This is a genomic window from Paenibacillus praedii (genome assembly GCF_049725345.1).
Lineage (GTDB): Bacteria > Bacillota > Bacilli > Paenibacillales > Paenibacillaceae > Pristimantibacillus.
Genome location: NZ_JBMWAM010000026.1, coordinates 1 through 57671 on the forward strand (window position 1 = coordinate 1; position 57671 = coordinate 57671).

Consider the following 57671-nt stretch of genomic DNA (forward strand, 5'->3'; position numbering starts at 1 on the left):
GTGTGGAGCTGACGAATACTAATCGGTCGAGGGCTTATCCTAAAAAAGTTTGCATGGACCCATACATCCGGCAGACAGCAGCAAAGGCTTTCAGCAGCCATTCTCTTTCGTATCCAGTTTTCAGCGTGCAAACGCTACGTTTGGTGGCGATGGCGGAGGGGAACCACGCGTTCCCATACCGAACACGACCGTTAAGCCCTCCAGCGCCAATGGTACTTGGACCGCAGGGTCCTGGGAGAGTAGGACGTCGCCAAGCACGAGAGACCTATCGCATGTTATGCGATAGGTTTTTTGTTGTTTACATCTCGATGTGAATCCATATATGATCTAATCAAATGATAGGAGGAGGCTTTAGGAATGAACAAAGGGAAAGATTATGCAAGCGTCGAGATCAGAAAGATAGCCAGTGATCATTTTGCAGATAGTATGGCTTTATCACAATTTGCCTTCCAATATATGCAGACTGGGGAGGAGCTCGAACGATCGAAGGAGCAGTATGAAGTTGAGCCTGCAAACCGATATGCTGCTTTTGTAAATGGTCAATTTGCGGCACAAGCTACGGTACTGGAGCTGGAGACTTTTATCGGTGATAAGCGTTTCGCCATGGGTGGAGTAGCCGGTGTGGCTACGTGGCCGGAACATCGGCGGCAAGGATTAGTCGCACAGCTTCTTATCCATTCTCTTAAGGAAATGAAGTTAAAAGGTCAGTCGGTATCTTTGTTACATCCCTTTTCCTTTAGCTTCTATCGTAAATTTGGTTGGGAAACGTATACCGAACATAAGGCTTACACAATAAAGTCAGAGCAGCTGCCGTCACGCAAGAGCTATCCCGGTCGTATACAAAGACAAGACGGATACTCCGGCTTGAACGATATGTATGAAGCTTATGCGTCGAGGTATAACGGTACTCTGGCGCGCACAGATCTATGGTGGACCTATCGCATAAACAGTAGAAAGCCGGGTCAGATAGCTGTCTATTATGATCCGAACGATCGGCCGCTTGGATATATCATTTATGAAGTCAAAAATATGAAGCTTCATATTCATGAGCTTATCGCTTTAAACGAGCAAGCAAGAGAAGCGTTATGGTCTTTCATTGCACAGCATGATTCTATGCTTGATGAAGTGACGCTTACGGCCCCATCTGATGATATGCTGCCATATCTTTTGCCAAACCCACGTATTAAGCAGGAGATCGTCCCTTACTTTATGGCACGTATTGTAGATGCTGAGGCGTTTGTGGAGCAATACGCTTTTCACGCTGATTCTGTGGAGGATCTGATCTATATTCAGTTAAGTGATGAACATGCTTCCTGGAATAGCGGTGAGTTTATGCTGCAAATAAATACATCGGGTAAGGCGAGATTAAGTCGAATCGCAGAGAAAGAACAGGCGGATGCAGCAATAAAAATGGATATAGGATCATTTACTTCCATGCTGCTTGGGTATGTCCGACCTCTTCAGTTATCACAATTAGATAAGATAAAAGGGGATAACGCCGCAATCAAACGCTTACATGCACGCATTCCCGAACGAACTACCTATTTACTTGACTTTTTCTAAAGAAATAGCGCTTATGTTATCTCCTAATTGCGGGATATAGGGGATTACGTTCAGCGATTCTTCAGCCTTGACAGCCTATACCCCCTCTGCTAATATTGCAATAATATACGTGAGAGGTACTGAAAATAAGGGAGGAACAAACTCGTGTGGGAAACAAAATTCGCCAAAGAAGGGCTAACGTTTGACGACGTCCTGCTTATTCCGCGCAAATCAGAAGTGCTGCCTAGAGAAGTTGACATCTCGATCCGATTAAGCGAGAGCATTAAGCTGAACATCCCGCTCATTAGTGCAGGCATGGACACCGTAACCGAATCCGCTTTGGCGATTGCAATAGCGCGTGAGGGTGGCATTGGCATCATACACAAGAACATGTCAATTGCACAGCAAGCGGAGGAAGTAGACCGCGTGAAGCGCTCGGAGAGCGGCGTCATTACAAATCCGTTCTCATTGACACCTGAACACCATGTTTATGATGCAGAAGAGCTAATGGGCAAATACCGCATCTCAGGCGTACCAATTGTTGATCAAGACAAGAAGCTGGTCGGTATTTTGACAAACCGTGACTTACGTTTCGTACACGATTATTCGATAAAGATCCATGAAGTCATGACTCGTGAAAGCCTCGTAACGGCACCTGTCGGCACGACGTTGCAGGAAGCGGAAGTATTGCTGCAAAAGCATAAGATTGAGAAGCTGCCTCTAGTCGACGAATCGAACACGCTAAAGGGTCTTATTACGATTAAAGATATTGAGAAGGCGATCCAGTTCCCAAATGCAGCTAAGGATCAGCATGGACGGCTGCTTTGCGGAGCTGCGGTAGGCATCTCTAAGGATACGATGGAACGGGCTGAAGCGCTCGTGCAATCCGGCATTGACGTGCTGGTCGTGGATTCGGCGCACGGTCACCATATTAATATTATTGAAGCGGTTCGTAAATTGCGCGCGGCTTATCCAGAGCTGACGATCATTGCAGGCAACGTTGCGACTGGCGATGCTACCCGTGATTTGATCGAGGCGGGTGCATCAGTGGTGAAGGTTGGTATCGGCCCGGGTTCCATTTGTACCACCCGTATTATCGCCGGTATTGGCGTACCGCAAATTACAGCGATCTATGATTGCGCTAGCGTTGCACGTGAATATAATATCCCGGTTATCGCTGACGGCGGTATCAAATATTCCGGTGATATTACGAAAGCAATCGCGTCTGGAGCAAGCGCCATTATGATCGGAAGTTTGTTCGCAGGTACGGCTGAGAGCCCTGGCGAGACAGAAATTTTCCAGGGGCGCAGCTTTAAGGTTTATCGCGGTATGGGCTCCCTAGGCGCGATGAAGGAAGGCAGCAAGGATCGTTACTTCCAGGAGAATGAGAACAAGCTTGTTCCGGAAGGAATCGAGGGCCGCGTTCCTTACAAAGGGCCTCTTGCCGATACGGTTCATCAATTACTGGGCGGCTTGCGTTCGGGCATGGGCTATTGCGGTACTTCTTCTCTTGAAGAGCTGAAGAATGATACGCAATTTGTTCGTATTACAGGCTCAGGTCTTCGTGAAAGCCATCCGCATGATGTGCAAATTACAAAGGAAGCGCCGAACTACTCTTTATAGTTTATACTCGCTTTGCGGAATACGGACCAGATAAGGATAAGTGATTTTTTCGCTAATCCTTGTCTGTTTTTTTATGCGCTTATCCTTATGCTCTTCTCGTAGGTTAGATGAAAGAATACTCATTCTTGTAGCCTCTTAAGAGGTTTAACTGTTACGGTTTGATATGTTACAATTAACAACGGACAATTCATGTGGGAAAAGGGGAGAAGATGTTGAAGGTAATGGTAAGACGACCGGTACGATTAATGACGGCAATCGCCGCAAGCTTGGCGATTTGGATGGTAGTACTGGCATTAGGCTCCACGACAGCGTTGGCGGTAGGTTACGATAATAGACCTAGTACGGAAAATCCGCTAGGCTTACAAGTTAAATCTGCTATTTTAATCGAGGAAGAATCGGGTCAGGTTTTGTTTGGTGTCAATGCGGATGAGCCTCTTCCGCCAGCCAGTATGACGAAGCTGATGACGGAATATATCGTGCTTAATGAAATCAAGAGTGGAAAATTAGCGTGGGATCAAATGATTTCTGTTAGTGCTGAAGCGGCCGATACGCTGCGAGAGGAATCCCAAATATTTTTGGCAGAAGGCGATCAGCACACGGTTAAGGACTTATATATAGCGATGGCAGTCGGATCGGCAAACGATGCAACAAGAGCGCTGGCGACTCACATTGCAGGCACCGAGCAAGCTTTTGTAGATAAAATGAATGAAACGGCAGATCAGCTTGGTTTGACAACAGCTGTTTTTGCAAGCGCAACAGGCTTTGAGGATACAACCGTTATCTCTGCTTCAGATTTGGCTAAGCTTGCTCGTCTCATTTTGACGGAGCATCCTGACTTTTTGGATTATTCCAAGATGCAGGATTACAAGTTCCGTGATCGAGATACGGATCCGATGGTTAACTTCAATTGGATGCTCTCATCCAATACGAATAAAACAGGTCTAAAGCATTTGGCTTATGAAGGTGTAGATGGGATGAAGACCGGATTTATTAACTCGGCCGGCTACAACTTCACTGGAACGGTGAAAAAGGGCGATCTGCGGTTCATAAGCGTTGTTATGGACACAGCTACGATGTCCGCACGCTTTGTTGAAACAGCGAAGCTATATGATTATGGTTATAACACGTTCGAGAAAAAGACAGTGCTTGCGCCGAAAACTGTGGTAGAATCGGTTCAAACGGTGAAGATTAAAAAGGGTAAGCAGAAAACTGTACCAGTCGTCACCGATGAAGATATTACATTCATGGTGAAAAAGGGCGCAGAGCCGAAGGTTGAGCCGGTCTCCAGTCAAGTGAAAACCGAGGATGAGCTGGTGGCGCCGCTTCCGGCAGGCACGGTTGTTGGAACCGTAACGTACCAATATACAGATGATGAAACAAAGCAAACGCTAGAGCAGACGGTAAATTTGGTCACGACGGAGGAAGCGGAGAAAGCAGGCTGGCTCCGCTTGATGTTCCGTGCGATTGGTGATTTTTTTGCCGGATTGTTTAACGGAATCGTCAATTTGTTCTAATCCGAGCTGAAAACAAGGAAATAAGCGAAAACAAGGGTTGTCGATTAAACGTCATTCCTGTAAAATCAATGGTTAGAACATACTTCGGTAATATACAATTTCAGGTATAACAATAGGAGGATTTATAGTATGGAAACAGGAACATCACGCGTAAAACGCGGCATGGCAGAAATGCAAAAGGGCGGCGTCATCATGGACGTTATGAACGCTGAGCAAGCGAAGATAGCAGAAGCGGCAGGGGCAACGGCAGTTATGGCGCTTGAGCGCGTACCTTCCGATATTCGTGCAGCTGGCGGAGTAGCTCGCATGGCGGATCCGACGATTGTGGAAGAAGTTATGAAGGTTGTATCGATCCCGGTTATGGCGAAGGCTCGTATCGGGCATTATGTAGAAGCGAAAGTGTTGGAATCGATGGGAGTTGACTACATCGATGAGAGCGAAGTGTTGACGCCTGCAGATGAGGTTTTCCACATTAGCAAGAACGAATTCACCATTCCTTTCGTTTGCGGAGCGAAGGATCTTGGCGAAGCCTTGCGCCGTATTCAAGAAGGCGCAGCTATGCTTCGTACGAAGGGTGAGCCTGGAACAGGCAATATCGTAGAAGCTGTTCGTCACCTTCGTTTGATTCACGGACAAATTCGCAAGGTTCAAGGCTTGTCGAAAGACGAACTGTATCATGAAGCTAAGCTTCTTGGCGTTCCTTACGATCTGTTGCTTAATGTGCATGAAACAGGCAAGCTTCCAGTCGTTAACTTCGCGGCAGGCGGCGTAGCAACGCCTTCTGATGCAGCGCTTATGATGCACCTTGGCGCAGATGGCGTATTCGTAGGCTCCGGTATTTTCAAATCGGACAGCCCAGAGAAGTTCGCTCGCGCAATCGTAGAAGCGACTACTCATTATCAAGACTACAAGCTTATTGCTGAAGTTTCGAAAAACTTGGGAACACCGATGAAAGGCATCGAGATTTCCAAGCTTGAAGCCGGACAGCGTATGCAAGACCGCGGTATCTAATAGAAGTGATATGCAGGTGCCGGCTAAGCGCGTGAAGTGCCGCCGGCTCTTGCCTGTAAAGGAAGGCGAATACAATGAAAATTGGCGTTCTTGCGCTTCAAGGCGCAGTAGCGGAGCATATACGCAGCTTAGAGGCGGCGGGCGCGGAAGCGGTCGCCGTTAAACGGGTGGAGCAGCTTGATGAGCTGCAAGGGCTGGTCATTCCTGGCGGCGAAAGCACGACGATCGGCAAGCTGATGCGGCAGTACGGATTTATGGATCCGATTCGCGACTTTTCTGCCCAAGGGAAACCGTTGTTTGGCACTTGTGCCGGTCTTATCGTGCTTGCTGACGAAATAGAAGGGCAAGAGGAAGCACATTTGCGTCTCATGGATATGACGGTTGCGCGCAATGCTTTCGGTCGTCAAAGGGAAAGCTTCGAGACGGATTTGCAGGTGAAGGGCATCGATGAGCCGGTTCGAGCTGTATTCATTCGAGCGCCGCTTATTAAGAAGGTTGGCTCTAATGTGGACGTGCTGTCTACTTATAAGGATGAAATTGTAACAGCAAGACAAGGCCACTTGCTCGCAGTGTCTTACCATCCGGAGCTGACGGACGATTACAGCTTGCATGCTTATTTTTTAAATATGGTGCAGGAAGCAGCGGCAAGCAGGGCTTAGCGGTAAACTATACTATTCCCTTCAGAGAGGGGCTTATGGAACGTGCTGGACGTTAAAATATTAAGAAATGAATTTGATAAGGTTGAGGAGGCAATGCGCAACCGCGGAGCTTCACTTGATCTTATTGCTGATTTCCCCGTATTAGATACGAAGCGCCGCGATCTCATCCAAGAGACGGAGACGTTGAAGAATCGCCGGAATACGGTGTCTCAGGAAGTGGCTAAGCTAAAAAAAACCGGTGGAGACGCGGATGCCCTCATCATCGAGATGAGAGAAGTCGGTGATCGAATTAAGGAGCTGGATGAGGAGCTGCGCGTGTTGGAGGCTCAGGTTGAAGAGCTGACTCAAGCGATTCCGAACATTCCTAATGAGAGTGTACCGATCGGAAAGTCCGAGGAGGATAACGTTGAGCTTCGCCGCAATGGCGAGGTGCCAAGCTTTGATTTTGAGCCTAAGCCCCACTGGGAAATTGCGCAAACGCTCGGTATTTTGGATTTTGAACGGGCTGCGAAGGTAACTGGCTCGCGCTTTACCTTTTATCGGGGTCTCGGAGCGCGTCTCGAGCGTGCGCTTATTAGCTTTATGATGGATCTGCACAGCGACAAGCATGGCTATGAGGAAGTGCTGCCGCCGTATCTCGTCAATCGCGACAGCCTGTTTGGAACGGGTCAGCTTCCAAAGTTCGAAGAGGATTTATTTAAGCTGTCCAATTCCGATTATTATCTCATTCCTACAGCTGAGGTTCCCGTAACGAACTTGCATCGCGAGGAGATTCTCACTGCGGAGGAGCTTCCGAAATATTATGTGGCCTACAGCTCTTGCTTCCGCTCTGAGGCCGGTTCTGCTGGTCGCGATACGCGGGGCTTGATTCGCCAGCATCAATTCAATAAAGTTGAGCTCATCAAGCTGACGAAGCCTGAGGACTCCTACGAAGAGCTTGAGAAAATGACTGCTAACGCGGAGAAGGTGCTTCAGCTACTCGGTCTTCCTTATCGCGTGCTGGCGCTTTGTACGGGCGATATGGGCTTCACAGCGGCTAAGACGTACGATCTTGAGGTATGGCTGCCAAGCGCCGATACATACCGTGAAATATCGTCCTGCTCCAACGTTGAAGACTTCCAAGCGCGCCGCGCAAGCATTCGTTTCCGCCGCGATACGAAGAGCAAGCCGGAATTCGTGCATACGTTGAACGGTTCAGGGCTTGCGGTGGGACGTACAGTCGCAGCGATTTTGGAAAACTATCAGCATCCGGATGGATCGGTATCGATTCCAGAGGTGCTGCGTCCATATATGGGCGGAGTTAGCGAGATCAAAGCCGATTAATTAAAAAATATTTTACCGCAAAGTCAAAATGCAGTTGATTCTGTATTTTGACTTGTGTTATAATATCCCTTGTGACAATTATATGATGGAGAGGTACCGAAGCGGTCATAACGGGGCGGTCTTGAAAACCGTTAGAGCGCAAGCTCACAAGGGTTCGAATCCCTTCCTCTCCGCCATCATTACCTTCAAATGACACAGTACAAAGCTCAAGCGCCCAGCGCTTGGGCTTTTTTTTTTGCAAGTACGATCGTATAAAAAGACCTTCTCCTCCGCATGTTAATCGGTATGGAGGTGCTTCTAAGATGGTTAAATCAGATGAGCTGCAAATTGATCAGGAGAGCTTAGCCGATGCATGGCGGCAGACGTTGCCAGACACAATGAATGAAGCCGATAGCTGTACGGTACTGCCTGACGGGGCAGATGCAAAGGCGCTGAGGGTAACAATTGAGGCGTCGGGGCATCAAGCGTATACCTTTGATTTTAAGGTTACCTATATCGATAGCCGGGAGGTCAAGGTCGAGCTGGTTGATGTTGAAAAAGATAGGGTAACGGTCGATGAGCGAACAGATATCATTCAGCAGCTTATTCACGATTATCAGAGACATTTGCATGAATGCGCGCAAGCGCTGCAGCAATTGACTCATGTGTAAATGTGCGAGAGGAGGGACGGCCTGTGACAAAAGCGAAGGGAACGGCTGATAAAAATCTGTCCAATGTCGTAGAAACGCTGGAGACAGAAGCGGTAAACAGCCATCAAGCGCAGCAGCTGCAGCAAGATAAAAATGATCGACGCCATCAGGATGCGCTGAACCACGATCAGCCAACTGATTTGGAGCATCAAAGAAGCTAATGCATTGATAACCACAGGTATAGGAGGATTAGTTGATGAGCAAGCAAGACAGCGTTCCCGTTCCAGAGAGCAATCCGGAGAAGGGCAGGCAAAATCGTGATGGCCGTGGACAGCAGAAGCCGTTATCCGGTTCTAAGAAGACGAAGCAGCGTAATCACGTTAGTCACCATAACCCTGAAGGGTAAGGAATAAATCAAACTAAAGTCCCAAAATATATAGATCAAGAATCCCGTTTTCGTTATTTTGAAACGGGATTTTTTGGTTGTTACTTATAAATGGTGGTTTTTTAGTATAGAATGGAGGTGCTCATATAAAAAGAGGGGAGGAACATACAGCATGAAAATGGTTCAAAAAATAGCGGTGCTTCTGTTGACCGTTATTATGGTCGTGATTGCAGGATGCAGCGCGAACACATCACCAAAGAAAGATTTGCAGTCGGCTATGACGAAGATTAGCGAGGCTGACTCCTACAAAGTGAAAATGACGTTTGGATTAAATGAATTGGAGCTGCCACAGGATCTAACGCAGGATACAGACGCAGCTGCAACTGCAGCGATCATCAGCATGATTAAGGATGCGTCGATTACCGTTGATGCGGTTTATCAGAAGGACCCGATGCGCACCGATATGAGTATGGAAATTGTCATCCCAGGCGATATGCAAATGACGCTGACCGTTCCCATGATAATGACAGCTGAGACGCTATATGTGAAAATACCACAGATTCCAATGCTGCCATTGCCTGAGACATTGACAGGCAAGTATATTATGATCGATCTTAATGAGCTGGCTGAACAGCAAGGGGCACCTGCCATGGATTTGGCAGCGCAGCAGAAGCTAGGTCAGGACATTGGGGCAGTCGTTATGAAGCATTTTGACGAGGAGACGTATTTCAGCCAGCTGAAGGCTGAAGATGCAGCTCTGCCTGAAGGCATGGAAGCTGATAAGGTTATCGCAGTTGAAATTAATGAAAGCAACTATGCGGAGACGGTTGATCTTGTCGTGAATACCGTTTTGCCTGAGCTAATTGATGTCATGCTTTCGAATGAAGAGGCACTAAGCGCGCTTCAACTGGAGAAAGCAGATCTCGAGAAGGCAAAAACCGACCTTGCGTCGAACAAAGCTGAAATCCTCGATACGCTGAAAAATGATGTTAAAGTGAATACGCTGAAGGTGAGTAGCGCAATTCAGGATGACAATCTTGTTTATCAAGATGGTCAAGTGAATATAGAGGCTACGGAAAAGGAAAGCGGTCAAACGATGAAGCTTGGTCTCCGTTTCGATGTGAGCTACTCGGATATCAATAAAGAAGCTGTATTCGAAGAAATTCCAACAGATGTTATTACGCTCAATGAGCTGACACAAATGTTCGGAATGCCCGCTGGCATGTAGCACTTATCATTTATAGGATGATCATAAAAACAGCATTCCCCATGAGCAAGGGAATGCTGTTTTTACTTATAATTATCGTACTTTGCCTAGGCCTTCCTTCTTTTAGAAGCTGCCTGGAGCAGGCGGGTATGGCGTCTGTTCGTGCCTGGGTTTCTTATAAACCGCAAGGAACAGCACAACTGCGGTAACAATGTGCATAATCATACCGAGGATTGGAATCCATGCTAATACCGATGTTACAATACCTAGAATACTGCCGGCGATTGGTTTTTTGTTCTGCGAACAAAATACTAGCGTTACGATGTGAAGAACGAGTGTGATGAACAACACCGTATAGCCTGATAGTAGGACGATGGAGCCGCCTATAATCGGAATCCCCAAAATTGCTTCAACAATTGCGGATACTAATAGTAAAGTTCCTGCTGTTTTCATGTTATTCCTCCCTTATGCTCTACTTCCTACAATAACTCGAACTTCTATCCAATGTCTACCTTTTAATATCCCTGTCCTAGACGGACTGCTGTGTAGGCTCCTCCTCCGGCTTCCCCGCTACTGAAAATGCGTCCCCGATCCACTTCTAAACTTCTAACTCCTGCCGGACCGAGGGGCGACAGAGTCGACCCGAAGCGTGAATATGGTGTTAGGCGAAGTCGTATTTTAGCCAGTTCTTTGGCTAATATAAAAATCAATCGTTTCTCTAGAAAACTTAATGTACTCTTGAAAAGCCTCTTTTACTTTCTTTATGCCAATTAATGATCTTTCATATTCTGAATTAAATTCTTCTGTTCTTAGGAATGACTTATACATTATGTAATCACCGATTTGAGTTCCAAATAGAAAGTAATCTTTATTACCTTCAATTATGGTCTGATCTTGAAGACTTTCTAAAGCCTCTGCTAACTCATTATGTCTATTATCATTAGGTTTTGGGAAATGAAATGAACGGTCTCTTACATCTCGCATTCTCTGAAGAATATCCTCATCCTCATTGCCTAAAAAGAATTTCATAATTGTTTCATAATCTTGTTTTATATGAGAAGGTAGCATATTTATAAATTCTTTTATTTCTTTTTCCTCTCGAGTTTTATATAAATACCATATCGCTTCTCTTAAAGTAGAACACATATACCTAAATTGAGGTGACATATCATCCACAATGAATTGTATCTGCTTTCTTCTCAATAAACTTAGAGCTTGGTCTTCAATATATTTCAATTGATTATGAATTATAGATAATCCAACTATCCATCTAGAAAGCATATCTTCAGAAGGAAATAGATCTTTTATTCTCATTTATTGTCTCCTTTCTTAATACGATTTCGCCTAACACATAAATTTGCGAAATTCTAAAATGAAACTGGATAAATTTCCAATCCCTTCAAATTGACTATATCATGCCATTTTACCTATGCATAGATGAATAACTTGTTACAAGGCACAACTATTCTGACGTTCTTGCATTCTGTTGTCCTACAGGGCAACTGAGGATAACTTTTCCAACAAGTGGCTCCCGCAAACATACCCACGAAATAAAAAAGAACCGTGCAACTACACGGTTCAGAAATGTTTGGAAAATGGCGGCCCCGGCCAGAATCGAACTGACATCTACCCTTTAGGAGAGGGTTGCTCTATCCGTTGAGCTACGGAGCCGCGAAAGTGAAGATTATAACAAAAGTTGACTCAGACATGCAGAGTTGCGTTCACCTTCTCCAACCCACAGAGCGGTTCCAACTTAATTCTTGTTGTCCTGTTGTTGTCCTAATGACAGCCGAAGGACAACATTGTCAACAAGCGCCTCGCACGAGCATACACTCAAAATTACAAAGAATCGCTTAACAGGAAGGCTTCTCAATGCTTTAGTGAAGCGTACCGCGACAGAAATCGAAGGCGTGATCTGCAGTTTAGGAAACGTTTGCTCTATCCGGATGAGCTACGGACGCGCGAGCAGAAATAATTATAGCATGGACACTTTTCCTAACGCAACTATAGGAGACGATTGGGCTGCTATTAGCAGGTGTGTGTCGAATAATGTCGTGTTCATTAGTCGAATGAGCAGGATTTACAGTAATTGAAAGCGAATTGTATAAGAATGCTTAAACCGCTGGAGGAGTGACCTGGATGCTTAAAGACTTCAATGAACCTCGCTCTTTTAAATTAGACTTATCTTCCGAACAGATGCTCAAGGTGATATTCGAATATACGGCTAAAATAGGAAATGAAAAAAAGCTGGAGGCTGTTCTTATTTTAATGGCGGATATGGGCAGGGAAATGATTGTTGCCGACCGCTGTACAGTGTGGCTGATTGATGCGGTACGCAATGAATTGTTTACGGTCGTTGCTCACGGTACTGGAGAAATTCGAATCCCTTACGGAAGCGGGTTAGTTGGCGCAGCGATTAGCACAGGGCAGCCTTTCAATATTGATGACGCTTATCAGGATCCGCGTCATAACCTGGAGAGTGACGTGCAAACAGGCTATTTGACGAAGTCGATTATTACGATTCCTTTTCGAAATAATGAAGGTGAGGTTATTGGAGCCTATCAAGCTGTTAATAAGCTGACGGAGGCGCAGACCTTTTCTACAAAAGACATGGAATATTTAGAGCTGGCGGCTTCTTATTCCGGCAAATCACTCGAATCCGTATTGCTGCATGAAGAAATTTTGGAAACGCAGCGTGAGGTTATTTTTGCAATGGGAGAGATGGGCGAGAGCCGCTCAAAGGAAACTGGCAATCATGTAAGACGGGTTGCAGAATATTCCTGCATCCTGGCATTAGGCTTAGGGATGAGCGAAGCTGAAGCAGAAATGCTGCGCAGTGCTTCACCTATGCATGATATTGGCAAGGTCGCTATACCAGATGCCATTCTGCAGAAGCCAGGCAAGCTGACAGCGGAAGAATTCGAGCTGATGAAGAGTCATGCTGAAACCGGCTACCGTCTGCTTAAAAATTCAAAGCGGCCGCTTATGAAAGCTGCAGCTATCGTTGCACTGCAGCATCATGAGAAGTGGGATGGATCAGGTTATCCGCAAGGTCTTAAAGGCGAAGATATTCATATATATGGTCGAATTACGGCTATTGCAGACGTTTTCGACGCTTTAGGCAGTGCGAGGATTTACAAAGCAGCCTGGGAGCTGGAGAACATCTTATCCCTCATTAGAGAGGAGCAGGGCAAGCATTTTGACCCGCTTGTCGTAGATGTGTTCTTCGAACAGCTTCCGCTCTTGCTTGAGGTGAGAGACCGTGAAGCTGACGTTATAAATGGAGCATCAATCTAAATAAAAAAATAGTGGAGCGGGACGATTCCCTGCTCCACTATTTTTTTTATTCATCTAGTCCCGCCAGTATGCAGCAAACGCTCGGTTATGAACCTTATCCTACTGCGAAATAGACTGCTTGCCTGATAGCGTAATGGACCGCTCTACGAGCACATCCATCGCATCCACACAATATTTTGCAACCTCATCCCGAATGGGAATACAGGATAGCTCGGTGCATGCGAGAATAACACATTGGCAGTTTTCATTCACCAGCAGGTCGTTAATGATGCCTTCAAACTCGGAGGGCTCAACAGGCAAATTGCGCTTTACCTTGTTGTATATAATGTCCATCACATGCGCTTGCACCGCTTCATTTGGTTCATGAAGCTGCATATTGAATCGTTCACAGCCATGGCGGTAAACGCCGCTGCTAATGGTCCCATTCGTAGCAAGAATACCGATCTTGCAATGCTCTCCGTAGCTGCGGTATATTTCCTGGAGTGTCTCATCCACCATATTAATAATCGGGATGCTCGTCATCCGCTGCATTTCTTTGTAGAAATAGTGAGAGGTGTTGCAAGGAATTGCGATATGGGCAACATTAGCCGCTTCAAGCAGCTTCAGATCCTTGGCCACTGCCTCGAGGAACAGCTCTCCTTGCTTGCTTAAGATGACGCCTGTCCGGTCCGGCAGGGTCGCATGATTCAGGATGACCATATTGATATGGTCCTGATCGCGCTCTGCTGCAGTTTGCTCAATCACCTTGTCGAAAAATACGGATGTCGCCTTTGGTCCCATGCCACCTATGACGCCTAAGCTTTTATGTTCCATAATTCAACCTACTTTTGATGAAGTGTTTAAAACATCGCATTTAGCTACCGACAATCATAGCATGACTTCCCATTTCCTCATAGCTGTTAAAAAATGTATCCGCATCGTAGGTAACCTGACCCTCTAAAGGGTTCATGACATGTACTTTGTTGTCTTCATAACCATTTATGACCGCGACATGTAAATTGACCGGGGCAATGTGGTATTCACCCGTGTCATTATAGTTCCAGCCGTAATTCATCTTCGGTGGTGTCAGATCGAGCGTTATCCACATGACGACGGGGATGCCTGCGTTCAGCTGATCCATAATTTGCTCTCGCGTGCTTCCGCTAATATCCGCTGTACTGTTGCTGCGTCCAACGGCATCGAAATAGAGGTTGGCTGCATCAACAATGGGAGGCGCAAAGCTGAAAAATCCCCCCTTTAGATCTCTTGGCTCGCCAGCGTAATATTGATAGGGATCGGGTCCATATAATTTTCCGTCCTTGGAGGAGAAGGCTCTCTTCGGCAAATACGTATCCGACATTTGTGTTTTTGTCGCTTCGTAGCCGTAGTAGTTGAGCACGGCCGTTAAGGAGGTGATTTCACAGCCATTAGGGAGCTCAGGCTTCTGCATAACCGTAGGGACATCGATGTAGACCTTTTTAATGACGATGCGGCCATCTTCTGTCCGGACCGTTTTTTTCACATGCTCAGGCATCTGGTTATTCATGGTGAACTCTTGGTTTGGGGCATTTATGTCCACATGGATATCCTCATCCACCAGTTGGTAGGGCATCATGATTTCCTGCTGCCTAATTAAATAGCTTGTCCCGTAATCCAGCAGGCCTGATCTTGCTTTGCCCGCTGCATCCGTAGTTAATGTCTCAACGATAACGGAGGTGTCTGAATTTGTTATCGTGTATATCGTACCTGGAATTGGCAGCAGGGTTTCAGCATCGGTATTTATCACAGTAATACTACCTTGCTCGATCTTTGGGGCAGCAGTGGGACTTGGTGTCTCAATAATCGTATTGTTAAATGTTTCTTCGGCGATATTTTTATTAAAAAAAGTAAAAACAGCAAAGACCACACCTATTAAAAAGACTATCATTACGATTTTTTTCATGTTGGAGTTCCTTTTCTGTACAGCAATAATCGTGACTACTGTTCTTCGAAAAACCGCTTATACCATACGAGGAAGACATACACAGTCCAAATGTATCTAGCATGATTTTGCTTACCTGAATAATGGATATCCAAATACTTCATAAGTTCATCCGTGTGGAAAAATTGCTTCGACGCGTTCGACTGGAACATGTCCTTCACGAGCTTATAATACTTCTCTTCCCGCAGCCAATGTCGTATAGGGACAGGGAAGCCAACCTTTGGCCTATTCGCCCATTCCTCGGGCAATACCTCTTTTGCAGCCGTGCGCAATGCGTATTTTGTATTGCTCGGATGCACACGTAGGCCTGTTGGCAGCTTGGAGGCCAAATCCATAACCATTTTATCGAGGAATGGCACCCGCAGCTCAATTGAATGTGCGAGGCTCATTTTGTCCGCTTTAAGAAGAATATCGCCTGGGAGCCATAGCTTCAGATCGACGTATTGCATCTTGGTAACGTCATCCTTGCCTCTCACCTGTTCGTATACGCCTGCAGTGATGCTTTGTACGGAAGGGCCAGCCTGGTAGTCATCCTTCAGTACCGCTAACGCATCCGCTTCGTCAAACACTTTGGCCTGACCGATGAAGCGTTCCTCTACGCGCTGTCCGCCCTTCACGACGAAGGAGGAGAAGCGGTTTTTAGGAAGGTTGCCGCTTAGCAACGATAAGGAGCGCCGCACGACAAAAGGAATCTTCTTGTACTTTTTCATCGCAGGCGTCGTATCATACCAATCGTAGCCGCCGAAGATTTCATCTGCGCCTTCTCCCGACAGTACGACCGTCACATGCTTGCTTGCAAGCTCTGCGAGGAAATATAAAGGCACGGAAGACGGATTAGACTGAGGCTCGTCCATATGATATTGAATCGTTGGCAGAAGCTCGAAGCACTCGTCTGCGCTGATCAGCTTTTTGTGATTTTCAATTTGCAAAATATCAGATAAGTCCTTGGCGAGATCTGTTTCGTTAAAATTACCCTCATAATCCTTAAAGCCAACGGAAAACGTCTTGTTCGGCTTCAGCAAAGCCGTGATGTAGCTGGAATCAATTCCGCCGGATAAGAAAGAGCCGACCTTCACGTCGCTAATCTGGTGATAGTCCACCGATTCCTTAACCGTGTTCTTAATTTGTTCAACATAATGGGCCAGACTATTCTCTTCCTCGTTAAAGCTCGCATCCCAGTAAGGATTGATCTCGAGCTTGCCCTTCTGGTAGAGCATGTAGTGGCCTGGCTTCAGCTTATATACGCCCTTGAAGAACGTCTCGTCGAGCACGGAATATTGAAAGGTCAGATAAGGCTTGAGCGCATCCTTGTTCAGCTCTTTGCGAAAAGCGGGTTGCTTCAGAAACGACTTAATCTCTGAGCCGAACAGGAAGGATCCGTCGATCGTGTTTTGCGTATAATAAAGAGGCTTAATGCCAAAAAAGTCTCTTGCAAGAAACATTGTTTCCTTATTCGCATCCCAAATCGCAAAAGCAAACATACCCCTAAGCTTATGAAGCACCGATACGCCGTACTCTTCATATCCATGAATAATTACTTCGCTATCGGTATGACTTACGAAGGTGTGGCCCTTCGCAATCAAGTCCTCCCGAAGCTCTTGGTAATTATAAATTTCGCCATTAAAAATTAGAACACAGCTTTGGTCCTCATTGTACATGGGCTGACTCGCTACTTCAGACATATCTATAATTTTCAGACGTCTAAATCCGAATGTTACCTGCTCATCAGAGTATATGCCGCCGCTATCGGGACCTCTATGAATGATCGTATCCATCATCGCTTGAATAACGGATTCGTGATCCATCTCGATTCGACTGTCTGCAAATCCTACAAAACCGCACATAGTATAATACCTTTCATTTGCTGTATTGTTTAACGAGCTGTCAGTTTCTTATCACGTTTGTCCATTAGTTCTCTAACGATTTCTGCTTCATTAAAAGGAATTTCTGTCTTGCCAACCACTTGTGACGTTTCATGTCCTTTGCCGGCAATCAGAATAACATCGTCTTTCCTGCTGATATCAATGGCGAAGGCAATCGCATCTCTGCGATCGATGACCGCTTCATATGCGCCGTTATACGCCTCCATGCCTTCAACGATTTCTCTTATGATCAGGTTATTATCCTGCTCCTTCGGATTGTCGGATGTGACGACGGAGAAATCGGCTAACGTTGCTGCAACCTTGGCCATGCCTCTACGCTTAGCTGTACCGGTATCATCTTCTGACGCATATACGCCAAATACGAGAATAATTCTACCCTTTGCGAAGGGTCTAATCGTGCTCAGCGCCTTCGCGAGACTGTCCTCCGTATGCGCGAAATCGACGATGATTTTGTTGTCCTCGTCCTGATAGACGACCTCAAGGCGTCCTTTGATGCCTTTTACAGCCGCAATGCCGTCAGCAATCTGCTGGAGGGTGAATTGGTTGCAGTAAGCTGTAGCAATCGCCGCCAGGCTGTTATATACATAGATGGCGCCAGGCAGGTTTACCTTGATTTCTACGCTTCCCTTAGGTGTATGAACGGTATAAAAAGTATGATCGGCAAAATAGTGAATGTCTGACGCGTAAATATCCGCATCCTGCTCAATGGCGTAGGTAACCAGCTTCACTCTACGGCCCTTTAGCCGATCAATCAGTACTCGACCGTACTCATCATCCGCATTAATGATGTTGTAATCGGTTGTCAGCTCGAACAGCATAGCCTTAGCTTCGAAATACTCCTCCATTGTACGATGGAGCTCCAAATGATCGGGCGTCAGGTTTGTATAAACCCCCGTATTAAAGCTGGAATGAGCTACGCGATTCAGGTTAAGCGCATGCGAGGATACCTCCATCATACAGTGCTTCGTGTGCGATTCGATCATATCCGCGAATATTTGCTGCAGATTAAGCGATTCGGGCGTCGTGTTTTTATTTTGAATAACCTTCTCACCAATTACCGTACCGATCGTGCCGATAATGCCGATGGACGTGTTCGTTTGCTCGAAGATCGATTTGATAAAATAAGTCGTAGAGGTTTTCCCGTTCGTACCTGTAATGCCGATCAAATTCATCTGCTCCGTTGGCCGGTGGTAGAAGTTGGACGCGACACGCGCGAGCGCTTTCCGCGTATCCGCAACCCTCAGCACCGTTATCTCGGGACTTACAGTAACATCTTTCTCAACGATGATCGTCTTTGCGCCAAGCGCAACCGCCTTATCAATAAATTGATGACCATCCGCCGAAAAGCCGGAAATTGCCACAAATAAGCCGTTTTCCTCGACTATTCTCGAATCATAAGCTATAGCTTGCACTTCTCTATGTAGCTCGCCTTGCACGAGCTTGTAAGACAGATCCTTGATGACGTCGGTTAATAACACATGATCAGCTCCCTTCTAGAGACCGATAGAGGTATGGCAATGGCAATGGCAATGGCAATGGCTATCTTCTTAGCAGCTTCTTTGTTATTTTTCGCCCAATAATAGACGCGTAGGAGATGGCAGGCTTCGGATCCTTCCAATCCCAGATCGCATACGCCTTCGGCTTGAATAGGGAGACAAATACCTGCCCTGCGGTAAGCTGTCCGCTTTTGATATAATCGCGAATCGCAAGCATATCCTCGTACCCGTACCAGAATACGCGTTTTGTATCCTCTTTGACGGCCTTAGGCTGCACAAGGTTGCCGGTAGTCAGCTCCTGATAGGTAATCCAAGGCATGTTCACGCCCACCTTGTACAGCAGGTTGTTCAGGTTCGTGATTCGGCAGTTAACCTCGATTAAATAATACGTTCCCGTTTCCGCGTCCTTCTTAAATTCAATTTCCGCAAAGCCCTTCCATTTCATCTTCTCGAGGAATGGAGCGCCGATATCGAACAGCTCCGGCACATACCTTTGCCCCGTATAGACCGATGCGCCGAAGTTAATCGGATATTGACGGAATTTCTGGCAGGTCACCCAATGCGTCACCTTGGAGTCTTGGTTCAAATAAGCGTCGAAGGTATACATGTGATCGTCAAATCCTGGAATGATTCGCTGTACAATGACTTCCAGCTTCGCCTCACGCGCTTTGGCGAGCGCTTGCTCGAGCTCCGCACGGTTATTTACCTTGAACAGCTTCCTTCTGAACTTCGCGACGAAGGAAGGGGAGTCGGTTGGCTTCACGACGCATGGATATTTAATGATCGAATCGATCTTCTCGAAGAACTGATCTTCATCCACTCTCACCGTTTCGGGAACGGCGACGCCGTTTTCTGAAGCAAGACGGTGTAATACTTCTTTATTCATCATATTGGAATATATGCCCTGCTCATCTTGCGGAATGAGATAATACTCCCGCAGCTCGGTCAAATGCTCGTCAATTACCTCTAAGTAGGAGTCGTGACAAGGAATGAGAACCGGAGGGGAGCTTTGCCGCTGGGCATAATCCTTCAGAAACTGGATGAAGGCTACTTTGTCTTCTTTATAATGAGGAGCGATAAGTCGCTCTGATGTATATTTGGAATCCGCGCCATAGGTTTCTTTGTTTGAATAGTCTACAGCAACGGTATGTACGCCGTTTATGCCCAGACAGCGAATAGTACTTAATCCTATGTAATAATTGCATCCTAAAATTACAGCTTTATTATTCACAAAAGCACATCCAGTCTCAAAATGTAAGTTCTTTTCGCTATAAATTCAAGCAAGGTATGAAATAATTTTACTTCATACCTACCTATAATACAAATGGATTTATCCTCATAAAGAAATACGTTGCGGTATATAATTACCAGAAATTGATTGATTTTTATAGGCTAAGGGTCCTACTAAATGGAATAATTAACATCGATTTGTCGAATAATGCCCGAAAATTGTCTACGTTCATCGACACGTTTTTACAAACTCCTTACTGCGCAAGGAGTATAATGGGAGTATTACCATACGAGTGCTAGATAAGGAGCGTGCCCCGAAGCGAGCTATGGACAAAAATCACTTGCTTAAACAATTGCAGTCGCTACGGCTAAAGCTTCATGAAATAGCCGAAGCACGCGGCAGTTTGACAGATCCGGATGTTCTGGCGATTAGCGAAGAGGCCGATCAACTCATTGTTGCGTTACAGTATATTCAGCGAAATGAGCTAACACATATTTCAATACGTCGTGACCATTTGTAGAGATGCCTTACCGCTCTCGCAGGCGACGGAAAAACTGCGTTAACAACGATGCACATTCAGGTTGTAGAATTCCACTGGTAAGCTCCGTTTCGTGATTGAAACGGGGCTCTTGCAGTAAGTTCATAAGCGTTCCGGCACAGCCGGCCTTAGGATCCGTCGTTCCGTACACGACACGCTTGACTCGCGATTGCACAATGGCTCCTGCACACATCGGACAAGGCTCCAGCGTGACGTATAGCGTACAATCTAGTAATCTCCATGCGCCAATGCGATCGCAGGCGTCTCGAATGGCTACCATTTCGGCATGCGCTGTAGGGTCAAGCTGCGTCTCCCGCAAATTGTAGCCTCTTCCGATAATCTCATTGTTTCTTACGATAACCGCACCAATGGGAACCTCCCCAATTTGCTCGGCTTTTTTGGCTTCAGCGATAGCTTCCATCATCCATTGATGATCAGTCTGTTCTCTTATCATTTGCATTGCCCCTTTATGTTGAGCGTTATACAACGAACAAATATTCCGTTGTTAACATGTTGTAGATAATATTGTGGATAACTTTATTCGTACACACATTGTTGCGCACAATCTATTCACACCTGTGTACAACTTATGTTGATAATGTGAATGAATTGTTAATAAACAGTCATGATATAAAAGGACGTGTCATTTATTGTCGATTAAGATGAAATTATCCATTATGATTTCTCTTATTGTATTGACGTTTTTCATTCTCCATCACATGTTCAGTGAATACTCGATGATTCGGGGTATGCAGGTGCAGGCCCAGCAAGAGATGCAGGAGACATCCATGCATTTTGCGAACTCGGTTGCCTTCTACGAGCAGAAGCGGGGTTCGGCCTCTCTTCCATTGGAAAGTACTTCGAGTCCGGAGCACCTATTCGATATGGTCCAATTATTAAATCCAAATATAAAGGAAATCACGGTCTTTGATCAAGCTACATTAAAGATTCCGTATGGAGCGTATACGTACCGCGACTCGATAAGCGACGACGCGTTCCTTAGATCCCTGAAGAAAGATGAGTTTACGCTGCAAAAGATGGAGATAAACGGCAAGTCCTATTTTCGCAGCTATTACTCGACGGAACGAACGGGCAATTACATTATTAGTATCGTGTACGATAAAAAGCAAATCACAGAGCTTATCAGTAAGGGACGCAATGACACGCTCATTTTTACCGGATTGAAGATGCTGCTTGTGCTCTTTATCAGCTATTGGTTGGCAGGGATGATGCTTAGGCCCCTGAAGGATATTTTGTGGAAGGTCAATGAGGTATCATCGGCGCGCTTCCATCAACCGATTCAAATTAAGAGCAAGGATGAATTTGGATTGCTTGCTCTGAAAATTAATGCGATGTCGCAAAATTTAAGCATCTATATGAATAAGCTGCGTCGGGCCTTTGAGGAAAATCGCCGGATGAAGGAGCATTTGGAGTCTTTTATCAATCATACGAGCGATGCCATTCATCTTGTCGATTTGGAGGGAAGGGTGATCCAGGTTAATCGGGCATTTGAGCTGCTGTTCGGTTATGAGGAGGAGGAGGCTATCGGCTTGATTTATCCGACCCTTCCGGATTCACACAAAGAAGAGAAGAAACATATGCTGAACCAGCTGTTAGCGGGCAAGGTGCTTCCCGCTCAAGAGACGATGAGAGTGACGAGAGCGGGAGAGATGATTCCGGTCAGCGTTACGATTTCGCCGATTCGTGATTCAGACGGCACCATTCGCGCTTTCGCAAGCATATCGCGGGATATGCGGAGCCGTAACAAAATGGAGGAGCTGCTGCGCCGTTCAGAGAAGCTGACGACTGTAGGGCAGCTGGCAGCAGGTGTTGCGCATGAGATTCGCAATCCGCTAACGACGCTTCGCGGCTTTCTCCAGCTGCAGCAGGAGACGAAGAAGCTGACGCTGATGCATGTCAGCCTCATGCTGTCGGAGCTGGACCGGATAAACTTGATTGTTGGTGAGTTTCTTATTTTGGCCAAGCCGCAAGCGGCAAGGTTCGTTACGAAGGATGTCAGGGCTGTGCTTCAGGATGTTATCGCCTTAATGAACAGCGAAGCGCTGCTGCATAATATCGAATTTCATGTGGCCTTTACGGAGGAGAAGTGCTGCATCTCATGCGAAGAGAATCAGTTGAAACAGGTGTTTATCAATTTACTGAAGAACGCGATTGAAGCGATGCCGAGCGGCGGCGTAATTCACATTCATATTACCCACAAGCGTGGGCATATATCGATATCCATCATGGATGAAGGGGAAGGCATTCCGGAGGATATGATTCAGAAGATTGGCGATCCGTTTTTCACAGGCAAAGAAACGGGTACGGGCCTTGGTATTATGGTCAGCCAACGGATTATTAATAATCATAAAGGCACATTAGAGATCAAAAGTAAGGTGAATGTCGGAACGACCGTGCATGTCATGCTCCCCGCTTTGAAAGAAGAAGACGAGAGCGGTATACTAGGATCATAAACGGGCATGACTCATCAAATGGGTATAAGACGGAGGGGGCGGCAAATCGGCCTATGGGAAAAAAAGCGCTGGTTGCAGGAGCGACGGGATTGGTTGGACAGGAGCTTGTAGACCTCCTGCTAAACCATAACGCCTATCATAAAGTGATTGTTCTTGTACGAAGAGAGATGAATATCACTCATCCGAAATTAGAACAACAGATCATCGACTTTGAGCAATTGGAGCACTTATCGCCGGATCTCGTTGCAGGCGCGGATATATTTTGCGCCTTGGGCACAACCATCAAGAAAGCCAAAACGAAACAAAATTTTATGCGGGTTGATTATGACTACCCCATGACTCTTGGGCGGCTGGCGAAGCGACATGGTGCAGAGAAAATGCTCATCGTGACAGCTATGGGAGCGAGCGAGAAGTCGATGTTTTTCTATAGCCGCGTAAAGGGAAAGGTTGAAGAGGATTTGAAAGGTCTTGGATTAGACTCACTTCATATTTTTCGGCCGTCACTTATAACAGGAGACAGGCAAGAGCATAGATTCGGAGAACAAGCAGCATCCGCAATAGGAAGAAAGCTTCCTTTTTTGTTTAAAGGGAAAATGGAGAAATATAAGCCTATTGCTGCACGCACGATTGCACAAGCCATGGTTAATGCGGCTGCCTCAAACATCAGATCGTCTACTATGATGAACTCTGATGAAATGGCTCGTTTATCGGTGAAAGGCCTGCAATAAGAATATTCTTCACGGAGATACATACAGAAGATTCATACTACGGGGTGAAGCTGCTTTGAGAATTAATAAATTCATAAGTGAAACGGGATTTTGTTCCAGACGCGAAGCGGATAAGCTGGTGGACAGCGGACGCGTGACCATTAATGGTGAGGCTGCTCAGCTCGGCAGCCAGGCGGAGCCGGGGGACGATGTTCGCGTCGACGGCAAGCCGATCGGTGAGCAGAAGCGTCACGTCTATATTGCACTCAATAAGCCTGTGGGCATTACGAGCACGACCGAGCTTCATGTGAAAGGCAATATCGTTGATTTCATCGGGCATACGGAGCGGATTTTTCCGATTGGACGGTTGGACAAGGATTCAGAAGGATTAATTCTACTCACGAATGACGGAGATATCGTCAACCCAATTTTACGCTCGGAAGGAAAGCATGAGAAAGAATATGTGGTCACGGTGGATCGTCCAGTTACCGCCGAATTTTTGAATGGAATGGCAAGCGGCGTACATATCCTCGGCAGTATGACGCTGCCCTGCAAGGTGACGAGAGTCGGGGATCGCGTATTCCGGATTATTCTGACAGAAGGACGTAATCGGCAAATTCGCAGAATGTGCGAAGCCTTCGGCTATCATGTGAGAAGGCTGCAGCGGCAGCGTATTATGAGTATTCATCTTGGAGGGCTGCCGCTTGGCAAGTGGCGTGATTTAACCGAAGCAGAGAAGGCGACGCTGTTCCATACCTTAAACTATAAACCTATGTAGCAGCCCAATAGACCCCTGCGGTCAAATGAAAATATCCCCTTATTGGACCGCAAAAGAAGCGGAACGAATAAGGGGATTTCGTTGTATTCTTCTATTCCTGTGCAACCGAGAGCTTCTGAGCATTTAAAGCATCTGTGTAAGTATGAATGATCGATACGTCGACACGGCGGTTTTTGGCCCGGCCTTCTGCCGTATTGTTGTCGCCCACCGGGCGGTATTCGCCGTAACCGATCGCGCTGAAGCGTTCCGGCTTCAACGCTGTATTCTCAAGCAGGATATCCATGAAACGAATGGCGCGCATGGAGCTTAAATCCCAATTCGACCTGAACATTCTGGTATTGATCGGAACATCATCCGTGTGACCGGAGACAATAACCTCGTATTGTGGATATTTCTGCAGCATCTTTCCGATGGCAACTGCAAGCTCCCTCGATTCCGGTTTCACGTCTGCTTGTGCCGGAGCGAACAACGCGTTATCGCTGATTGATATCATCAGCTGAGAGAGATTGAGCTTTGTTTCCAGATCGGTGGTTAGACCTTTTTCTTGGATATAAGCATCAATCTGTTTTTTCAGTTCCGCAAGATCCTTCTGCTCCTGCTCGATAAGCGCATCAAGAGCGGCCTGGTCTGCCGTTTGGTCATTTTGGCTATTGTCTTCCGCTTCCTGGGTGTTTTCTTCCTCTCCCTGAGCGCCTTCTTCGTCCTGCTTCTTGCCGTCATCATCACCAGATCTGACAATAGCAGTGTTCTCCATAATTCCGCTGCCATTGCTAAGGGCAATGTTAAAGGCTTGGGACATCTCATCAAACTTCTTAACATCAACAGAATTCATGGAATATAATACGATAAATAGTGCCAGGAGCAGAGTCATCAAGTCGGCATAAGGAATGAGCCACGATTCATCTACGTGCTCCTCATGATCATCATGTTTATGCTTTTTGCTCAACGGCTCCTTCCTCCTTCTCTCTCATCTTCGTTCTTTCCGTTGGTGTCAGGAATACAGAAAGCTTCTGACTAATCGCAATGGTCGACACACCGGATTGGATGGAAAGAAGACCCTCAACCATCATAAGACGGATTTGCACCTCTTGCTTGGACATGCGCTTCAGCCTGTTGGCAATTGGATGCCATAAGACATAACCTGTAAAGATACCGAGCAGGGTTGCGATAAAGGCGCCGGCAATCGCATGCGCAAGCTTATCCATATCGCTCATATCCGCCAGTGCTGCGATTAGGCCGACAACGGCCCCGAGTACACCAAGCGTAGGAGCGTAGGTGCCTGCCTGGGAGAAAATAAGGGCGCCTGCTTTATGGCGTTCCTCCGTGGCCGCGATATCCTCGAGCAGAACATCGCGAACGAAGTCCTGGTCATTGCCGTCAATAATCATGCGCATCCCGTTGCGAAGAAACGGATCTTCGATTTCATCGACCTTCGCTTCAAGAGCCAGCAAGCCCTCGCGGCGCGTAATCGAAGCCCATTCCATGAAGCGTTCGATGAGAACATCGCGCTGCGGCAAATTTTGTCCGGAGAATACCATTTTAAACAGCTTGCCTATCTTGGACAGCTCGGACATGGGAAAAGCAACCATTACCGAAGCTGCTGTACCTAATAGAATAATCATATAAGCTGCGGGATTAATAAGGGACGAGAGGCTGGCTCCTTTTACAACCATCCCTCCAAATACAGCGATAATACCTAACACAAGACCGATAATAGTTGAATTTTTCATCATACACCCCGTCTAATACGATTTTCGACATTTCTCTACTTCTTCTATTATCGTCAAATGTGTAGGCTGAAATTAGAGTAAATAGTACGATTTAAAGGCGAATCCGTTAAAAATTGATGAAATGCGTTAGAATAGTAGAGAGATCCAAATAAAATGAAATCGCGCAAAGGTGGTTATATAAGTATGGGAGTACGTCATGCAAGAGAATACGCTGATATATTGAAGGATTTGACAGCTGCTGTGGCGGAAATAGAAGGCAGCTACACTTTTTTTGAAATGGAAGAAGAGGAGTGGCGAGTACTGCCCGAGGGGGATCGGCATGAGGTAATGGAGGCACTTGCCGATGATGTATTTTTTGGATTAGGCGAAGATCCCGTTATTAAGGTAGGCGAAGGTGTCATAATCTATAACAGCAAGCATCATATCATTGAAGTATCGCAAGGAGAGAAAGTAACACAGATCATAAGATTGATATGAGTTTGTATGATTAATACAAATAAGTATAGATTTTTCGACATATCTTTACAATTAAAAGCGGCTGGATTACAATATTAATCATTAAATGACAGAAAAATTAACACCCATGTAACACTAAGGAGAGCGCTATGAACGAGTGCCGAACATCGAAGAAGCTACCGGAAGCGCTTGGTTTAGACGATGAAGCATTAGCTGCATTTTATCAACCGATTATCGCGATGGATACTAGAAGGATTATAGGGTACGAGGTGCTGGGGAGAGCTGTTAAGGGTGATTCTGTGCGCAGCCTGGGACCCTTCTTCGGGGATGAGCGGGTTGCGCTGGAGGACCATATCCTTGTGGACAGATTGCTTCGGGAGCAGGCATTCGCGAAGCTGGCACAGTTGGAAGAGCCGCCGATGCTGTTCATTAATTTAAAGCCTTCATGGATATATCGAAATGAGGAGTTAGGCGAGCTTTATACGCTCATGTTGTTGGACAAGTACGGCATAGACCCGAGGCGGATCGTGATTGAGATTACGGAAGAGAGCTTCAACGGCTCCATGGATGGACTGCGCGCGGTCATTGATATTTATCGATCGAGAGGCTGCTTGATTGCCATCGATGATGTTGGAAGCGGATTTAGCAGCACGGATCGCATCGCCCACATTCAGCCTAATCTGCTAAAAATCGATATTCATATGATCAAAAAAAGCGCGACGCATGACGGCTATTTCGGGGTGCTCCGCTCTTTCTCCGATCTGGCGGAGCATATCGGCGCTTCCCTGCTGGTCGAAGGAGTAGAGACGCGTGAGGATCTCGCTCGTTCCATTCAAGCGGGAGCTCGTTATGTGCAAGGCTTTATGTTCGCAAAGGCGGAGCCTGGGTTCCGCGATCCGAACTGTTTCGCGCCGATGATCGAGGCAGAGCTTGAGCAGCATCTGCAGCGGTTTCTGGGCACCGAGCGGTATTGGCAAGGTCAGGCCGAGCAACTGGCTGACCAACTTGTCGAAATTGTGAAGACGGCCGGCTATCCGGTGAATGCGGATGAATGGATCGAAGGGTTAACCCCCCAGATTTATGAACCGTGCATAAGAGTATATTTGTGCAGTGAGGATGGCATCCAGCTGTCATCTAACTTTTGCCGGGAATCGGCGAAGACATGGAAGCGGGAGGAGCAGTATCGCGGCATAAATTGGAGCTGGCGGCCTTATTTTGTCCCGAATCTGGTTCAGCTTAATGAGCGGCGCAGATCGATCGTATCACGAACCTATACCGATCTGGATTCACATGCGCGGATTCGTACCGTCTCTATATTAGCCGCACCCGGTCTTATCTTATTTATGGACTTGCAGGACATGGAGCGGGCAGCGATGCGGCTCTGACAGGATCCTATTGCTCTTCAGGCTCATAGACCATGCAATGACATTCGGCATATCCAGTCACGGTTCGGCGGGAATACGTGTCGGACACTCGAAAGCCGGCTTGCTCATATGCGCGTATGGCTCGTCTATTCCACGTAACGACCTCCAGATCGATTTCATGCTCCGGCGTTCGTTTCCTTGCTTCTTCTGCAATGAGCCGTATAAATTCGGGACCAAGACCTTGGCCGCACAGCTCGGGCCGCATGCCTAAACCAAGCCTGGTTACGCCTGCGATTGGGAAAAACTGCGCAAAGCCGATCAGCATTTGCTCATCGTTAAGCACTGCAGCATACTGCGCTTCACGAAGGACGGAATCGCCAAATTCGATTCCGTCCTTTTGCATGTCCTCCCAAGTCGGCCAATTGTAAATATCAAAGGGTGCCTCGTAGCTCCAATCGCAAATTTCGAGAGCATGCCGGATTTCGAGCGGATGTATGGTCATCTTCAATTGATGTCGTTTATAATGATTGGAGCTTTCATTATCGTGCATGAGGGACGGCCTCCATAAGATCATTGCGCTTGGATAAGCGTATAACAGTTGAAACAGGATTATTATATCAGATAGCACGACCTGACGTGCATTTATAAGGAGATTCGCTGACATGAGAAAATTGATCTGGCTAGGCTGCTTGTCCTATCTTGTCATTGGGGTTGCCCATGTTGTAGGAGGAGCTATATTAGAACAGTTGATCGCGCATTACGGCTTAACCTACAAGGACGGCGGTCAATGGATTATGAATCAATTCCTTGGCTTTCTAGTCGGCGTCCTGCTCGCGCCTTCCATTACAGCAAGAGTCGGGAAGAGAGGCGCCGTTCTTATAGCTGTAGGTTTATTGACGGTTAGCGAAGCGGCTTACAGCCTACTCCTTCCTTGGGGATGGATGCTGGCGATTGCTCCGCTGGCCGGCTTTGGGTTCGGTATGACCGAGGCTGTCGTCGGTGCGATGATTATTGATATGGCCAAGGACGGCAAAGCTACGGCGATGAGTCGTCTGGAGACGTTTTTTGGTGTCGGTGCGCTATTGATCCCGATAGCGGCGGCTTACTTAATTACAAACAATATATGGCAGGTGTCCTTCCCGATCTTGGCGGCGCTGGCCGGCATTACATTCGTGCTTTGGCTGACGACGTCGTTCGGAGAACTGGATGAAGAGCTGGGGTTCATACCGCAGACAGCGGAGGAGAACAGGGAGATTAAAAAGAAGACGGCTTCTGCTGCAAGCTCCAGAGGCGCCTCGGCTTTCTTTGGGTACCCGCGCCAAGCGCTGCCGTTCCTGCTGCTGGCCGCTTTGTTTTTTATGATTTATGTCGGGATGGAGATGAGCTTCTCGAATTATTTGCCATCGATCCTGATTGCCCGCTCGGATGTCGGTGAAGCGGGGGCGGCGGCAGTGCTCAGTTTATTCTGGGGAACGGTCGTGCTGGGACGAATATTCGCGGGTGTGCTTGCTGAACGGATGGGCTATGCCCGCTACTTATTGATAGCCACGGTAGGCGCAGCCATTGTCATTGTTTTAATGGCAGCGATAGGGCAGTTGAGCTGGATGCTTGTATGGGTAGCGCTTAGCGGTTTGTTCTTCTCGGGCATCTTCGGTATCGCGCTCGTCTATGCGAACGTGCTTATTCCAGGGATGACGGAGCGCACGACAAGCCTGCTTGTCGCCTTTGGCGGCCTTGGCGGCGCCATATTCCCTCGACTGACAGGCTGGTTCATGGATCGGTTTCAAGTGCAGGCAACCTTGTGGTATATTAGCGCACTCGTGCTGCTTATGCTGCTTCTATTAGCCGTCATGCTCGTGCTCGGCAGAAAGCGCAGTCAAATACAGGAGCGGAGCGATGCGCTTGCCGAAGCATAAGGATGTATAGCGGGATAATGGCCGTTATTTCATTATCGTTTTGTACATGTCGATCGCTCGTGCGCGAGAAGCCTTTAGATCAACGATGGCGCTGCTGAGCGGCTGGTGAATGCTCTTGCCCGGCATATGTGCGAGATGCGGCAGCCAGTGTCTGATGTAGCTTCCGTCTGGATCATGCGTCTGCGACTGCGTCGCCGGATTCATAATTCGGAAATAAGGAGCGGCATCATAGCCAAGCGAGGAGCACCACAGCCAGCCTCCGCGATTCAACGTGTTATCGTAGTCGCTTAAGTGAAGGCGGAAATACTGTTCGCCAAGCGTGAATGGACAGAGCAGGTTTTTTGTCAAAAACATAGCGGTCACCATTCGCAGCCGATTTGGCAGCTCGCCTGTCCGATTCAGCTGTGTCATGGCCGCATCGATAATCGGAATGCCGGTTGCGCCGGCCGCCCACGCTTCGAAGTGCTCGTCTGTTAACGGGGAAAGGTCTGCTAGCTGCTCATAGCGGAAGTAGTCCTCATGATACATCGCCTGGTACAAATAAAAATCGCGCCATGCCAGCTGCCGCAGCCAAGACTCCGAGCCCGGCAGTCCCTGCGTTGCTTCGTAGGCTTGACGAGCCGAGATTGCCCCTGTATTCAAGTAGCGTGCGAGCCCGCTCGTATGCTCCTCCGCATAGGCATCGCGGCAATCCGCATAGCCGGCAAGCCTCTCGCGGACAAAGCGCTCAAGCCTAGCTTCCGGTTTTTCTGATCCGCTTAAACCGGCTGTACCGCCCAGCGCACTAGCGATGGGCTCAGGCAAGGCAAACTCGGCAGCAACGGCACTGCTTATCTCCCCCATGGTTTTCAGGTCATGGATTGTGGCCATACTCATTGGACTATAGCATTGCAGCATATAGCTGCTCCACATGCGATAGAACGGCGTGAACACTTTATACGGCTCCGATCGCCGGGCGAATGCGGGGAAAGCCTCAAGATCAGCCAGCGGCGCATCTTGAAGTGACAACCAGCGTCGCCCTAGTCTGATGGCCGTTTGCTGAAGCCGCTCATCCCGGCTCCGCGAGTATGGCGTGTAATCCGCATGAACGATGACCTCGTCAATGGGATGGACCTGCAGAAGCGCCTCGATGATTCGTGAGGGGTCGCCATGCAGCACATGAAGCTCTTTGCCGGCATTTGAATAGCTTTGAAGCAGGGCGGCGGCTTGGTTCACAAAGTTGCGTCCGCTGTGGCTGGTAAGACGGCCGTCAACCGTGAAGGTCGGATCTAAAATAAACAAATGGATACCTTCTGTATCCCTCTTTTGTAAATAATCAAATGCGCGCAAATCGGAGGTACGCAAATCCTTGCGGTGAATAAACAAATACATCTGGTCCTGCTCCTTTCCTATACCGCAGCAAAAAACGCTGTTTCATTGAAGACAGAATAAAAACAGCAAAGCCGCATGCGGTTTGTCGTAAATGGACAAACAGCTGCGGCTTTGCTGGGCGAGTTTATCCTTACATCCCTCGCCTCGGAGGGGCGCTTAGATTACTCTATTTTGTTTCAGCAGCATACTTCTCGAAGCCTTCCGAGTCAAGGACGCGGCGCGCGGTTACAAAACGTTTCTCGTAATAAGAGGAGTCGATTTTGTCTGTTACAACGCCTCTGCTGGAGGATGCGTGCGCAATTATGCCGTCTCCAATATAGATGCTGACATGAGAAATGGCGCCGTTATTGCCGCCGATCGTGTCGAAGAACACAAGATCTCCCGGAAGCAGGTCAGCCTTAGCGACCTTCGTTCCTTCTTTTGCTTGTGAAGAGGAGGTACGCGGAAGCTCGATGCCCATTTTATTGAATACATATGTCGTAAAGCCGGAGCAATCGAAGCCCTTCGTTGAGTTTCCTCCCATTTTGTACGGACTACCAATAACAGCATTGGTATATCCGTTCAGCTTGGAATCTGCGAATGCGCTTCCCGCTTGAAAAGCAAGCATAAGCACGATACCAAGGAGCAATGCGGTAACCTTTTTCAATGGTGGAGCTCCTTCCAATGCCGACGAGGTTAGCTGTGGGGTTCGGTTGAAGGTCCCCTATGATTCCTCCTACGCTGAGCAATTCAGACGTCAGAATCAATTCACCCAAAGTGGTTCCCCCGTTTCCCGTTAGGAAATTAGGCAGTTATGAGATGTACTCGTGAATTATTCGATTTATTTCATTAAACTCCTCCCTCTACTGGGTAATTCTAATAATTCTCATGTAACCTTTAGACTAATATGGCTTCTTTTAAGCATCATTTCTGGAATAAAACAAATGGCAATCCTGCTTTTTGATGATATCGCGCGACTTAATTTCATTAATTATGTAAAGCCTTCGTGAAATATGCCGATTTGTCCTGCTGCAGTGAAGCTGCGCAGACTAGTCCAATGGCCTAAAGCAAGCGGAATTATGCCATTTCGGAGCCAAAAGATTAAAAAAATCTCATGATTTGAAATATCCGAAAATACAGGCAAAAAACCTCCCCTACCACTTTTTTTCCGTGGCATGAGAGGTTATTTACAATCTAAGAAATACGTTTCGTCTGCAAGCAATCGAATTGAGCCGCAATCGTCCACACCTTCATCAGCGTTCGCACGAGATGATAGCCTTGATGCAGAATAAGCGCGAGCAAGCCGGCCCAGATCATAGATACACTGGATACGACAAGTCCAAGAACTGCGCTAATGGCCCACATGAGCAGTGAAATTGCGGCAAATGCCAGAAAATTTCTTACTGCATGCCACAGGGAGGGAAGTATCCCTTGACCTGATGTCGCGCCGAATTGCATCGCCAGGAACAGCAGGTGCAGTACCGTGCCCCAAAGCGCCCAAAGCGCCGCTCCCGGCAGTACCGCTTGCAGCAGCTCCGGGACGGAGCCGCTGGCAAGCAAGGAGTCGAGCGCGCGGGGCAGCAGCCACCAGGCGGGGGCCAGCACAAGCACCGATTCCAGCCAGTAGAGCAGCATGACCGGCTTCCAGGCTTTGCGAATGCCCTCGAGGAAACGGGTGCTGGCTCCATCCCTCATCTGGTGATGCATGGAATACAGTAGACCTGCATTAAAAAGCGGCGTCAGCAGCATTCGAGCAGCGAATAAGCCGCCAAGCATCCAAAGGTATGGCGTAATGAGATCCGTCTTAAACAGATGAATCTGTGCCTCCGTCATGAAAAGCTGTACAGCTGATTCAGACGGATACTTGCTCGGAAACCGCCGCAGCAGCGGAGAAATGACCGAATCAATAAAACGATATAAGAAAAACCCCCAGGCGAGCTGATAAATAAATAATAAAATCACAAGGTGAAAATGCTTGCCTGTCAGCCACCAGCCTTGCTTCATATGAATCTTCATCGATTATCGCCCCTTGAACGCTATTACTTACCAGCTCAGCGACCCGAGCAGCCCTTCAATCAGCTTGACAACGCCAAGGCTCCATCTTGTGCGGCTCTCTTCCGGCAGTTGGGCTTGCATATAGTTATTGATTATTTTATTGTCCAGCACGTTGGTGTGGTTAGGATCGACGACTGCCCAGTCGAGCGGCGCAGTATGCACCAGCTTATAATGCATATGGGATTGCTCCGCGTTCCAAAGCATCGACACCTTCTTGCCGTCCGTAAACTGCATGACAATCGGAATCTCGCCATTGACTCCGCCATGCCGCTTAACCAGTACGACAGATTCGTACATGTCCGTCCCCTCCAGCGTTACCGGCCTCACCTGAATGGACGCGATAGAGAAGTCCGCCATTTGATCATCATAGACATACTGACTGAAGTAGTCATGCCATTTTGTCTTCGTGACCTGTTCAACCACCCGTTGGAAATCTGCCGTAGAAGGGTGCTTAAACCTATATTTCTGAAAATAAGTTCTCAAAATTTTCTGCATCGTTCGCTCTCCAACCTGATTCTCGATGCCAATGAGGACGAGCTTCGCTCTCATGTATACATTCTCGGCATATTGCGAGTGGCTCTTATAGGCCCAGGAAGGCTGCTTGAGTGGTGCGGGATCAGTCATATAGCTTGCTTCCACGCGGAGATTAGCTTCGATGCCGTAGGCAGCCTCCATGACTTTATCCTCCGCATAAGAGGTGAAGCCTTCATCAAGCCATGCTTCCTCGAATTCGTTGGAGGCGACCATGCCATACCAAAATTGATGGCCGATTTCATGCACGACTGTGCGCTCCAAATCATAGCCGGGGTTTTCTTTCTCGGCCGCAAAAGCGGTAATAAGCGTAGGATACTCCATGCCGCCGGCCCCGTTCGCTCCCTTAGGCGGAACAACGATGGAGAGTGTACTGTATGGATACTCACCGTACCACTTCGCATAGCTCGACAAAGCGGATTTGGCAGCATGCATGTACCTGTCCCTCAGCTTCGCGTGAGCCGGATCAAGGTAAAGCTTGATCCTTACGCCGGGAATACCCGTATCGGAGTAAGCCGTTTCCTCGTAGACGAAATCAGGCGAAGCCGACCAAGCAAAATCGTGCACATCATCGGCGTAAAACTGATAGATCTTTGTCTGTTCCTTCATCTCAATAGCTTTCGTCTGGAAGCCTGTAGCGGCAACGGTATAGGCCTCCGGTACCTTGATCCGAACGCTGTAGATGCCGAAGTCACTGTAGAATTCGGAGTTGCCATGATACTGATGCACATTCCAGCCCTCGGCCGTGCGGCCTCGCGTGCCTGCGGTTTCGTATACAGCAAGCTTAGGGAACCACTGACCGGCCATGACGAAGTTTCCGGAGTAGCCCATGCGCGCGAATACCTCGGGCAGCTTGACTTCAAAGGCCATCCGCAGCGTGATTGAATTGCCTGGCGCTATAGGCTCAGGAAGGCGGATTTTGGCGAGTGTGCGGTCGTTCTCGTTGCCATCATCGGGTTGTACGTACTGCAGACGCGGCAGAAGGCTCTCGCCATTTAGCATTTCCAGCGTTAGAAGGTTCATATGGCCGTTGCTGGCGGCGGTGGCTTTGTCCTGACGAAGTTTGCCGCCGGATTCCTGCATGAACGTCGTTTTGTCTGACTGGAAGGCATTCGGATACAGATGGAAGTAGAGCTCGGACACTGTTTTTTTACCTGGATTGGTCCAGGTTACTGCTTGTTCGCCGTTTAAGCGCTGCGCATCCTCCAGTAAATGAACGTTGATATGGTACTCAACGACCCGGTTGCTGAGTGATTGCGGCTTTGGCGTCATGATGATGTTCGGCTCCTGCACGACGGGCGGCTTGGCCGAATTTTGGACAGGGACAGCTGCTTGCTTGGCTGCGGCGGCGGGGGCGAAAGCATACGTATATTGGGATTGCCAAGCAGTCCCGAAGTCGTGCTGCATAGATACAGCGAGCAGGACGACTGCGAGTGATACGAATAAAAAGCGTTTGAAATAGCGTGGAGTCATTGAACGTTTCCCTCCCGTTGACAAGCATCTACAGCATGTATATGTTTGCTTTTCGAGGAATATTAGCTAAAATGGAATTATTGTATCGGGGAAGGTGTGAATACGCGTGACGGAAGAACAAGGCCAAGCGGCTCAGCCGGAGAAGAAGGAAAAAAAATCACTGTCGCTCAACGTAGTGAGCAGCAAAAAACATAAAGGCTTTGGGGCGGGAACCATCGATTTAAGCGATATATCCTGCGTCATTATCGATGATGGCGTCGCTTATATTGACGTGGGCGCGATGCACGCGAAGAGCAAGATTGAGCGTGGCATCAAGTTTACGCCAAACAAAGAGGACACGCCGAACGGCCGCCAATGCTGGATCGTCTGGGTAGCCGTCGACCGCAATGAGGAAGGATCGTATTATGCAGGCGCAACGGCATGCGAGATGCTGATCGATACGGAAGCGAAGCGAGGCTGGAAAATTCTCGCCGATCACGTGAACAAGCTGGACTACTCGCTTAAGCGCCGCTTTATGCTTGGTGAGCTGGGCGATGTGGATAAGGCTGCGCTGCTTAAGCTGCTCGTTGAGCATAATCAAGAGTGGTGGGACCGCTCGCCTGAAGAGCTGAAGCAGGCTTTGAGCGTGTAAGGGAAGCTTCTTCCCGGGAACATATAGGCGAAAGCCGCAAATAAATGATGAGAACCTCATTGTTCGTGAAGCTGGTCTTGCGAATGATGGGGTTTTCCGCGTTGCAAGGGCCTTTTGAAAACGCGAAAAAATTTTTTTTGGAAAAGTGCAGGGGAAGCGGGACTGGCAGACGTCTATATTATTGGGAAGGAGGGGAGCGACATTCAAGACGAGGATTGGATCAAGGCGGTACAAAGCGGCGGGCCCGAGCAATATCGACCGTTCGTGCAGGCTTATGGTCCGTACATCTATAGAACGGTCTTCGCAGTGCTTCATTCGCCGCATGACGCAGAGGATGTCACGCAGGAAGTGCTGCTGCAAATTTATCGCTCCCTCCCGGATTGCCGATTGGACGGGCTGAAGACATGGATTACCCGCATTGCCGTCAATCGGGCTATCGATTTCAAGCGGAGCAGAGCGCGCAGACCTGAAGCGCTGTCTGACGGGGAGCAGATGTCGGAGCGGGCGCAAGAGGAGCGGACTGGACTTCCCGCTGCCGAGATCGTAGCGATGGAGCTAGAGGATAGGCGGCAGATTCGCGAGAAGGTAGACATGCTTCCGGATAATTACCGGGAGGTCGTAACCGCTTATTATATCGAAGACAAAAGCTATGAACAGATTGCTGCCGAAACGGGGCTGGAGCACAAGAGCGTAGAGTCCAGGCTCTACCGCGCTCGAAGCTGGATGAAGCGTCACTGGCGGAAGGAGGACTTTGAATGAGCGAAAGCAACGAAAGACAAGCGATTAGCCGACACGAGTCATTAGCGAAGGCTCATATTTCGAAGGAGCAGCTAGAACGATACTTGCGGGATCTGCTGCCGGAACAGGAGCGCGCTCAGATTGATCATGATCTTGCACAGTGCGAAGAGTGCCTGCAGCTGTTCCTATCCGTTGTAGAGGCAGACATGGCTGGGAATAACGGCATGCCGCAACAAATGCCGGATATGGACCTGCTTGAGCAGCGAGTCGTATCGCAGCTTATGAACGAGCAGCAAGCTATGGCGCGTCCGAATGCGAATCCTTCTGTCGCGGCCGCTCATGCGAAGCCATCCAGGCGTCGCTCATGGCTGCAGCATCCGGTGGCGCACTATACGATTGCGGCGTCTATTACGCTGCTTCTGCTAGGGAGCGGAGCCTTTGCTGCCTTATCCGAGAGACTGGCAGAGCAGGACCTTTACGCGGGTCTGCAGCAGGAGCCGGAATCCGCTCTGCCGGAGACAAGCCAGACGGAATCCTGGTCGGAGAAGGTGGTCAATCAAACCGGTTCATGGCTCGAGGGCCTGCAGGCCGCTCGATTTAAATAAAGACTTACAAGCAGATAGAGAGGAATGAATTCACAATGAACAAAAGCCCGTTAGCCGCGTTTTTGTTATCCTTTATACCCGGCGCTGGACATGCCTACCTGGGCCGGCCCTTCCGAACCATCCTTTATGGAGGGGGCTTCTTTGGACCGCTGGGGTTATTGTTTTTAATGATAATTACACATACTGGTAGAGATAGCCGCCTCATTTTATTTATGCTGTTTATCGCCGCCCTTACCTGGATGATCAATATGATTGATATGATCATTTCGCTTGTTTCAGGCAAATCGCCTGGAATAAATACAGAGTCTGCGCCGGTTGGCGCCTACCGGGAAGCGTCTGCTGCTGCTTCGTCGCTATCCGATGAGCAGCAGCGCGAGAAGACGCGGACAATGATGCTGTCCATCCTTCCAGGATTGGGACACATGAGTCTCGGGCTAATGCAGCGCGGCATTACGCTTCTCATTTCGTTTATCGGGTTGTTCGCAATCATCGTGTTTCTCAGTGTCATTATGAATACGGGCGCGCTCCTTGTTTTCTTGCTGGTGCTGCCGGTTATCTGGATCTATGGCATGTTCGATGCGATTTCGCATCTGGACGCCAAGCAGCGGGGAGAGCAGCTTCAAGACCGCGCAATATTCGAGGGTTTGGAGGGCCATATCGCATCCGGCCGCAAGAACAAAGTGCTCGCTATTGCGCTTTCGATCTTCCCAGGCGCGGGTCATCTCTATCTGGGGCTGCAGAAGCGGGGGCTTCAGCTGATGGGCGGTTTTTTGCTAACCATCTATATTATGGATAACCTGCGCTTGTCATTGTTTTTTTTCCTGCTTCCCTTATTCTGGTGCTTTGCGTTCTTCGACGCTCTTCAGCAGACATCGCGCTATGAACGTCAGGAAATGACCGATGAGCCGTTGCTGACGCAGATCGTGCCGTATCAGCGCTGGTTCGGAATTGGGTTGCTTGGTTTTGGTCTGTTTTATTTGCTGGATCGTGTTGCGGCAGAGGTCGTATCGCGATATTCAAGCGAAATTTATTCGCAATATGTACAAATCAAATATATGATTCCGACTGCGGTCATTGCTTTCATTATGATCTTAGTTGGACTGCGGCTCGTATTCGGGAGCAAGACCTCTTCAAACGCGCAAGCGGCTACCCCGCAAGCTCCTCGGTCACTTATGTTATCCAAAGAAGAGGAGGAGACGCATTGAGCACTTTAAACACGGCGGGTTCATCTCCGACAGGATCGACCCCCAGCTCACGCTTATCGTACCGAAGGGCATAGAGCTTGTGAAGCGAGAGCACTAGGCCTAAGAATGATAACAAAAGAGGGACTGTCTTCGCGGACAGTCCCTCTTTGCATATTCAGTTTGCTACCGAGTTGTACGTCATAATCCAGATCGATCCGGCGACGATTGTCAGCAGTATGACCAGGCCGAAGATAAGCGCCATCAGATTGTATCGCGGCTTCTTCTCATCGCGGATATGCATGAAGAAAATGAGCTGTACCGCGAACTGCAAAACGGCCATCACGAGAATAAGCACCGTCGTAGCGGATTTGCTCAGCAGATCATTCAGCACAACAACGAGCGGGATGATCGTCAGAATGATCGAAAGCAGGAAGCCGGTAACATAAGCCTTCATCGATCCGTGCGTCTCGTGGGCATCATGCGCATGTGAATTATGCTTTTCCATCCTACATCACCCCCATCAAGTAAACGATCGTAAATACGAAGATCCATACGACGTCCAAGAAGTGCCAGTACAAGCTGATAATGTTTACTTTGCGCTTTGTGACCGGCGTTATGCCACGACGAGCCAGCTGAAGCATCAGCGCGATCATCCAGACAAGACCGACTGAAACGTGAAGTCCATGCGTTCCAACTAAGGTGAAGAAGGCCGACCAATAAGCGCTGGTCCCGATGTTAGCACCTTCATGCACCAGGTGCATAAACTCCGTAACCTCCAAATAAATGAACGCAGCGCCGAGCAGAGCGGTAATTCCGAGCCACAAAATAAGGCCGCGCTTGTTCCCTTTATTCATCTGAAGCAAGGCGATGCCGCTTGTGAAGCTGCTCGTGAGAAGGATGAAGGTCGATATAATAATGCCGTTTATTTCAATCAGCTCTGCACCCGTCGGTCCTCCGTCCGTGTTCAGACGGAGGACAACGAAGGTCGCGAATAATGTACCGAATAATATAACGTCCGTAATAAGAAATAGCCAGAAGCCGAATGTCTTCATCGACTCTTGATCATGATGATCATCGTGGTGCCCGCCACCATGGCTGGCATCGTGACCGTGGCCGCTATGCGAACCCGCAGGCTTAGTAATTGCATGTGCCATTAGTTTGACCCCCTTAACGCGGCTTCCGTACGCTCAATCTCGTCAACCGGGATGTAATAATCGGTATCGTAGGAGAACGAACGAGCCAGCATGCATATGGCTACGCCGATCAGCCCCGGAATGGCCATCCACAGCCAATCCCATACAAAGCCGAAGCCCGCGAAGAAAAAGCATAGTGACATGATAAACGGAATACCGGAATTTTTCGGCATGTGAATCGGTTCCAGCGGCGCCAAAGGCTTCTCAGGCTCGCCATTGGCACGGCGCTCCTTCTCTTCCCACCACGCATCTTGGCTCGTAACCTGCGGCAAGCGAGCGAAGTTGTAGAGCGGCGCGGGTGAAGGAATCGACCATTCAAGCGTACGGCCATCCCATGTATCTCCGGATTTCGCTTTCTTATAGAACTTAATGCTATGGGCGATTTGCCACATTTGGAAAATAAACGCGATCCCCATCAGGAATGCCCCGACAGTCGACACAACGTTAAGCGGCTGCCAGCCCATGTCGAAGTTGTATTCGTTGAAACGGCGCGTCATACCCATAAAGCCTAGCGCATACTGCGGCATGAAGCAGACATAGAAGCCGATGTTCCAGAACCAGAATGCCCATTTGCCGAGTCCTTCATGCAGTGTGAAGCCGAACATTTTTGGCCACCAGTAGTACAGGCCTGCGAAGAAGCCGAATACGACGCCGCCGATAATAACCTGATGGAAATGCGCAATCAGGAAGTAACTGTTATGGAACTGAAAGTCTGCCGGTGCGACAGATAGCATCACGCCGGTCATCCCGCCGATGACGAAGCAGGGGATAAACGCTACAGTCCATAGCATCGGGGTTGGGAAGGATAGCCGTCCGCGGAACATGGTGAACAGCCAGTTAAATACCTTAACCCCTGTCGGAATGGCAATCAGCATAGTCGTTAACGCGAAGAACGCATTGACATTCGCGCCGGAGCCCATCGTGAAGAAGTGATGCGCCCACGTGAAGAACGAGAAGAAGCTGATCGACATGAGCGCGAACACCATCGATTTGTAGCCGAACAACCGTTTTTTCGAGAACGTTGACACGATTTCCGAGAATATACCGAATGCCGGAAGAACGATAATGTAAACCTCAGGATGACCCCACATCCAGATAAGGTTAATGTACATCATCGGGTTTCCGCCGCCGTCGAGCGTGAAGAAATGCGCGCCCACGTAGCGGTCAAGGAACAGCAGGAACAAGGTAACGGTCAAAATAGGGAAAGCGAACATAATCGTTACGCAGGATGAAAGCACCGACCAGACGAACATCGGCATTTGCATGAGCTTCATTCCTGGCGCACGCATTTTCAAGATCGTGACGACAAAGTTAATGCCTGTTGCCAACGAGCCGATACCTGAAATTTGAATACCCCATATATAGAAATCCTGCCCGAGACCCGGACTGCCTGATGGCCCTGATAAAGGTGGATACGCGAGCCAGCCGGCATCCGGCGAACCGCCGATTACGAACGATACGTTAAACAGCATGGCGCCAAAGAAGAACATCCAAAAGCTTAGCGAGTTGAGGAACGGAAAGGCAACGTCGCGCGCCCCGATTTGCAGCGGCACGACGATGTTGAATAAACCGAACATCAACGGCATCGCCATGAACAAAATCATAATAACGCCGTGGGTGGTGAAAATTTGGTTATAATGCTCCGCGTTCAGAAACTCAAGCTGAGGAGCGGCAAGCTGTACCCGCATGAGCAGCGCATCGACGCCGCCGCGGAAAAGCATGAGAATAGAAGCGATGATGTACATGATACCGATTCTTTTGTGATCGACGCTAGTCAACCATTCCGTCCACAGCCAGCGCCATTTCTTGAAATAGGTGAGAGCGAACAGAATGGCAACGAGTGATAAACCAATGGATACTTGAGCCCCTAAAATAAGCGGGTCGCCAGTAACGAAAAACTCGGATGCGAATTCCTTGATTTTGTCTAACATGAGGGGTCTCCTTTCGTTACGGATTAATGTCCCGAGTGATGATGGGCGTTGGTATCTGTGCTGCTTTCTTCACTGCTATGATCCGCAGGTGCGGCTGCTTCTTGATCGGTATTTGCTTCAACTTCCGATGACTCGCCGCCATGGTGCTGATGCGCGCCGCCGCCGCCATTCACATACTGCGTTACAATTTTGTCGAACAGACCGTCGGGGAAGCTGGAGAACAGCTGTATATTAGAAGTGCTTGGTTCAGTCAGCTTCTCGAAGCCATCCATCGTAAGGGCAGGCGACGTAGCTTTCACTTCATCGACCCAAGCGTTGTAGTCCTCCTCCGACGTTGCGTCAACCGTAAAGGTCATTTGGGCAAAATCTTTACCGTTAAAATTAGCGCCTGAGCCATAGTAGCTGCCCTGCTCGTCAGCCTGCAGGTAGAGCGTCATGGCCATGCCAGACATGGCGTATAGCTGCCCGCCGAGCTGTGGAATCCAGAAGGAGTTCATCGCTGTATCGGATGTAAGCTGGAATTTAACCGGCACGTCCTCTGGTATTTTAATATAATTGACCGTCGCAATTCCCTCGTCCGGATATTTGAACAGCCATTTCCAGTCGAGCGAGGTGACTTGAATCGTAATAGCTTCCTTGTCAGATTCAATCGGCTTGGAAGGCTCGAGCTCATACGTGTATTTCACTGTAATGATGGCAAGGACAATGATGATAATAATCGGAATCACCCACCATATAACCTCCAGCTTGGTGTTGTGCTCCCATTTTGGCGTATAAGCAGCCTTATTGCCAGGCTTGTCGCGATACCGCCAGACAATCCATGCAGTCAGAATGAGCACAGGAATGATGATGATTGCGCATAAAAGAATTGAAATATAAATCAAATCTTTTTGAGACTCACCGATCGGGCCTTTCGGGTCGAGTACGATGAATTGCTCACCGCAGCCGGAAAGCGTAAAGGCCATAAGCAACAAGAGTACAGGGGTCAGCATACGAATAAACGGTCTCATAGTGGTTCAACTCCTCGAAATTTACTGCATACGACTACAATAGCAGGTCCGACATATAATATCTGCGGGGTTAACAATTACGTCAATATTTCGTCTTTTTTCTGTAATAGAAAGTTCACCGCTTCGACAACTGTCACGATTTGCTAAGGATTTAACTTCCAAGCGGGAAGCTATGAAGGAGTTGTCCAAATAACAAATAAAATAAACAGCCCCAACAGATTATGAATCTGATAGGGCTGTTTATAAGTTCCGCATATTGCGGCAGTTGGTTACAATAATGGCTCGCTTTGATTGAATGGCTGCTGCTCCTGCTGACGCCGCGCGTGCACAAGTCCAATCGCAGTACCGATGACGTAAATATGAACGCTGCCGATTAGAAAGCCGATGCCGACCATTAGTCCGACATTTTGATCGCTGAAATGGCTTAAGTTAACCAAGCAGAGCAGTACGCCGATGCTGAGAACGGCCCAAGCGATGATAGTCATGGCTTTAACGAGTCGTTTGACATCCGATTTGAAAGATTGAATCTGGTTGATTGATGCTGTTTTCGTTGTCATAATGAACACTCCCGTTTGAATGTAAGTGTTTTCCTAAGTCTACTATAACACAACTTCAGACTGATGTTCAAAGAAAATTCACTTTTTGATCATAAATCGGACAAAATTAGACGAAGGCGCCGCCTGTACAACTGGCAGCGCCCTAGTGCGTATGCATACGGCTCAATTGCATGACCGTGTTACTCTGTCCACCAGCGCTTGAAATCTGACCACCAGGAATGACGAGTCTTTGTCCTCGCGCTGTCCTCCTCCCGCTCATCAGCGTTGTCAGTACCAGCCGGTTCGCCGCATACCTCAGTCGGCTCTGTTCCGCTTAAGAAGGTCTCCAGCCGTTTGTTCGGGCAGGTATCCGCCGCCAGTCTGCCGCTGGTCGGATCAATATATACCGAGGCGACGCCTTGCGGAATCGGGAATATCTTTGGTGGAACGGCAGCGAGCGCCTGCTCGGTGAACTTGGCAAAGATCGGAGCTGCGCGGTAAGCCTCTGCGACGGTTAGCTTGCGATCCTTGTCGTAGCCAACCCATACGGCTGTTGCCAGCTCAGGGGTATAACCTACCAGCCAGGCATCTGTAGGCGTTGTACCAGTCTTGCCGGCAACGGGACGCTTCATTATAGAAGCGACGCGGAAGCCTGTGCCGCCTTCGTCGAAGACACTCTCCATTAAGCTGGTCAGGACATAGGCTTCTGCTGGAGCAATCGCTTGCTCGACATGTCGCTTTGCTTCATATAACGTCTGACCTTTGCGGTCTTCAATTCGAATGATAGCGATCGGATCGACATGCTTGCCGTCTGCCGCAAAGGTGCCGAACGCCGATGCCATCTCGAACGGGCTGACCGGAAAGGTGCCGAGCGCAAGAGAAGGGACGGGCTTCATCGGACTGTCGATTCCAAGCTTTCTTGCCGTTTCGATCACCTTCTCGGCGCCGACGGTCATAAGCGTATTGACGGCATAGATATTGTCCGAGCTTGCAAGCGCCTGTCGCATATCAATGTAGCCGCCCGCATATTTATCGCCGTAATTGTGGGGTTCATAGGTTTTACGGCCCTCATCATAGGTGAAGATCGTCGGCTCGCTCTTGAAGCGGGTCACGGGAGTCATATACCCGCTTTGCAGCGCGGTCAAATACAAGAACGGCTTGAAGGAGGAGCCTGGCTGACGCGTGTTGGCAAAGACGCGGTTGTACTGATTTTTCTTATAGTCCCGTCCGCCTACCATCGCTTTGACATAGCCGCTGCGCGGATCAATGGCGATAAGCGCCGCCTGCTGCTCGGAGCTCTCCGGTATGCCTTCCGTAATAACCTCTTCAGCGGCTGCCTGTGCGACAGGATCCAGCGTTGTATAGATTGTGATACCGCCCTCATTCAGCAGCTGCTCGTTGATGCCAAGCTCCTCAACGGCAAGGTAGCGGATATAATCGCGAAAAAAGGGAGCAAAGCCTTCGTGCTGACCTGATCCAAGCGGTTCAAAGCGAAGTATTTCCTTATATGCGGCGTCGGCTTGCTCGGGCGTAATCGAGCCGCCCTCAAGCATCGCCTGCAGAATGGTAAGCTGCCGGTCCTTTGCATTTTTCATATTAAGGTAAGGAGAGTAATATTTCGGTCCCTTCGGGATGCCGGCCAGCATGGCGCTCTCCGCGAGCGAAAGCTCGGAAGCATGCTTATCGAAGTACATCATAGCGGCCGCCTCGACCCCATAAGAACCATGCCCATAATAGATTTGATTTAAATACATGCCGAGAATCTCGTCCTTTGAATAATTCATCTCGAGCTGCACGGTGTACATGGCTTCCTTCAGCTTGCGCTGCCAGGTGCGCTCATGGGTCAAATATAAATTGCGTGCCAGCTGTTGCGTGAGCGTGCTTGCGCCTTGACGTGCAGACAAGCTCTGTACGTTCACCATGACAGCGCGCGCCATTCCTTTCATATCGAAGCCGCGATGGTCGAAGAAGCGGCGGTCTTCAATGGCCAGCGTAGCGTCTACGACATAATGCGAGATGTCAGAGAGCGGAACAGAGCGGCGATTCTCGCCGGCATGGAAGGTGTCGATCACATGGCCATGCAAATCAAGCATTTGTGAGGTTTGGCTGATCGAAGCTGTGGGCAGCGATTGCATGCGCAAATAAATAAGCGAGCCTGCGAGCAGAAGCATGAATAGCGTCAGCGCGGCAATCGTCCAGCGAAGCCACTTTTTTATTTTCAGAACATGGGGAAGAAACCTCTCGGTTATAATAGGAAATGCAACTCGGCGGCGGGGCTTACCCTGGCGCTTGGAGGGCTTATTCATGGAGCAGGCTCCCTTCAGCATGAAGCTTTACTTTTCCTTAGTATGGAAAAACGAGGAGTGCCGTATTCATAAAGACTGGGACGGTTGATGAATTTTTTGTTGATGAGGTTGGAAAAGGTTGCTTTTTTGGCCTGAAATACTATAATACAGGTTGAACCATTGAAGGAAAGAAGGGATATATCGACATGGAATTGTGGTATACGGAGAAACAGACCGAGAGCTTCGGCATTACGGCGAAGATTACGAAGACTTATGTAAATGAACAAACGGATTTTCAACAGCTCGATATGATCGAGACAGAAGAATTCGGAACGATGCTCGTTCTCGACGGCATGGTTATGACAACAGTGAAGGACGAGTTTGTCTATCATGAAATGGTTGCTCATCCGGTTCTGTTCACGCATCCAAACCCTGAGCATGTGCTCGTGGTAGGCGGTGGTGACGGCGGCGTTATTCGCGAAGTCATGAAGCACCCTAAGGTGAAGAAAGCCGTTCTTGTCGATATCGACGGAAAAGTTATTGAATACTCCAAAAAATATTTGCCGACGATTGCCGGCGAGCTCGACAACCCGCGCGTAGAAGTGCTGGTGAACGACGGCTTCATGCATATTCATGATCACAAGAACACATATGACGTTATTATGGTTGATTCCACGGAGCCGGTTGGCCCTGCTGCGAACCTGTTCACGCGCGGCTTCTATCAAGGTATTTATGAAGCTTTGAAGGAAGACGGCCTTTTCGTTGCGCAGACGGACAACCCGTGGTTCAAAGCGGACCTGATCCAAAGCGTGAACAAGGACGTGAAGGAAGTGTTCCCGATCGTGCGTGTATACGGCGCGAACATCCCGACTTACCCAAGCGGTCTGTGGACGTTCACAATGGGCAGCAAGAAGCATGATCCGCTTCAAGTGGACGAGGCTTCCATTCCTGAGATCGATACGAAATATTACACGCCGCGTCTTCACAAGGCTGCATTCGTGCTTCCTAAGTTCGTTGAAGACCTCGTAAAATAAGCGAGCGGCTGCAGACAAGAAAGAGAGGACAACCCTCATGAAATTGGATCAAAAATATTCCGGCAACGTCTTCATCCTGAGCTCGGATAATTATGAAGCCTCCAAAGCGGTCATCTACGGCATGCCGATGGATTTCACCGTCAGCTTCCGTCCGGGCTCACGCTTTGGTCCTCCTCGCATCCGCGAGGTGTCAATCGGGCTGGAGGAATACAGCCCTTACCTGGATCGCAGCCTTGAGGACATCGAATATTTCGATGCCGGAGACCTGCTGCTTCCATTCGGCAACGCAGCGCGCAGCCTCGAAATCATCGGGGAATTCGTGGGAGGCGTGTTGGCTGACGGCAAAATGCCGGTTGGACTCGGCGGCGAGCATCTCGTATCATGGCCGATCTTCCAAGAGGTCTACAAGAAGTATCCTGACTTGGCAATCATCCACTTCGATGCTCACGCTGATCTTCGCGAGTCATACGAAGGGGAGCCATTATCGCACTCGACCCCGCTTCGCAAAGCGGCAGGTCTTATGGGCGGCAAGAACATCTACCAGTTCGGCATTCGTTCCGGATCACGCGAGGAATGGCAGTATGCGCGCGAGAACATCAACTTCCATCCGTTCGAAGTGCTCGAGCCGCTGAAGAAGGTGCTTCCTGAGCTTGTCGGTCGTCCCGTTTATTTGACGATTGATATCGATGTGCTTGATCCATCGGCAGCACCTGGTACAGGTACAGCGGAAGCGGGAGGCATTACATCGAAGGAGCTTATCGATGCCGTTCACGCGATTGCGCGTTCCGGCGTTAACGTTGTTGGCTGCGACCTCGTTGAGGTTGCGCCCGCATACGATCCAACAGAGCAGACTCAGATCGTAGCGGCTAAGGTTATCCGCGAGATGCTGCTCGGATTTTTGAAATAAATAAAAAGCTTGCACCCTTCCTTTGAGGCGGCTGCAAGCTTTTTATTTCTGTAAATACCGGTCAAGTAAGGAACCTGCGTTGATAAAAAGACGTTTTCCGCGTAACCTTAGTGGAGACGTCTTTTTGCTTTATATAAAAAAAGGATGATAACCATTAATCCAGGCTAAACTTACGACGATGGAACACGGTTCCAATAGAGAATACATAGGAGGACTGACGATGCGCATTTACTCTTTTCCGCCCGTTATCGACGAGCGCGCCCGTGTGCTTATTCTCGGAACGGCACCTAGCGTCAAGTCTCTCGAACATAAACAATTTTATGGACATCCGCAAAATTTCATGTGGCGAATTATTTACCGATTGTTTGCCGAATCCGAGCCTGATCCGGTCTATGAGAACCGACTTGCGTTCTTGAAGGAGCATCGTCTGGCACTGTGGGATGTGATTGAATCCTGTGAAAGGGAAGGCAGTCTCGATGTGAACATACGAGGGATTGTTCCGCAGAAGCTGCCGGAGCTGGTAGCGAAATACCCGGAATTGCGCTGCTTTGCCTTTAATGGGAGTAAGGCTTATGATACCTTCCTAAAGCATTTTCGCGGGGATGAAAGCTTTAAGGACATTGTGCTGCTGAAGCTGCCGTCATCCAGCCCGATCCCGACGCCGAAGGTGCGAACGCTCGAGGATCGCGTGGAGGCCTGGAAGGCCATCATGCCTTATGCTATGACTTAACCGTATTCTAGCGTTGAAATTAAAGGGCTACCTGTATATAGTAGTTACATAAGATTAAAGGAAGTCTGTGCTTATGAAGCAAGCTTTGCGAGCGCAAGGCTTTTAAGGAGAAAGAGGATGGCTGATAGCAGAAAAGTACGAATAACGTTAGAGAGCGTGCAGGATGGGATCACACAGACCCACGCCTACGAGGGCGAATGGTTCCGCAAGGCGCGCTCGGTGTTCATCCGCTACAGTGAGCCTGCAGCGGAAGGCGATCCGATGGCAGGGGAGGTGCGCACGCTGCTGCGCTATCGTCCGGAGGAGATGTCGATTGTGCGGCGCGGTGTCATTGAATCCGAGCAGCTATTTGCGGTGGGGCTTAGGCGGACAGGCTATTACCGTACGCCCATGATCTCATTTTCGCTAGAGACGGATACGACTCAGCTAACGCTTACACCGGATTCCGCTGAGGCTCATGCAGCTATGGATGCAGGACTGCCATCGCAGCTGCCTTTTACAATAGAGTGGCAATACGAGATGCACGTCAGAGATCAAATGTCGGGTCGGTTCCACATACGGCTCCATATTCAGGAGGAACTTCATTAATGAACGCAAATGTACTTGAAAACATGTATGAACAGGTCAAAACGGCGATTGCGGATGCAGCCGTAGCTGCTGGCCTGGCAGCACGGGAGGAGCTTCCGGCCATAGTACTGGAGGTGCCGAAGGATAAAACGCATGGTGATTTGGCTACGAATGCCGCAATGCAATTGACGAAGCTGGCTAAGAAGAACCCGCGTCAAATTGCGGAGGCCATCATCGCTCACCTAAATACGAAGCAAGCTTCCATTCAGTCCGCTGAAATTGCGGGACCGGGCTTTATTAATTTTCGTATGGACAAGAGCTATCTCTACCCGGTTGTGACCGCAGCGTTGGAAGCCGGGGATCAATACGGCCGTATCGCGGACGGAAATGGCAAGCGTGTTCAGGTAGAGTTTGTAAGTGCGAATCCAACGGGCAGTCTGCATCTTGGTCATGCGCGCGGGGCAGCGGTAGGGGATGCGCTCTGCAACGTACTGGATTATGCCGGCTATGACGTGACGCGTGAATACTATATTAATGACGCAGGCAAGCAGGTCGAGAACCTCGCTGTGTCGATTGAAGCCAGATACCGCCAGCAGCTGGGTAAAGAGGCTGAGATGCCGGAGGACGGCTATTATGGAGAAGATATTATCGGCTTTGCCAAGCTGCTCGTTGAGCAAGAGGGCGATAAGCTGCTGGCGCTTCCGGATCAAGAGCGGTTCACGTTCTTCCGTCAGTTTGGCTTGGAGCGGGAATTGGATAAAATCAAGCGGGATCTCGGACGCTTCCGCGTCTCCTTCGACGTATGGTACAGCGAAACCGCGCTATATGAGAGCGGTCAGGTCGAAGAAGGACTGGCAGCGCTAAAGGCTTCTGGACATGTCTACGAAGAAGAAGGGGCAACGTGGCTCGCTACCATGCCGTTTGGTGACGACAAAAACCGTGTCCTTGTGAAAAATGACGGCTCGTACACTTATTTGACGCCGGATATCGCCTATCACCGCGACAAATACAGCCGCGGCTTCGATCAAATGATCAACATCTGGGGCGCCGATCACCATGGTTATATTCCGCGGGTGAAGGCGGCTATGGAAGCGCTGGGCAACGACCCGAAGAAATTGACCGTGCTTATTGCGCAGATGGTCAGCTTATTCCAGAACGGCGAGAAAATGAAAATGTCCAAACGTACCGGCAAAGCGGTGACGATGGAGGATTTGATGGACGAGGTAGGCATTGACGCCATCCGTTACTTCTTCTCGATGCGGAGTATGGATTCGCATCTTGATTTCGACATGGATCTCGCGATTTCCACGTCCAATGAAAATCCGGTTTTCTATGTACAGTATGCTCATGCTCGTATTTGCAGTGTGTTCAGACAAGCGGATGAGCAGGGCATTACGCTGAAAGCTGCAGACACGATTGATTTCAGCAAGCTGACGGCAGAACATGAATTCGATCTGCTGCGCAAAATCGGCGAGCTGCCGCAGGAAATAGCGGAGTCTGCTGCGCAGTATGCGCCGCACCGTCTCATTCGTTATGTCTATGAGCTGGCTTCGCTGTTCCATAGCTACTATAGAGCGGAGCGGGTCATTACAGAGGATGCTGAGCAAACGCAGGCCCGCCTTGCTTTGCTGGGGGCTGTTCGTCTGTCCATCGCGAATGTGCTGCGCCTTGTCGGCGTTTCCGCGCCGGAGCGGATGTAACGAAATAATAAAACAAGCCGAGGAGTCATGCTTTATCCACGGCTTGGATCATACGCATCACGTCAAGCTCGCCGACCGTTCGGCGGGCTTTGTTGCCTCTTAGAGGCTGTACGGAGCGCTTGATAATGTTTTTGATTTCAGCGGGCGCAAGCCCTGGCTTGTGAGCAAGCAGCAGAGCAATAGCGCCGCTGACATGCGAGGTAGCCATAGAGGTGCCGCTCATTTCGTTATACTTGCCGCGAAGCCACGCGGAAACAATTTTGTCCCCGGGCGCATATACATCTATAAAGAGCCCGCGATTGCTGAAGGGAGCAACACGGCGGAGCTTGTTGGTAGCGCCTACTGATATGGTCTGCGGATAACGTGCGGGGTAATCGACGGAGCGTTGTTTGCCATCATTGCCGGAGGATGCAACGATGATAATACCGGCATTGTACGCATTAATAACGGCGCTAAGCAGCGCCTTGCTTTTGGTCTTCATCCCAAAGCTCATATTAACGACGTTCATTCGATTACGAATGCACCATTCAATTCCTAGAATAATGTCGGAAACGAATGCGCTCCCATTGTGATCGAAGGCCTTAACAGGGGAAATAAGCGCTCGCGGCGCTACGCCGATCATTCCCTGCAGCTGATTGGCCGCGGCAATCGTGCCTGCGATATGCGTGCCGTGACCGTTATCATCATGAGGAAGCATGCTTCTGTTCATCAGATTGATGCCTCTCGATAACGAATGGTACAAATCGGGATGGCTGAAATCAACCCCGGTATCAATGACGCCGACCTTGATGCGATGGCCGGTTGTCGTGCTCCAGGCAAGCGGCGCTTTTATTTGATTGACGCCCCAAGGAATCCCTTTGTCTATAAAAGTCGACTTTTGCGCTCCCGCATGCACACTAATTTTGCAATCCTTCTCAATCCATATCCGGCCTGAGAATTGCTCCAGCGTTTCTTGGGCAGGCAGCCTGCAAGAAATAGCGCGAATACTATTCATCTGTCTAATTCTTTTTCGAGGTGATGACGACGAAGTGACCGCGGGCAACTGCTGAATGAAGGTTCTGTAGTCGCTCGCATGCTGAAAGCGGATAATTCGCTTTACAGTCGCCTTGTCCGTGCAAGCCATCGTATCCTGCAACAAGCGGATAAAAACGGTGGTGTCCAAATTTGGCTTTCCCTCCCGACGGACCATGCTGAACTATTGTATGAACGAGCGTGCCATCCTGTATAAGCAACTGGCCTTTTTTCGCATAAATAGGCATCAAACCGTGTCAAATAATATTCTTGGACATAGGATAACAAAGAGTTCTCAGGGGCTCTTGCGTCCAAGGTGCGGTAGCTCATGTCGCAGCCGAATGGATACAGTCGAGGCGGAGGGATTTTCCCTTCGCTTTTTGCATTTAAGTCCAAGCTATGGCGACAGCCGAATAGGCCGCTTGCTTTTTTGCAAGAAATAGGTTTTACTATACTGTGACTAGCGTAAGCGGCTAAAGCCATCCTCTGGTTGCAAACGCGCATTTCACGGGAAATGCAAGCAAAGTACAAGAGGAGATCGGCAGGCATGGCCTTACATTTAATTGGAATAAATGAGTACATAATTTAATTGGCAAGAGAGGATGTGTCCATATGAGCAGCAGCAATTTCACGCTAAAGCTGGATCCTGAACGTATGAAGGAAATGCCTATGGTCGATTTGGCGTTCGAGGTGCTGAAGGCGGCCAATACCCCTTATTATTATCGCGATCTCATGATGGAGATCGCTAAAATACGCGGTCTTTCCCAAGACGGAATCAATCAATTTATCGCACAAGTGTACACGGAGATTAATATTGATGGCCGATTTGCTTGCGTAGGCAGCAATATGTGGGGCCTTAAACGCTGGTACCCGGTAGAGCGCTCCGAGGATCCGGTCGGCAATGCGAAGCGTACGAGAATCATCAACGATGACGATGATTTAGAAGATGATGATGTGTTTGCGGATGAGGAAGATGATTCGTACACCGAGCAGGAAGAGGATTACGACGTATTTGATGAGGATCGCGAAGACTTCGAAGAGTCGGAAGAGGAAACGGAAGTCGATGAGGAAGTTGCAATCGACGACGAGGAGCTTGACGAGGAAGCAGTCGACGGAGAATTGGATTCGGAGGATGACGATGCCGAAGATGATGATGAATTCGATGATGAAGAAGAGGACGACGATAAGTAGTTTGCTTAAGCGAAGATTAGGATATCAGTTTCGCTTGACAGGTCCTATAAGGGCAGAGTAAACTATTGCATGGGCTAAAGATTCGGTTAACAAATAATGCATACATGCGTAGACGTCTGGCACCGTCCTTTGACGGCAAGAGTTCGTTTCGCGGTGAAATATAAGCAGAGTATATAGTTTGAGCTTATGCTTACTTATATTTTTATATATGCCAAAAAAGGAAAAGTGCCCCGTAGCTACGGGTGTCACTTTTTTTGTTTGTGGGGGATAGGTCTGTAGGATGTATTTCCACAAACTGGATGGATAAGCAGAGTGTATCTGCATCCATGTTTATCGAGTAAATGGGCAAACCTAAACATTAACCATAGGAGCTTGGAGGGTATCATCACAGTGACCAAATATATATTTGTAACCGGCGGCGTAGTGTCGTCCTTGGGCAAAGGTATCACAGCAGCCTCGCTGGGACGATTGCTTAAGAACAGGGGCCTTAAAGTAACGATTCAAAAGTTCGATCCCTACATCAACGTGGACCCAGGAACAATGAGTCCATACCAGCACGGAGAAGTGTTCGTCACTGACGACGGCGCAGAAACGGATCTAGATCTTGGTCACTACGAGCGTTTCATCGACATTAACCTGTCGAAGAACAACAATGTGACATCGGGCAAAGTTTATTCCAGTGTCATTACAAAGGAGCGCCGCGGCGATTACTTGGGTGGTACTGTTCAGGTTATTCCGCATATTACGAATGAAATCAAGGAACGTGTTTTCCGCGCTGGGAAAGAAGCCGGCTCGGACATCGTAATCACGGAAATCGGCGGTACAGTGGGTGACATCGAGAGCTTGCCGTTCCTGGAAGCGATTCGTCAAATCAAGAGCGATATTGGACGCGACAACGTGATGTACATCCATGTTACGCTCATTCCTTATATCAAAGCGGCAGGCGAAGTGAAAACGAAGCCAACACAGCACAGCGTTAAGGAACTGCGCAGTATCGGTATTCAGCCGAATGTTATTGTATGCCGCACAGAGCATCCGCTCGCAGAGGATTTGAAGCGCAAAATAGGCTTGTTCTGTGATATCGACGCCAGCGCGGTTGTCGAATGCCGCGATGCTTCAACACTCTACGAGGTTCCTTTGATGCTGCGTGAGGAAGGGCTTGACGAAATCGTCGTCAACCATCTGAAGCTTAAGACGGAACAGCCGGATATGCGGGAGTGGGAAGAGCTTGTTAAGCGCGTGAAGTCGCTTCACAAAACGACCGAAATTGCGATTGTCGGCAAATACGTAGCGCTTCATGACGCTTACCTCAGTATCGTAGAGTCGCTTGGACATGCAGGTATCGCATCAGAGTCCGAAGTGAATCTTCGTTGGGTCAATGCGGAGGAGCTTACTGAACAGAACATTGCAGATCAGCTGCAGGGCGTTCATGGCGTTTTGGTTCCTGGCGGCTTCGGTGACCGTGGTATTGAAGGGAAAATTACAGCGATTAAATACGCTCGTGAAAATAAAATTCCGTTCTTCGGCATCTGCTTAGGCATGCAAGTGGCCGTTATTGAATATGCGCGCAATGTTGCTGGCTACGCGAATGCGAACAGCTCGGAAATCAACCCGTCCACGCCGTATCCGGTGATTGATTTGCTTCCGGACCAGAAGGACATCGAAGATATGGGCGGCACGATGCGTCTCGGTCTTTACCCTTGTAAACTTACTCCGGGCACGCTTGCGTCGAAAGAGTATGGAGAAGAGCTTGTATACGAGCGCCATCGTCACCGGTATGAGTTCAATAATGAGTACCGTGAAGCAATCGAATCGGCAGGCTTGCGCTTCTCAGGCACATCACCGGACGGGCGTCTGGTTGAGATGGTAGAGATTGCTGATCATCCGTGGTTCCTGGCCGTACAATTCCATCCCGAATTTACTTCGAGACCGAATCGTCCGCAGCCTTTGTTCCGCGGATTTGTACAGGCAGCCCTTCAATATTCAGGAAATTAAACTGCATCTGCGGCAATGACATATTCTTTAACAACTTCAGATAAGTTTTTCTATTTGAGGAGAAGGATTATATACCCACCAAAGCGAATATATTAACGATTATGGAAGAGTTGGCCATTTTTTTGGGGGTAAGCTCAGTCGTGGGAGGTATATCGAGTTGGAGAAGAAGAAAGTATTGATCGTGGATGATCAGAACGGGATACGCGTGCTGCTTATGGAAGTGTTTAGCAGTGAAGGCTACAACACTTTCCAAGCGTCTAACGGCAAGCTGGCTTTAGAAATCGTGAAGAACGAATCTCCCGACCTCGTACTGCTGGACATGAAAATTCCCGGTATGGATGGTTTGGAAATTTTGAAGCACGTGAAAGCAATCGACCGTAATATTAAGGTCATTATGATGACCGCATACGGTGAACTGGATATGATCAAGGAAGCGACGGATCTAGGCGCTTTGATGCACTTTACGAAGCCATTCGACATCGATGAGATGCGAATTGCAGTAAATATGCAGCTGCGCGGAGGCAATTCGACAAACCGCTTTGCTATAGGCACTTAGCATTTAGAATATTTAACGGCATCGTCGCTTGCAAATAGACGGTGTCGTTTTTGTTATTTAAAGGACAAATATAGTCCGTAATACCTGAATGCATGCGGGAGTAAAACAAGCTTTACTATTTCAACCCGCGATATGTTATAATGACTCAGAATGACAAGTCGGAACGGGCTTGAACAAGAGGTTACAGTTGCAGTGGCACAAGCTGATGCAACAAAAATCCAGTCTTCCAGTCACTTTGCACCTTGACCATGGCAGCAGCTTTGAAGTTGCTATGAAATGTATCCGTGCAGATTTCTCTTCCGTTAAGTTCGATGGACTATGATATCATTCAAAAAATAACCGATGCGATTCCAGTACCGGTTGTCATGCATAGCGGTTCGAATGTTCCAGACGAACGCGATTCCATTATCAATCCAAGCTTGCGTAGATAAGATCAACGTCAATACGGAAAACCAAGTTGCTTGCACAAACGCAATTCGCGAAGCTCTAGCAGCTAATGGCGAATTGTTCGACCCATGTAAAAACCTGACAGCTGCTCGCAACGCGATGAAGGCTGTTATTCAGGAGAAAATTCGCTTGTTCGGCAGTAACAACCAAGCGTAACAAACAGGAGCAAGGGAATTCAAGCCGCCTCATGAAGGCATGTGCATCAAGTGCAAGCCTGCTGCATTTGTTTTGGCGGCTTTCCTTTGTTCCCTTCCAACTCACGGGAGGAACAATGACTAGATGGAGAAATTGATGATACGAGGTGGACGGCCGCTGCGCGGCACCGTTCAAATCAGCGGAGCGAAGAACAGTGCGGTTGCGCTTGTTCCTGCTTCCATTTTGGCAGAGTCAGAAGTTGTGTTAGACAATTTACCGATGATCAGTGATGTAGCGGTATATAGTGAAATATTAGAAGAGCTTGGAGCAGTCGTAAAGCGCGACGGAGATATGATGCGCATTGATCCTTCGAAGCTGACATCGAAGCCAATGCCAAACGGCAAAGTGAAATTATTGCGCGCATCGTATTATTTGATGGGGGCTATGCTTGGCAGATTTGGCGAAGCGACGATTGGGCTGCCAGGGGGCTGCAACTTCGAGCCGAGACCGATCGATCAGCATATTAAAGGATTTGAAGCGTTGGGCGCTACGGTTACCAATGAGCACGGATCGATTCGAATATTCGCTAAGGAGCTGCGCGGCGCGAAAATTTATCTCGACGTGGCAAGCGTTGGAGCAACGATTAACATTATGCTGGCGGCCTCCCGGGCCAAAGGATTTACGATTATCGAAAACGCGGCAAAAGAGCCTGAAATTATAGATGTAGCTACTCTCCTAAATGCCATGGGCGCAAAAATTAAAGGTGCCGGAACTGAAACGATTCGAATTGAAGGGGTCGATCAGCTGCACGGTTGCCGACATTCCATCATTCCCGATCGAATTCAAGCTGGTACGTATATGATTGCAGCTGCCGCAACGCGCGGCGATGTCCTAATTGATAATGTGATTCCGAAGCACTTAGAAGCGATGACCGCAAAGCTCGAAGAGATGGGTGTGCAGGTCATTGAAATGGACGAATCGATTCGTATTATCGGCGGTCCTGAATATTCTTCTATCGATGTTAAAGCACTTGTATATCCAGGCATTCCTACGGATTTGCAGTCACCGATGACGACCTTGCTTACGCAAGCGAATGGCGTGAGTATTTTGACAGATTATGTATACGGCACCCGTTTTAAGCATGTGCCGGAGCTCACCCGTATGGGGGCTACTATTCGTGTCGAAGGCCGTTCCGCCATCATTGAGGGCGGCAAACTGAATGCTGCTAAAGTGAAAGCCGCAGATTTGCGCGCAGGGGCTGCCCTGGTAGTCGCAGCTTTAACGGTGGAAGAGGGCGTTACCGAAATAACGGGCGTTGAATACATCGATCGAGGCTATGACAACCTGGTAGAAAACCTGTGCAGACTCGGCGCTGATGTATGGCGCGAGAGCGATTCATCCGAATAAAGAATAGACGATGCCTGATTCGGCAATGCTGGTTAATCAGGCCATCGTATATACTAGATATCCAAACCTATTAATGAAAACTGAATAAAGTGGTGAGAACATGACAGAACTTCAGATCGCTGATCTCGAAGAGATGAAGTTGACCGAGTTATATAAGCTCGCAAAGCAATATCAGATCGCTTATTACGGTACTTTGAAGAAGAAAGAGCTGATTTTCGCAATCCTTCGCGCGCAAGCGGAGAAGAGCGGCCTCATGTTCATGGAAGGCGTGCTCGATATTTTACAAGAAGGCTTCGGATTTTTGCGGCCGATCAACTATTTGCCCAGCAAAGAGGATATTTATATTTCAGCTTCGCAAATTCGCAGATTTGATCTGCGGAGCGGCGATCTCGTATCGGGCAAATGCAGACCTCCGAAGGAGAATGAACGGTATTTTGGGCTGCTGCAGGTAAACGCCGTGAATGGCGAGAATCCAGAGACCGCATCCGAACGACTGCATTTTCCTGCGCTTACTCCACTATATCCGGAAAAGAAGCTGGTGCTCGAAACCACGCAATCGAAGCTTTCCACACGAATTATGGATTTGCTTGCCCCTGTGGGGCTTGGGCAGCGCGGCTTGATCGTGGCCCCTCCAAAGACGGGTAAGACCTTGCTCCTGAAAGAAATCGCACACAGCATTTCAGAAAATCGTCCTGACATCGAACTGTTCGTTCTGCTTATTGATGAGCGTCCCGAGGAAGTAACGG

At 48.6% G+C, this 57671-nt stretch carries 56 protein-coding genes, 2 tRNA genes, 1 rRNA gene and 1 riboswitch (1 of these 60 running past the window's edge); of the genes, 36 read left to right on the forward strand and 23 right to left on the reverse strand.

Translation table 11 applies throughout. The features are described 5' to 3' along the window. Positions 1 to 139: 139 nt before the first annotated feature. The 12 genes from rrf to ACO9K6_RS18685 all read left to right on the forward strand — a co-directional run bounded on the left by rrf (position 140) and on the right by ACO9K6_RS18685 (position 9914). Positions 140 to 256 (forward strand): 5S ribosomal RNA (rrf, locus tag ACO9K6_RS18630). A 101-nt stretch (positions 257 to 357) separates the two neighbouring features. Next, positions 358 to 1563 (forward strand): GNAT family N-acetyltransferase, encoded by a 1206-nt coding sequence (locus tag ACO9K6_RS18635; protein ID WP_424769057.1) that lies wholly within the window; start codon positions 358 to 360, stop codon positions 1561 to 1563. 144 nt (positions 1564 to 1707) lie between these two features. Continuing rightward, entirely contained in the window at positions 1708 to 3165 is a 1458-nt protein-coding gene (gene guaB / locus ACO9K6_RS18640; RefSeq protein ID WP_424769058.1) for an IMP dehydrogenase, read from the forward strand. Positions 3166 to 3374: 209 nt separating this feature from the next. Beyond that, positions 3375 to 4679: a D-alanyl-D-alanine carboxypeptidase family protein gene (locus tag ACO9K6_RS18645; RefSeq protein ID WP_424769059.1), complete on the forward strand. Its 1305-nt coding sequence runs from the start codon at positions 3375 to 3377 to the stop codon at positions 4677 to 4679. A 129-nt stretch (positions 4680 to 4808) separates the two neighbouring features. Beyond that, positions 4809 to 5690 carry a pyridoxal 5'-phosphate synthase lyase subunit PdxS gene (gene pdxS / locus ACO9K6_RS18650; protein ID WP_424769060.1) on the forward strand — a complete coding sequence of 294 codons (882 nt, stop codon included), beginning with the start codon at positions 4809 to 4811 and terminating at the stop codon, positions 5688 to 5690. A gap of 74 nt (positions 5691 to 5764) precedes the next feature. Beyond that, entirely contained in the window at positions 5765 to 6349 is a 585-nt protein-coding gene (gene pdxT / locus ACO9K6_RS18655) for a pyridoxal 5'-phosphate synthase glutaminase subunit PdxT (protein ID WP_424769061.1), read from the forward strand. 42 nt (positions 6350 to 6391) lie between these two features. After that, a complete protein-coding gene (serS, locus tag ACO9K6_RS18660) occupies positions 6392 to 7672 on the forward strand; it encodes a serine--tRNA ligase (RefSeq protein ID WP_424769062.1) in 1281 nt (426 codons plus the stop codon). Positions 7673 to 7759: 87 nt separating this feature from the next. Beyond that, positions 7760 to 7848: transfer RNA gene (locus tag ACO9K6_RS18665), tRNA-Ser, on the forward strand. 126 nt (positions 7849 to 7974) lie between these two features. After that, positions 7975 to 8322, forward strand: coding sequence for a hypothetical protein (locus ACO9K6_RS18670; RefSeq protein WP_424769063.1), 348 nt, complete (start codon positions 7975 to 7977; stop codon positions 8320 to 8322). A gap of 23 nt (positions 8323 to 8345) precedes the next feature. Continuing rightward, positions 8346 to 8522, forward strand: coding sequence for a hypothetical protein (locus ACO9K6_RS18675; protein WP_424769064.1), 177 nt, complete (start codon positions 8346 to 8348; stop codon positions 8520 to 8522). Positions 8523 to 8557: 35 nt separating this feature from the next. Next, positions 8558 to 8707 carry a small acid-soluble spore protein P gene (locus ACO9K6_RS18680; RefSeq protein ID WP_424769065.1) on the forward strand — a complete coding sequence of 50 codons (150 nt, stop codon included), beginning with the start codon at positions 8558 to 8560 and terminating at the stop codon, positions 8705 to 8707. Positions 8708 to 8858: 151 nt separating this feature from the next. After that, positions 8859 to 9914, forward strand: a complete 1056-nt coding sequence (locus ACO9K6_RS18685; protein WP_424769066.1) for a hypothetical protein — start codon at positions 8859 to 8861, stop codon at positions 9912 to 9914. 102 nt (positions 9915 to 10016) lie between these two features. Here ACO9K6_RS18685 and ACO9K6_RS18690 read toward each other — a convergent pair whose 3' ends face one another. The 3 genes from ACO9K6_RS18690 to ACO9K6_RS18700 form a co-directional block, all read right to left on the reverse strand. Next, a complete protein-coding gene (locus tag ACO9K6_RS18690; RefSeq protein ID WP_424769067.1) occupies positions 10017 to 10346 on the reverse strand; it encodes a hypothetical protein in 330 nt (109 codons plus the stop codon). Positions 10347 to 10571: 225 nt separating this feature from the next. Further along, positions 10572 to 11207 carry a hypothetical protein gene (locus ACO9K6_RS18695; RefSeq protein ID WP_424769068.1) on the reverse strand — a complete coding sequence of 212 codons (636 nt, stop codon included), beginning with the start codon at positions 11205 to 11207 and terminating at the stop codon, positions 10572 to 10574. Positions 11208 to 11489: 282 nt separating this feature from the next. Continuing rightward, a tRNA-Arg gene (locus tag ACO9K6_RS18700) sits at positions 11490 to 11564 on the reverse strand. Positions 11565 to 12032: 468 nt separating this feature from the next. Between ACO9K6_RS18700 and ACO9K6_RS18705 the strand changes: the two genes are divergently transcribed. After that, complete coding sequence (locus ACO9K6_RS18705) at positions 12033 to 13190, forward strand: HD domain-containing phosphohydrolase (protein WP_424769069.1); 1158 nt, start codon at positions 12033 to 12035, stop codon at positions 13188 to 13190. Between the two features lie 99 nt (positions 13191 to 13289). Here the strand turns inward: ACO9K6_RS18705 and cuyB are convergent, their stop codons facing one another. From cuyB to ACO9K6_RS18730, 5 genes are all read right to left on the reverse strand, one after another. Then, positions 13290 to 14003: a cysteate racemase gene (cuyB, locus tag ACO9K6_RS18710; RefSeq protein ID WP_424769070.1), complete on the reverse strand. Its 714-nt coding sequence runs from the start codon at positions 14001 to 14003 to the stop codon at positions 13290 to 13292. 40 nt (positions 14004 to 14043) lie between these two features. Continuing rightward, positions 14044 to 15111 carry a C39 family peptidase gene (locus ACO9K6_RS18715; RefSeq protein WP_424769071.1) on the reverse strand — a complete coding sequence of 356 codons (1068 nt, stop codon included), beginning with the start codon at positions 15109 to 15111 and terminating at the stop codon, positions 14044 to 14046. Positions 15112 to 15146: 35 nt separating this feature from the next. Further along, positions 15147 to 16994, reverse strand: coding sequence for an asparagine synthase (glutamine-hydrolyzing) (gene asnB / locus ACO9K6_RS18720; RefSeq protein ID WP_424769072.1), 1848 nt, complete (start codon positions 16992 to 16994; stop codon positions 15147 to 15149). A 29-nt stretch (positions 16995 to 17023) separates the two neighbouring features. After that, positions 17024 to 18511, reverse strand: a complete 1488-nt coding sequence (locus ACO9K6_RS18725) for a UDP-N-acetylmuramoyl-L-alanyl-D-glutamate--2,6-diaminopimelate ligase (RefSeq protein ID WP_424769073.1) — start codon at positions 18509 to 18511, stop codon at positions 17024 to 17026. 61 nt (positions 18512 to 18572) lie between these two features. Beyond that, a complete protein-coding gene (locus tag ACO9K6_RS18730; RefSeq protein WP_424769074.1) occupies positions 18573 to 19760 on the reverse strand; it encodes a carboxylate--amine ligase in 1188 nt (395 codons plus the stop codon). A 292-nt stretch (positions 19761 to 20052) separates the two neighbouring features. On the opposite strand from ACO9K6_RS18730, the gene ACO9K6_RS18735 reads away from it, so the two are divergent. Continuing rightward, positions 20053 to 20280: a Spo0E family sporulation regulatory protein-aspartic acid phosphatase gene (locus tag ACO9K6_RS18735; protein ID WP_424769075.1), complete on the forward strand. Its 228-nt coding sequence runs from the start codon at positions 20053 to 20055 to the stop codon at positions 20278 to 20280. 7 nt (positions 20281 to 20287) lie between these two features. On the opposite strand, the gene tadA is transcribed toward ACO9K6_RS18735, so the two are convergent. Further along, positions 20288 to 20752 carry a tRNA adenosine(34) deaminase TadA gene (gene tadA / locus ACO9K6_RS18740; protein WP_424769076.1) on the reverse strand — a complete coding sequence of 155 codons (465 nt, stop codon included), beginning with the start codon at positions 20750 to 20752 and terminating at the stop codon, positions 20288 to 20290. A gap of 196 nt (positions 20753 to 20948) precedes the next feature. On the opposite strand from tadA, the gene ACO9K6_RS18745 reads away from it, so the two are divergent. Genes ACO9K6_RS18745 through rluF form a run of 3 tightly spaced genes read left to right on the forward strand, consistent with a single transcriptional unit; the run spans position 20949 to position 24257 of the window. Continuing rightward, positions 20949 to 22772, forward strand: coding sequence for an ATP-binding protein (locus ACO9K6_RS18745; RefSeq protein ID WP_424769077.1), 1824 nt, complete (start codon positions 20949 to 20951; stop codon positions 22770 to 22772). A gap of 53 nt (positions 22773 to 22825) precedes the next feature. After that, positions 22826 to 23500 (forward strand): NAD(P)H-binding protein, encoded by a 675-nt coding sequence (locus ACO9K6_RS18750; RefSeq protein WP_424769078.1) that lies wholly within the window; start codon positions 22826 to 22828, stop codon positions 23498 to 23500. 55 nt (positions 23501 to 23555) lie between these two features. After that, positions 23556 to 24257 (forward strand): 23S rRNA pseudouridine(2604) synthase RluF, encoded by a 702-nt coding sequence (gene rluF, locus ACO9K6_RS18755; RefSeq protein ID WP_424769079.1) that lies wholly within the window; start codon positions 23556 to 23558, stop codon positions 24255 to 24257. Between the two features lie 91 nt (positions 24258 to 24348). On the opposite strand, the gene ACO9K6_RS18760 is transcribed toward rluF, so the two are convergent. Together ACO9K6_RS18760 and motA are read right to left on the reverse strand one after the other, a co-directional pair. Continuing rightward, a complete protein-coding gene (locus ACO9K6_RS18760) occupies positions 24349 to 25203 on the reverse strand; it encodes a flagellar motor protein MotB (protein WP_424769080.1) in 855 nt (284 codons plus the stop codon). Further along, entirely contained in the window at positions 25187 to 25987 is an 801-nt protein-coding gene (motA, locus tag ACO9K6_RS18765; RefSeq protein WP_424769081.1) for a flagellar motor stator protein MotA, read from the reverse strand. The genes ACO9K6_RS18760 and motA overlap by 17 nt, the downstream gene beginning before the upstream one ends. Positions 25988 to 26170: 183 nt before the next feature. On the opposite strand from motA, the gene ACO9K6_RS18770 reads away from it, so the two are divergent. Further along, positions 26171 to 26464: a hypothetical protein gene (locus tag ACO9K6_RS18770; RefSeq protein ID WP_424769082.1), complete on the forward strand. Its 294-nt coding sequence runs from the start codon at positions 26171 to 26173 to the stop codon at positions 26462 to 26464. Between the two features lie 128 nt (positions 26465 to 26592). Continuing rightward, positions 26593 to 27828: an EAL domain-containing protein gene (locus ACO9K6_RS18775; RefSeq protein ID WP_424769083.1), complete on the forward strand. Its 1236-nt coding sequence runs from the start codon at positions 26593 to 26595 to the stop codon at positions 27826 to 27828. A 7-nt stretch (positions 27829 to 27835) separates the two neighbouring features. Here the strand turns inward: ACO9K6_RS18775 and ACO9K6_RS18780 are convergent, their stop codons facing one another. Then, on the reverse strand, positions 27836 to 28357 hold the full coding sequence (locus ACO9K6_RS18780; RefSeq protein WP_424769084.1) for a GNAT family N-acetyltransferase: 522 nt from the start codon (positions 28355 to 28357) through the stop codon (positions 27836 to 27838). Between the two features lie 112 nt (positions 28358 to 28469). Here ACO9K6_RS18780 and ACO9K6_RS18785 point away from each other — a divergent pair, with 112 nt between their 5' ends. Beyond that, positions 28470 to 29723 carry an MFS transporter gene (locus ACO9K6_RS18785; protein WP_424769085.1) on the forward strand — a complete coding sequence of 418 codons (1254 nt, stop codon included), beginning with the start codon at positions 28470 to 28472 and terminating at the stop codon, positions 29721 to 29723. Between the two features lie 24 nt (positions 29724 to 29747). Here ACO9K6_RS18785 and ACO9K6_RS18790 read toward each other — a convergent pair whose 3' ends face one another. From ACO9K6_RS18790 to ACO9K6_RS18805, 4 genes are all read right to left on the reverse strand, one after another. Then, entirely contained in the window at positions 29748 to 31094 is a 1347-nt protein-coding gene (locus ACO9K6_RS18790) for a cryptochrome/photolyase family protein (protein WP_424769086.1), read from the reverse strand. Positions 31095 to 31260: 166 nt separating this feature from the next. Continuing rightward, the gene (locus tag ACO9K6_RS18795) at positions 31261 to 31740 is read right to left on the reverse strand and encodes a C40 family peptidase (RefSeq protein ID WP_424769087.1); all 480 of its coding nucleotides are present in this window, start codon (positions 31738 to 31740) and stop codon (positions 31261 to 31263) included. Between the two features lie 3 nt (positions 31741 to 31743). Continuing rightward, a riboswitch (cyclic di-AMP (ydaO/yuaA leader) is annotated at positions 31744 to 31894 on the reverse strand. A 373-nt stretch (positions 31895 to 32267) separates the two neighbouring features. After that, entirely contained in the window at positions 32268 to 33089 is an 822-nt protein-coding gene (locus ACO9K6_RS18800) for a hypothetical protein (protein WP_424769088.1), read from the reverse strand. A 27-nt stretch (positions 33090 to 33116) separates the two neighbouring features. After that, positions 33117 to 35132, reverse strand: coding sequence for a M1 family metallopeptidase (locus ACO9K6_RS18805; protein ID WP_424769089.1), 2016 nt, complete (start codon positions 35130 to 35132; stop codon positions 33117 to 33119). Positions 35133 to 35238: 106 nt separating this feature from the next. Between ACO9K6_RS18805 and ACO9K6_RS18810 the strand changes: the two genes are divergently transcribed. From ACO9K6_RS18810 to ACO9K6_RS18825, 4 genes are all read left to right on the forward strand, one after another. Beyond that, positions 35239 to 35763, forward strand: coding sequence for a YwhD family protein (locus ACO9K6_RS18810; protein WP_424769090.1), 525 nt, complete (start codon positions 35239 to 35241; stop codon positions 35761 to 35763). Positions 35764 to 35877: 114 nt separating this feature from the next. Continuing rightward, entirely contained in the window at positions 35878 to 36522 is a 645-nt protein-coding gene (locus tag ACO9K6_RS18815) for an RNA polymerase sigma factor (protein WP_424769091.1), read from the forward strand. After that, positions 36519 to 37106: a hypothetical protein gene (locus ACO9K6_RS18820; RefSeq protein WP_424769092.1), complete on the forward strand. Its 588-nt coding sequence runs from the start codon at positions 36519 to 36521 to the stop codon at positions 37104 to 37106. The genes ACO9K6_RS18815 and ACO9K6_RS18820 overlap by 4 nt, the downstream gene beginning before the upstream one ends. A gap of 35 nt (positions 37107 to 37141) precedes the next feature. Next, complete coding sequence (locus tag ACO9K6_RS18825; protein ID WP_424769093.1) at positions 37142 to 38311, forward strand: hypothetical protein; 1170 nt, start codon at positions 37142 to 37144, stop codon at positions 38309 to 38311. Positions 38312 to 38465: 154 nt separating this feature from the next. On the opposite strand, the gene cyoD is transcribed toward ACO9K6_RS18825, so the two are convergent. From cyoD to ACO9K6_RS18855, 6 genes are all read right to left on the reverse strand, one after another. Then, positions 38466 to 38795: a cytochrome o ubiquinol oxidase subunit IV gene (cyoD, locus tag ACO9K6_RS18830; RefSeq protein ID WP_424769094.1), complete on the reverse strand. Its 330-nt coding sequence runs from the start codon at positions 38793 to 38795 to the stop codon at positions 38466 to 38468. Position 38796: 1 nt separating this feature from the next. Further along, positions 38797 to 39444 (reverse strand): cytochrome o ubiquinol oxidase subunit III, encoded by a 648-nt coding sequence (gene cyoC / locus ACO9K6_RS18835; protein ID WP_424769095.1) that lies wholly within the window; start codon positions 39442 to 39444, stop codon positions 38797 to 38799. Further along, on the reverse strand, positions 39444 to 41414 hold the full coding sequence (locus ACO9K6_RS18840; protein ID WP_424769096.1) for a cbb3-type cytochrome c oxidase subunit I: 1971 nt from the start codon (positions 41412 to 41414) through the stop codon (positions 39444 to 39446). Before ACO9K6_RS18840 ends, cyoC begins: the two co-directional genes overlap by 1 nt. Positions 41415 to 41437: 23 nt before the next feature. Next, positions 41438 to 42424 carry a ubiquinol oxidase subunit II gene (gene cyoA / locus ACO9K6_RS18845; RefSeq protein WP_424769097.1) on the reverse strand — a complete coding sequence of 329 codons (987 nt, stop codon included), beginning with the start codon at positions 42422 to 42424 and terminating at the stop codon, positions 41438 to 41440. 269 nt (positions 42425 to 42693) lie between these two features. Beyond that, positions 42694 to 42981 (reverse strand): hypothetical protein, encoded by a 288-nt coding sequence (locus tag ACO9K6_RS18850; RefSeq protein ID WP_424769098.1) that lies wholly within the window; start codon positions 42979 to 42981, stop codon positions 42694 to 42696. A 179-nt stretch (positions 42982 to 43160) separates the two neighbouring features. Beyond that, complete coding sequence (locus ACO9K6_RS18855) at positions 43161 to 45266, reverse strand: transglycosylase domain-containing protein (RefSeq protein ID WP_424769099.1); 2106 nt, start codon at positions 45264 to 45266, stop codon at positions 43161 to 43163. A 185-nt stretch (positions 45267 to 45451) separates the two neighbouring features. On the opposite strand from ACO9K6_RS18855, the gene speE reads away from it, so the two are divergent. The 5 genes from speE to argS all read left to right on the forward strand — a co-directional run bounded on the left by speE (position 45452) and on the right by argS (position 50183). Next, a complete protein-coding gene (gene speE, locus ACO9K6_RS18860) occupies positions 45452 to 46279 on the forward strand; it encodes a polyamine aminopropyltransferase (protein WP_424769100.1) in 828 nt (275 codons plus the stop codon). Between the two features lie 37 nt (positions 46280 to 46316). Next, complete coding sequence (speB, locus tag ACO9K6_RS18865) at positions 46317 to 47186, forward strand: agmatinase (protein WP_424769101.1); 870 nt, start codon at positions 46317 to 46319, stop codon at positions 47184 to 47186. A gap of 220 nt (positions 47187 to 47406) precedes the next feature. Further along, the gene (locus ACO9K6_RS18870; protein ID WP_424769102.1) at positions 47407 to 47916 is read left to right on the forward strand and encodes a DNA-deoxyinosine glycosylase; all 510 of its coding nucleotides are present in this window, start codon (positions 47407 to 47409) and stop codon (positions 47914 to 47916) included. A gap of 117 nt (positions 47917 to 48033) precedes the next feature. Next, the gene (locus tag ACO9K6_RS18875) at positions 48034 to 48504 is read left to right on the forward strand and encodes a YwiB family protein (RefSeq protein ID WP_424769103.1); all 471 of its coding nucleotides are present in this window, start codon (positions 48034 to 48036) and stop codon (positions 48502 to 48504) included. Then, on the forward strand, positions 48504 to 50183 hold the full coding sequence (gene argS / locus ACO9K6_RS18880) for an arginine--tRNA ligase (RefSeq protein ID WP_424769104.1): 1680 nt from the start codon (positions 48504 to 48506) through the stop codon (positions 50181 to 50183). The genes ACO9K6_RS18875 and argS overlap by 1 nt, the downstream gene beginning before the upstream one ends. A 25-nt stretch (positions 50184 to 50208) precedes the next feature. Here the strand turns inward: argS and ACO9K6_RS18885 are convergent, their stop codons facing one another. Then, entirely contained in the window at positions 50209 to 51345 is a 1137-nt protein-coding gene (locus tag ACO9K6_RS18885; RefSeq protein ID WP_424769105.1) for a S8 family peptidase, read from the reverse strand. A 461-nt stretch (positions 51346 to 51806) separates the two neighbouring features. On the opposite strand from ACO9K6_RS18885, the gene rpoE reads away from it, so the two are divergent. From rpoE to rho, 7 genes are all read left to right on the forward strand, one after another. Next, entirely contained in the window at positions 51807 to 52385 is a 579-nt protein-coding gene (gene rpoE, locus ACO9K6_RS18890) for a DNA-directed RNA polymerase subunit delta (protein ID WP_424769106.1), read from the forward strand. A 390-nt stretch (positions 52386 to 52775) separates the two neighbouring features. Continuing rightward, complete coding sequence (locus ACO9K6_RS18895; RefSeq protein ID WP_424769107.1) at positions 52776 to 54380, forward strand: CTP synthase; 1605 nt, start codon at positions 52776 to 52778, stop codon at positions 54378 to 54380. 157 nt (positions 54381 to 54537) lie between these two features. Beyond that, the gene (locus ACO9K6_RS18900; RefSeq protein WP_424769108.1) at positions 54538 to 54936 is read left to right on the forward strand and encodes a response regulator; all 399 of its coding nucleotides are present in this window, start codon (positions 54538 to 54540) and stop codon (positions 54934 to 54936) included. Positions 54937 to 55141: 205 nt separating this feature from the next. Then, entirely contained in the window at positions 55142 to 55258 is a 117-nt protein-coding gene (locus tag ACO9K6_RS18905; RefSeq protein WP_424769121.1) for a class II fructose-bisphosphate aldolase, read from the forward strand. A gap of 59 nt (positions 55259 to 55317) precedes the next feature. Beyond that, on the forward strand, positions 55318 to 55539 hold the full coding sequence (locus tag ACO9K6_RS18910; protein WP_424769109.1) for a class II fructose-bisphosphate aldolase: 222 nt from the start codon (positions 55318 to 55320) through the stop codon (positions 55537 to 55539). Between the two features lie 123 nt (positions 55540 to 55662). Continuing rightward, positions 55663 to 56925 carry a UDP-N-acetylglucosamine 1-carboxyvinyltransferase gene (locus ACO9K6_RS18915; protein WP_424769110.1) on the forward strand — a complete coding sequence of 421 codons (1263 nt, stop codon included), beginning with the start codon at positions 55663 to 55665 and terminating at the stop codon, positions 56923 to 56925. 100 nt (positions 56926 to 57025) lie between these two features. Beyond that, a protein-coding gene (gene rho, locus ACO9K6_RS18920; protein WP_424769111.1) for a transcription termination factor Rho crosses the window boundary here: on the forward strand, positions 57026 to 57671 show its beginning. The gene runs 689 nt beyond the window's last position; only the first 646 of its 1335 coding nucleotides appear in the window; it begins with the start codon at positions 57026 to 57028; its stop codon lies beyond the right edge, outside the window.

Bases quoted from the DNA above. Each gene is read 5' to 3' on its own strand.
- rpoE (WP_424769106.1), top strand. From the start codon at position 51,807: ATGAGCAGCAGCAATTTCACGCTAAAGCTGGATCCTGAACGTATGAAG.
- ACO9K6_RS18685 (WP_424769066.1), top strand. From the start codon at position 8,859: ATGAAAATGGTTCAAAAAATAGCGGTGCTTCTGTTGACCGTTATTATG.
- speE (WP_424769100.1), top strand. From the start codon at position 45,452: ATGGAATTGTGGTATACGGAGAAACAGACCGAGAGCTTCGGCATTACG.
- ACO9K6_RS18850 (WP_424769098.1), bottom strand. From the start codon at position 42,981: ATGACAACGAAAACAGCATCAATCAACCAGATTCAATCTTTCAAATCG.
- ACO9K6_RS18855 (WP_424769099.1), bottom strand. From the start codon at position 45,266: ATGAATAAGCCCTCCAAGCGCCAGGGTAAGCCCCGCCGCCGAGTTGCA.
- ACO9K6_RS18750 (WP_424769078.1), top strand. From the start codon at position 22,826: ATGGGAAAAAAAGCGCTGGTTGCAGGAGCGACGGGATTGGTTGGACAG.
- asnB (WP_424769072.1), bottom strand. From the start codon at position 16,994: ATGTGCGGTTTTGTAGGATTTGCAGACAGTCGAATCGAGATGGATCAC.
- speB (WP_424769101.1), top strand. From the start codon at position 46,317: ATGAAATTGGATCAAAAATATTCCGGCAACGTCTTCATCCTGAGCTCG.
- ACO9K6_RS18805 (WP_424769089.1), bottom strand. From the start codon at position 35,132: ATGACTCCACGCTATTTCAAACGCTTTTTATTCGTATCACTCGCAGTC.
- ACO9K6_RS18825 (WP_424769093.1), top strand. From the start codon at position 37,142: ATGAACAAAAGCCCGTTAGCCGCGTTTTTGTTATCCTTTATACCCGGC.
- ACO9K6_RS18785 (WP_424769085.1), top strand. From the start codon at position 28,470: ATGAGAAAATTGATCTGGCTAGGCTGCTTGTCCTATCTTGTCATTGGG.
- ACO9K6_RS18695 (WP_424769068.1), bottom strand. From the start codon at position 11,207: ATGAGAATAAAAGATCTATTTCCTTCTGAAGATATGCTTTCTAGATGG.
- cyoA (WP_424769097.1), bottom strand. From the start codon at position 42,424: ATGAGACCGTTTATTCGTATGCTGACCCCTGTACTCTTGTTGCTTATG.
- ACO9K6_RS18875 (WP_424769103.1), top strand. From the start codon at position 48,034: ATGGCTGATAGCAGAAAAGTACGAATAACGTTAGAGAGCGTGCAGGAT.
- cyoD (WP_424769094.1), bottom strand. From the start codon at position 38,795: ATGGAAAAGCATAATTCACATGCGCATGATGCCCACGAGACGCACGGA.
- ACO9K6_RS18715 (WP_424769071.1), bottom strand. From the start codon at position 15,111: ATGAAAAAAATCGTAATGATAGTCTTTTTAATAGGTGTGGTCTTTGCT.
- motA (WP_424769081.1), bottom strand. From the start codon at position 25,987: ATGAAAAATTCAACTATTATCGGTCTTGTGTTAGGTATTATCGCTGTA.
- ACO9K6_RS18705 (WP_424769069.1), top strand. From the start codon at position 12,033: ATGCTTAAAGACTTCAATGAACCTCGCTCTTTTAAATTAGACTTATCT.
- ACO9K6_RS18790 (WP_424769086.1), bottom strand. From the start codon at position 31,094: ATGTATTTGTTTATTCACCGCAAGGATTTGCGTACCTCCGATTTGCGC.
- argS (WP_424769104.1), top strand. From the start codon at position 48,504: ATGAACGCAAATGTACTTGAAAACATGTATGAACAGGTCAAAACGGCG.
- ACO9K6_RS18800 (WP_424769088.1), bottom strand. From the start codon at position 33,089: ATGAAGATTCATATGAAGCAAGGCTGGTGGCTGACAGGCAAGCATTTT.
- pdxS (WP_424769060.1), top strand. From the start codon at position 4,809: ATGGAAACAGGAACATCACGCGTAAAACGCGGCATGGCAGAAATGCAA.
- ACO9K6_RS18770 (WP_424769082.1), top strand. From the start codon at position 26,171: ATGGGAGTACGTCATGCAAGAGAATACGCTGATATATTGAAGGATTTG.
- cuyB (WP_424769070.1), bottom strand. From the start codon at position 14,003: ATGGAACATAAAAGCTTAGGCGTCATAGGTGGCATGGGACCAAAGGCG.
- cyoC (WP_424769095.1), bottom strand. From the start codon at position 39,444: ATGGCACATGCAATTACTAAGCCTGCGGGTTCGCATAGCGGCCACGGT.
- tadA (WP_424769076.1), bottom strand. From the start codon at position 20,752: ATGATAAGAGAACAGACTGATCATCAATGGATGATGGAAGCTATCGCT.
- pdxT (WP_424769061.1), top strand. From the start codon at position 5,765: ATGAAAATTGGCGTTCTTGCGCTTCAAGGCGCAGTAGCGGAGCATATA.
- ACO9K6_RS18870 (WP_424769102.1), top strand. From the start codon at position 47,407: ATGCGCATTTACTCTTTTCCGCCCGTTATCGACGAGCGCGCCCGTGTG.
- ACO9K6_RS18905 (WP_424769121.1), top strand. From the start codon at position 55,142: ATGCAACAAAAATCCAGTCTTCCAGTCACTTTGCACCTTGACCATGGC.
- ACO9K6_RS18670 (WP_424769063.1), top strand. From the start codon at position 7,975: ATGGTTAAATCAGATGAGCTGCAAATTGATCAGGAGAGCTTAGCCGAT.
- ACO9K6_RS18635 (WP_424769057.1), top strand. From the start codon at position 358: ATGAACAAAGGGAAAGATTATGCAAGCGTCGAGATCAGAAAGATAGCC.
- ACO9K6_RS18645 (WP_424769059.1), top strand. From the start codon at position 3,375: ATGTTGAAGGTAATGGTAAGACGACCGGTACGATTAATGACGGCAATC.
- ACO9K6_RS18915 (WP_424769110.1), top strand. From the start codon at position 55,663: ATGGAGAAATTGATGATACGAGGTGGACGGCCGCTGCGCGGCACCGTT.
- ACO9K6_RS18840 (WP_424769096.1), bottom strand. From the start codon at position 41,414: ATGTTAGACAAAATCAAGGAATTCGCATCCGAGTTTTTCGTTACTGGC.
- ACO9K6_RS18820 (WP_424769092.1), top strand. From the start codon at position 36,519: ATGAGCGAAAGCAACGAAAGACAAGCGATTAGCCGACACGAGTCATTA.
- ACO9K6_RS18780 (WP_424769084.1), bottom strand. From the start codon at position 28,357: ATGCACGATAATGAAAGCTCCAATCATTATAAACGACATCAATTGAAG.
- ACO9K6_RS18775 (WP_424769083.1), top strand. From the start codon at position 26,593: ATGAACGAGTGCCGAACATCGAAGAAGCTACCGGAAGCGCTTGGTTTA.
- ACO9K6_RS18680 (WP_424769065.1), top strand. From the start codon at position 8,558: ATGAGCAAGCAAGACAGCGTTCCCGTTCCAGAGAGCAATCCGGAGAAG.
- ACO9K6_RS18910 (WP_424769109.1), top strand. From the start codon at position 55,318: ATGTTCCAGACGAACGCGATTCCATTATCAATCCAAGCTTGCGTAGAT.
- ACO9K6_RS18690 (WP_424769067.1), bottom strand. From the start codon at position 10,346: ATGAAAACAGCAGGAACTTTACTATTAGTATCCGCAATTGTTGAAGCA.